General features: G+C 66.3%; 59 protein-coding genes, 1 tRNA gene and 2 pseudogenes (1 of these 62 cut by a window edge). 34 read left to right on the forward strand and 28 right to left on the reverse strand.

Annotated features, from left to right (window positions below; all coding sequences use genetic code 11):
* Nucleotides 1-355 (reverse strand): annotated as a pseudogene (locus tag DQP58_RS26680) (ATPase); the annotation flags it as partial.
* Complete coding sequence (locus tag DQP58_RS02535) at nt 352-720, reverse strand: VOC family protein (protein WP_112706936.1); 369 nt, start codon at nt 718-720, stop codon at nt 352-354. The gene DQP58_RS02535 and the pseudogene DQP58_RS26680, both read right to left, overlap by 4 nt.
* A gap of 60 nt (nt 721-780) precedes the next feature.
* On the opposite strand from DQP58_RS02535, the gene DQP58_RS02540 reads away from it, so the two are divergent.
* The gene (locus tag DQP58_RS02540) at nt 781-2109 is read left to right on the forward strand and encodes an adenylate/guanylate cyclase domain-containing protein (protein WP_112706937.1); all 1329 of its coding nucleotides are present in this window, start codon (nt 781-783) and stop codon (nt 2107-2109) included.
* Between the two features lie 134 nt (nt 2110-2243).
* Entirely contained in the window at nt 2244-2972 is a 729-nt protein-coding gene (locus tag DQP58_RS02545) for a class I SAM-dependent methyltransferase (protein WP_112706938.1), read from the forward strand.
* A gap of 7 nt (nt 2973-2979) precedes the next feature.
* Here the strand turns inward: DQP58_RS02545 and DQP58_RS02550 are convergent, their stop codons facing one another.
* The 3 genes from DQP58_RS02550 to DQP58_RS02560 all read right to left on the reverse strand — a co-directional run bounded on the left by DQP58_RS02550 (nt 2980) and on the right by DQP58_RS02560 (nt 5830).
* Nucleotides 2980-4149, reverse strand: coding sequence for a glycosyltransferase (locus DQP58_RS02550; RefSeq protein ID WP_112707045.1), 1170 nt, complete (start codon nt 4147-4149; stop codon nt 2980-2982).
* Entirely contained in the window at nt 4146-5117 is a 972-nt protein-coding gene (locus DQP58_RS02555; protein WP_112706939.1) for a UDP-glucuronic acid decarboxylase family protein, read from the reverse strand. Before DQP58_RS02555 ends, DQP58_RS02550 begins: the two co-directional genes overlap by 4 nt.
* A gap of 254 nt (nt 5118-5371) precedes the next feature.
* The gene (locus DQP58_RS02560; RefSeq protein WP_112706940.1) at nt 5372-5830 is read right to left on the reverse strand and encodes a GAF domain-containing protein; all 459 of its coding nucleotides are present in this window, start codon (nt 5828-5830) and stop codon (nt 5372-5374) included.
* An 86-nt stretch (nt 5831-5916) separates the two neighbouring features.
* Between DQP58_RS02560 and DQP58_RS02565 the strand changes: the two genes are divergently transcribed.
* A complete protein-coding gene (locus DQP58_RS02565; protein ID WP_112706941.1) occupies nt 5917-7422 on the forward strand; it encodes an adenylate/guanylate cyclase domain-containing protein in 1506 nt (501 codons plus the stop codon).
* 38 nt (nt 7423-7460) lie between these two features.
* Here DQP58_RS02565 and DQP58_RS02570 read toward each other — a convergent pair whose 3' ends face one another.
* The 4 genes from DQP58_RS02570 to DQP58_RS02580 all read right to left on the reverse strand — a co-directional run bounded on the left by DQP58_RS02570 (nt 7461) and on the right by DQP58_RS02580 (nt 9474).
* Entirely contained in the window at nt 7461-7898 is a 438-nt protein-coding gene (locus DQP58_RS02570) for a nitroreductase family deazaflavin-dependent oxidoreductase (protein ID WP_112706942.1), read from the reverse strand.
* A gap of 26 nt (nt 7899-7924) precedes the next feature.
* Nucleotides 7925-8083, reverse strand: coding sequence for a hypothetical protein (locus DQP58_RS26685; RefSeq protein WP_165827775.1), 159 nt, complete (start codon nt 8081-8083; stop codon nt 7925-7927).
* A 190-nt stretch (nt 8084-8273) separates the two neighbouring features.
* Entirely contained in the window at nt 8274-8783 is a 510-nt protein-coding gene (locus DQP58_RS02575) for a DUF2505 domain-containing protein (protein WP_112706943.1), read from the reverse strand.
* A 28-nt stretch (nt 8784-8811) separates the two neighbouring features.
* Entirely contained in the window at nt 8812-9474 is a 663-nt protein-coding gene (locus DQP58_RS02580; protein WP_112707046.1) for a M15 family metallopeptidase, read from the reverse strand.
* A 232-nt stretch (nt 9475-9706) separates the two neighbouring features.
* Here DQP58_RS02580 and DQP58_RS02585 point away from each other — a divergent pair, with 232 nt between their 5' ends.
* Nucleotides 9707-11203: a serine hydrolase domain-containing protein gene (locus tag DQP58_RS02585; RefSeq protein ID WP_430915683.1), complete on the forward strand. Its 1497-nt coding sequence runs from the start codon at nt 9707-9709 to the stop codon at nt 11201-11203.
* Between the two features lie 7 nt (nt 11204-11210).
* Here DQP58_RS02585 and DQP58_RS02590 read toward each other — a convergent pair whose 3' ends face one another.
* The gene (locus tag DQP58_RS02590; protein ID WP_112707047.1) at nt 11211-12770 is read right to left on the reverse strand and encodes an LCP family protein; all 1560 of its coding nucleotides are present in this window, start codon (nt 12768-12770) and stop codon (nt 11211-11213) included.
* A gap of 682 nt (nt 12771-13452) precedes the next feature.
* Between DQP58_RS02590 and DQP58_RS02595 the strand changes: the two genes are divergently transcribed.
* The 3 genes and pseudogenes from DQP58_RS02595 to DQP58_RS02605 all read left to right on the forward strand — a co-directional run.
* Nucleotides 13453-13881: a hypothetical protein gene (locus DQP58_RS02595; RefSeq protein WP_240629547.1), complete on the forward strand. Its 429-nt coding sequence runs from the start codon at nt 13453-13455 to the stop codon at nt 13879-13881.
* Nucleotides 13882-13934: 53 nt separating this feature from the next.
* Entirely contained in the window at nt 13935-15056 is a 1122-nt protein-coding gene (gene tal, locus DQP58_RS02600) for a transaldolase (protein WP_205869316.1), read from the forward strand.
* Between the two features lie 99 nt (nt 15057-15155).
* Nucleotides 15156-15365, forward strand: a pseudogene (locus DQP58_RS02605) (AI-2E family transporter); the annotation flags it as partial.
* Between the two features lie 97 nt (nt 15366-15462).
* Here DQP58_RS02605 and DQP58_RS02610 read toward each other — a convergent pair.
* From DQP58_RS02610 to DQP58_RS02630, 5 genes are all read right to left on the reverse strand, one after another.
* The gene (locus DQP58_RS02610; protein WP_112706948.1) at nt 15463-16671 is read right to left on the reverse strand and encodes a fatty acid desaturase family protein; all 1209 of its coding nucleotides are present in this window, start codon (nt 16669-16671) and stop codon (nt 15463-15465) included.
* Nucleotides 16671-17009 (reverse strand): alpha/beta fold hydrolase, encoded by a 339-nt coding sequence (locus DQP58_RS02615; RefSeq protein WP_346427254.1) that lies wholly within the window; start codon nt 17007-17009, stop codon nt 16671-16673. The genes DQP58_RS02610 and DQP58_RS02615 overlap by 1 nt, the downstream gene beginning before the upstream one ends.
* A 424-nt stretch (nt 17010-17433) precedes the next feature.
* The gene (locus tag DQP58_RS02620; protein ID WP_165827777.1) at nt 17434-17856 is read right to left on the reverse strand and encodes an STAS domain-containing protein; all 423 of its coding nucleotides are present in this window, start codon (nt 17854-17856) and stop codon (nt 17434-17436) included.
* Nucleotides 17857-18205: 349 nt separating this feature from the next.
* The gene (locus tag DQP58_RS02625; RefSeq protein WP_112706951.1) at nt 18206-19069 is read right to left on the reverse strand and encodes a phytanoyl-CoA dioxygenase family protein; all 864 of its coding nucleotides are present in this window, start codon (nt 19067-19069) and stop codon (nt 18206-18208) included.
* An 82-nt stretch (nt 19070-19151) separates the two neighbouring features.
* A complete protein-coding gene (locus tag DQP58_RS02630) occupies nt 19152-20609 on the reverse strand; it encodes a phospholipase D-like domain-containing protein (RefSeq protein WP_112706952.1) in 1458 nt (485 codons plus the stop codon).
* A 185-nt stretch (nt 20610-20794) separates the two neighbouring features.
* Between DQP58_RS02630 and DQP58_RS02635 the strand changes: the two genes are divergently transcribed.
* Nucleotides 20795-21184, forward strand: coding sequence for a DUF732 domain-containing protein (locus tag DQP58_RS02635; RefSeq protein ID WP_112706953.1), 390 nt, complete (start codon nt 20795-20797; stop codon nt 21182-21184).
* 46 nt (nt 21185-21230) lie between these two features.
* On the opposite strand, the gene DQP58_RS02640 is transcribed toward DQP58_RS02635, so the two are convergent.
* The 3 genes from DQP58_RS02640 to DQP58_RS02650 are packed head-to-tail and all read right to left on the reverse strand — an operon-like array spanning nt 21231 to nt 23394.
* Nucleotides 21231-21827: a methylated-DNA--[protein]-cysteine S-methyltransferase gene (locus DQP58_RS02640; RefSeq protein WP_430915684.1), complete on the reverse strand. Its 597-nt coding sequence runs from the start codon at nt 21825-21827 to the stop codon at nt 21231-21233.
* 14 nt (nt 21828-21841) lie between these two features.
* The gene (locus DQP58_RS02645; RefSeq protein ID WP_066879151.1) at nt 21842-22339 is read right to left on the reverse strand and encodes an RNA polymerase sigma factor; all 498 of its coding nucleotides are present in this window, start codon (nt 22337-22339) and stop codon (nt 21842-21844) included.
* Between the two features lie 50 nt (nt 22340-22389).
* Nucleotides 22390-23394 carry an oxygenase MpaB family protein gene (locus DQP58_RS02650; protein ID WP_112706955.1) on the reverse strand — a complete coding sequence of 335 codons (1005 nt, stop codon included), beginning with the start codon at nt 23392-23394 and terminating at the stop codon, nt 22390-22392.
* A gap of 96 nt (nt 23395-23490) precedes the next feature.
* On the opposite strand from DQP58_RS02650, the gene DQP58_RS02655 reads away from it, so the two are divergent.
* The 5 genes from DQP58_RS02655 (at nt 23491) to DQP58_RS02675 (ending at nt 27343) form a co-directional block, all read left to right on the forward strand.
* Nucleotides 23491-24087: a TetR/AcrR family transcriptional regulator gene (locus DQP58_RS02655; protein WP_112706956.1), complete on the forward strand. Its 597-nt coding sequence runs from the start codon at nt 23491-23493 to the stop codon at nt 24085-24087.
* Nucleotides 24088-24098: 11 nt separating this feature from the next.
* Complete coding sequence (locus DQP58_RS02660; protein WP_112706957.1) at nt 24099-24371, forward strand: hypothetical protein; 273 nt, start codon at nt 24099-24101, stop codon at nt 24369-24371.
* 58 nt (nt 24372-24429) lie between these two features.
* Complete coding sequence (locus DQP58_RS02665; RefSeq protein ID WP_112706958.1) at nt 24430-24840, forward strand: DUF4267 domain-containing protein; 411 nt, start codon at nt 24430-24432, stop codon at nt 24838-24840.
* Between the two features lie 71 nt (nt 24841-24911).
* Nucleotides 24912-26483 carry an adenylate/guanylate cyclase domain-containing protein gene (locus tag DQP58_RS02670; protein WP_112706959.1) on the forward strand — a complete coding sequence of 524 codons (1572 nt, stop codon included), beginning with the start codon at nt 24912-24914 and terminating at the stop codon, nt 26481-26483.
* Between the two features lie 32 nt (nt 26484-26515).
* Entirely contained in the window at nt 26516-27343 is an 828-nt protein-coding gene (locus DQP58_RS02675) for an LLM class F420-dependent oxidoreductase (RefSeq protein ID WP_112706960.1), read from the forward strand.
* A gap of 2 nt (nt 27344-27345) precedes the next feature.
* On the opposite strand, the gene DQP58_RS02680 is transcribed toward DQP58_RS02675, so the two are convergent.
* From DQP58_RS02680 to DQP58_RS02690, 3 genes are all read right to left on the reverse strand, one after another.
* On the reverse strand, nt 27346-28821 hold the full coding sequence (locus DQP58_RS02680) for a protein adenylyltransferase SelO (protein WP_112706961.1): 1476 nt from the start codon (nt 28819-28821) through the stop codon (nt 27346-27348).
* Between the two features lie 29 nt (nt 28822-28850).
* The gene (locus tag DQP58_RS02685; RefSeq protein ID WP_112706962.1) at nt 28851-29417 is read right to left on the reverse strand and encodes a hemerythrin domain-containing protein; all 567 of its coding nucleotides are present in this window, start codon (nt 29415-29417) and stop codon (nt 28851-28853) included.
* A gap of 236 nt (nt 29418-29653) precedes the next feature.
* Nucleotides 29654-29926, reverse strand: a complete 273-nt coding sequence (locus DQP58_RS02690) for a WGxxGxxG family protein (protein WP_112706963.1) — start codon at nt 29924-29926, stop codon at nt 29654-29656.
* A 340-nt stretch (nt 29927-30266) separates the two neighbouring features.
* Here DQP58_RS02690 and DQP58_RS02695 point away from each other — a divergent pair, with 340 nt between their 5' ends.
* Both DQP58_RS02695 and DQP58_RS02700 read left to right on the forward strand, forming a co-directional pair.
* Nucleotides 30267-31229: a ferritin-like domain-containing protein gene (locus tag DQP58_RS02695; RefSeq protein WP_112707048.1), complete on the forward strand. Its 963-nt coding sequence runs from the start codon at nt 30267-30269 to the stop codon at nt 31227-31229.
* A gap of 81 nt (nt 31230-31310) precedes the next feature.
* The gene (locus DQP58_RS02700) at nt 31311-32234 is read left to right on the forward strand and encodes an HpcH/HpaI aldolase/citrate lyase family protein (protein WP_112706964.1); all 924 of its coding nucleotides are present in this window, start codon (nt 31311-31313) and stop codon (nt 32232-32234) included.
* Nucleotides 32235-32238: 4 nt separating this feature from the next.
* On the opposite strand, the gene DQP58_RS02705 is transcribed toward DQP58_RS02700, so the two are convergent.
* Nucleotides 32239-33513 (reverse strand): HNH endonuclease, encoded by a 1275-nt coding sequence (locus tag DQP58_RS02705; RefSeq protein ID WP_112706965.1) that lies wholly within the window; start codon nt 33511-33513, stop codon nt 32239-32241.
* A 52-nt stretch (nt 33514-33565) separates the two neighbouring features.
* Here DQP58_RS02705 and DQP58_RS02710 point away from each other — a divergent pair, with 52 nt between their 5' ends.
* Together DQP58_RS02710 and DQP58_RS02715 are read left to right on the forward strand one after the other, a co-directional pair.
* Nucleotides 33566-33922 (forward strand): DUF488 domain-containing protein, encoded by a 357-nt coding sequence (locus DQP58_RS02710; protein ID WP_112706966.1) that lies wholly within the window; start codon nt 33566-33568, stop codon nt 33920-33922.
* A gap of 8 nt (nt 33923-33930) precedes the next feature.
* Nucleotides 33931-34557, forward strand: a complete 627-nt coding sequence (locus DQP58_RS02715) for a GNAT family N-acetyltransferase (RefSeq protein WP_112706967.1) — start codon at nt 33931-33933, stop codon at nt 34555-34557.
* Between the two features lie 7 nt (nt 34558-34564).
* Here the strand turns inward: DQP58_RS02715 and crcB (DQP58_RS02720) are convergent, their stop codons facing one another.
* Both crcB (DQP58_RS02720) and crcB (DQP58_RS02725) read right to left on the reverse strand, forming a co-directional pair.
* On the reverse strand, nt 34565-34948 hold the full coding sequence (gene crcB / locus DQP58_RS02720; protein WP_112706968.1) for a fluoride efflux transporter CrcB: 384 nt from the start codon (nt 34946-34948) through the stop codon (nt 34565-34567).
* Entirely contained in the window at nt 34945-35343 is a 399-nt protein-coding gene (gene crcB, locus DQP58_RS02725) for a fluoride efflux transporter CrcB (protein ID WP_112706969.1), read from the reverse strand. Before crcB (DQP58_RS02725) ends, crcB (DQP58_RS02720) begins: the two co-directional genes overlap by 4 nt.
* A 102-nt stretch (nt 35344-35445) precedes the next feature.
* Between crcB (DQP58_RS02725) and pgm the strand changes: the two genes are divergently transcribed.
* From pgm to DQP58_RS02750, 5 genes are all read left to right on the forward strand, one after another.
* Nucleotides 35446-37089, forward strand: coding sequence for a phosphoglucomutase (alpha-D-glucose-1,6-bisphosphate-dependent) (pgm, locus tag DQP58_RS02730; protein ID WP_112706970.1), 1644 nt, complete (start codon nt 35446-35448; stop codon nt 37087-37089).
* A gap of 74 nt (nt 37090-37163) precedes the next feature.
* Nucleotides 37164-38351, forward strand: a complete 1188-nt coding sequence (locus tag DQP58_RS02735; protein WP_240629548.1) for an MFS transporter — start codon at nt 37164-37166, stop codon at nt 38349-38351.
* A gap of 55 nt (nt 38352-38406) precedes the next feature.
* Nucleotides 38407-38482: transfer RNA gene (locus DQP58_RS02740), tRNA-Ala, on the forward strand.
* Nucleotides 38483-38528: 46 nt separating this feature from the next.
* On the forward strand, nt 38529-38828 hold the full coding sequence (locus DQP58_RS02745; RefSeq protein WP_112706972.1) for a hypothetical protein: 300 nt from the start codon (nt 38529-38531) through the stop codon (nt 38826-38828).
* A 137-nt stretch (nt 38829-38965) separates the two neighbouring features.
* Complete coding sequence (locus DQP58_RS02750; RefSeq protein WP_112706973.1) at nt 38966-41113, forward strand: hypothetical protein; 2148 nt, start codon at nt 38966-38968, stop codon at nt 41111-41113.
* 20 nt (nt 41114-41133) lie between these two features.
* On the opposite strand, the gene DQP58_RS02755 is transcribed toward DQP58_RS02750, so the two are convergent.
* The gene (locus DQP58_RS02755) at nt 41134-41349 is read right to left on the reverse strand and encodes a hypothetical protein (protein ID WP_112706974.1); all 216 of its coding nucleotides are present in this window, start codon (nt 41347-41349) and stop codon (nt 41134-41136) included.
* A gap of 297 nt (nt 41350-41646) precedes the next feature.
* Between DQP58_RS02755 and DQP58_RS02760 the strand changes: the two genes are divergently transcribed.
* Entirely contained in the window at nt 41647-41841 is a 195-nt protein-coding gene (locus DQP58_RS02760) for a long chain fatty acid-CoA synthetase Faa4p (RefSeq protein WP_112707049.1), read from the forward strand.
* Here DQP58_RS02760 and DQP58_RS02765 read toward each other — a convergent pair.
* Nucleotides 41838-43241 (reverse strand): aldehyde dehydrogenase, encoded by a 1404-nt coding sequence (locus DQP58_RS02765; RefSeq protein ID WP_112706975.1) that lies wholly within the window; start codon nt 43239-43241, stop codon nt 41838-41840. The two genes, DQP58_RS02760 and DQP58_RS02765, sit on opposite strands and share 4 nt — an antisense overlap.
* Nucleotides 43242-43427: 186 nt before the next feature.
* Between DQP58_RS02765 and DQP58_RS02770 the strand changes: the two genes are divergently transcribed.
* The 10 genes from DQP58_RS02770 (at nt 43428) to DQP58_RS02815 (ending at nt 51713) form a co-directional block, all read left to right on the forward strand.
* Nucleotides 43428-44696 (forward strand): aromatic ring-hydroxylating oxygenase subunit alpha, encoded by a 1269-nt coding sequence (locus DQP58_RS02770; RefSeq protein WP_112706976.1) that lies wholly within the window; start codon nt 43428-43430, stop codon nt 44694-44696.
* The gene (locus DQP58_RS02775; RefSeq protein ID WP_205869317.1) at nt 44693-45028 is read left to right on the forward strand and encodes a hypothetical protein; all 336 of its coding nucleotides are present in this window, start codon (nt 44693-44695) and stop codon (nt 45026-45028) included. Before DQP58_RS02770 ends, DQP58_RS02775 begins: the two co-directional genes overlap by 4 nt.
* A complete protein-coding gene (locus DQP58_RS02780) occupies nt 45025-46272 on the forward strand; it encodes a metal-dependent hydrolase family protein (RefSeq protein WP_112706977.1) in 1248 nt (415 codons plus the stop codon). Before DQP58_RS02775 ends, DQP58_RS02780 begins: the two co-directional genes overlap by 4 nt.
* An 11-nt stretch (nt 46273-46283) precedes the next feature.
* Nucleotides 46284-46736: a MarR family winged helix-turn-helix transcriptional regulator gene (locus DQP58_RS02785; RefSeq protein WP_112706978.1), complete on the forward strand. Its 453-nt coding sequence runs from the start codon at nt 46284-46286 to the stop codon at nt 46734-46736.
* Nucleotides 46737-46807: 71 nt separating this feature from the next.
* Nucleotides 46808-47896 (forward strand): ferredoxin--NADP reductase, encoded by a 1089-nt coding sequence (locus tag DQP58_RS02790; protein WP_112706979.1) that lies wholly within the window; start codon nt 46808-46810, stop codon nt 47894-47896.
* A 22-nt stretch (nt 47897-47918) separates the two neighbouring features.
* The gene (locus tag DQP58_RS02795) at nt 47919-48662 is read left to right on the forward strand and encodes an SDR family NAD(P)-dependent oxidoreductase (protein WP_112706980.1); all 744 of its coding nucleotides are present in this window, start codon (nt 47919-47921) and stop codon (nt 48660-48662) included.
* A 13-nt stretch (nt 48663-48675) separates the two neighbouring features.
* Nucleotides 48676-49938, forward strand: a complete 1263-nt coding sequence (locus tag DQP58_RS02800; protein WP_112706981.1) for an aromatic ring-hydroxylating oxygenase subunit alpha — start codon at nt 48676-48678, stop codon at nt 49936-49938.
* Nucleotides 49935-50273 carry a hypothetical protein gene (locus tag DQP58_RS02805; RefSeq protein ID WP_165827778.1) on the forward strand — a complete coding sequence of 113 codons (339 nt, stop codon included), beginning with the start codon at nt 49935-49937 and terminating at the stop codon, nt 50271-50273. Before DQP58_RS02800 ends, DQP58_RS02805 begins: the two co-directional genes overlap by 4 nt.
* A gap of 41 nt (nt 50274-50314) precedes the next feature.
* The gene (locus tag DQP58_RS02810) at nt 50315-51160 is read left to right on the forward strand and encodes a TauD/TfdA dioxygenase family protein (protein ID WP_112706982.1); all 846 of its coding nucleotides are present in this window, start codon (nt 50315-50317) and stop codon (nt 51158-51160) included.
* A 1-nt stretch (nt 51161) separates the two neighbouring features.
* Nucleotides 51162-51713 (forward strand): carboxymuconolactone decarboxylase family protein, encoded by a 552-nt coding sequence (locus tag DQP58_RS02815; protein ID WP_112706983.1) that lies wholly within the window; start codon nt 51162-51164, stop codon nt 51711-51713.
* A gap of 13 nt (nt 51714-51726) precedes the next feature.
* Here DQP58_RS02815 and DQP58_RS02820 read toward each other — a convergent pair whose 3' ends face one another.
* Entirely contained in the window at nt 51727-51918 is a 192-nt protein-coding gene (locus DQP58_RS02820) for a ferredoxin (protein WP_112706984.1), read from the reverse strand.
* Nucleotides 51919-52082: 164 nt separating this feature from the next.
* Here DQP58_RS02820 and eno point away from each other — a divergent pair, with 164 nt between their 5' ends.
* Complete coding sequence (eno, locus tag DQP58_RS02825; RefSeq protein WP_112706985.1) at nt 52083-53363, forward strand: phosphopyruvate hydratase; 1281 nt, start codon at nt 52083-52085, stop codon at nt 53361-53363.
* Between the two features lie 5 nt (nt 53364-53368).
* On the opposite strand, the gene DQP58_RS02830 is transcribed toward eno, so the two are convergent.
* Nucleotides 53369-55207 carry the 3' portion of an ATP-binding cassette domain-containing protein gene (locus tag DQP58_RS02830; RefSeq protein WP_112706986.1) on the reverse strand. It continues 1044 nt past the right edge of the window, so only the last 1839 of its 2883 coding nucleotides appear in the window; its start codon lies off the right edge, out of view; its stop codon occupies nt 53369-53371.

A 55207-nucleotide genomic window follows, 5' to 3' on the forward strand; every position in this document is an offset into this window, starting at 1 on the left:
CGATCGCGAGCGCCACCACGCCGGTGCCCAGGATCAGCACGACGCCCGCCTGTCCGTTCAGCGCGCCCGCGTGCGCGATCACGGCGTCGCTGGTCACCGTGACGCGTTGGGTCTGCAGCGATGCCAACAGCGCGTCGCCCAATGCACGTGCCGCCTCGGGTGCCACCAGTGCACCGGCGGCGCCCGCGATCACCTCGTCGACCGGGCCGAAATTTCGCGCCACTGCCAAGATGGCCGCCTCCGCGGCCCGCACGCCACCGGGCGCCGTGAGCCCCGGCGCGCCCGCGCCCTCGGCCCTGCGACCGCCCGCCGCGGCCCGGCAGGACGTCTTACCGAGGTCGACGGCCAGTATCACCGCAGCTTCTGCGCGAATTCGATGACGTTGCCGTCCGGGTCGGCGATGTGCAGCGTCCTCTCATGCCAGGGTCGATCCACCGGCCCGGTGAGGATCTCGACACCGAGCCCGCGCAACCGTTCCGCTTCCTTATCGACGTCGTCGATAAGGAAGCCGATCTCACCGCAGGGCGGCTTGCCGCCGTCGCGACCGATGAGCTCCGGCAGTTTCGAGCGTTCGAAAAGCGAGAACTTCGTGTTCTCCATGTCGAACTCGACATAGCCGTCGCCCTCGATTCGGACCTGAAGGCCGATCACGTCGCGGTAGAACGCCACCGACCGGCGCAGCGACGCGACATAGTGAATGACGTAGTCCACCCGACGCATGCCATGCACGGTATCCGTTCCGTGCGCCTTCGTATGGCCCACGCGGCGTAAGGTTCGACCATGAACGTCCCGACGGACATTCACTATGCCAAGAGCGGTGGCCTCAACATCGCGTTTTCGGTAGCCGGAAAGGGTCCCGACCTCGTCGTCGCGCCCGGCTTCATCTCGCACCTCGACATCATGTTGGAGGAGCCGTCGGTCGTTCACTTCTACTCGCGGCTCGCGTCCTTTCGTCGCGTCGTCACGTTTGACAAGCGGGGCACCGGTCTCTCGGATCCGGTGCTGCACGCGCCGACGTTGGAAGAGTCCGTCGACGACCTACGCGCCGTCATGGATGCGTCCGGATGTGAACGCGCCGACCTGGTGGGCGTGTCGGAGGGCGGCACGATGGCGATGCTGACGGCGGCCGGCCATCCCGATCGCGTGAATGCGCTCGTCCTCTATGGCTCGTTCTCCCGCCTGCTCCGAACGGACGACTACCCGCTCGGCGTCACCGAGGAGCAGCTGTCGGCGTTGGTGGAGGTGAGCGCGGCAGGCTGGGGCGAGGGCGTCGGATTGGGGGCATGGGCTCCGAGCCGGCGGGGCGACGCCGATTTCCGGCGGTGGTGGGCGCGGCTGCAGCGCGTGGCGGCCAGCCCCGGCATGGTCCGCAACATCTTCGCGCTTTATCCGCAGCTGGACATCCGTGACGTGCTGCCGGCGATCCAGGCGCCGACGCTCGTGCTGCACCGGCACGACGACCGGATGGTGAGGTGCGAGATGGGTCGCTACCTCGCCGATCGCATCCCCGGGGCCAGGTTCGTCGAGATTGACGGCGCCGACCATCTGTTCTTCACGGGCGACGCCGACGCGCTGCTCGACGAGGTCGAGGAGTTCCTCACCGGCGTCCGCCCGCAGCCGGCGGTCGAGCGCGTCCTGGCCACCGTGTTGTTCACCGACATCGTGGACTCGACGAAGCGGGCGGTCGAGCTTGGCGACCAACGGTGGAAGGAGCTGCTCGGCAGGCATGACGCCCAGGTACGACGCCAGCTCGCACGCTTCAAGGGTTGTGAGGTCAACACGACTGGCGACGGCTTTCTCGCCCGGTTCGACGGGCCCGCGCGGGCAATCCGGTGTGCCATGGCGATCCGCGACGTCATGCGGAGCCTGGGTCTCGAGGTTCGGGCGGGCGTACACACGGGTGAGGTCGAGTTGCGCGACGACGACATCAGCGGCATCGCCGTCCACATCGCAGCGCGGGTGGCGGCAGCGGCCGAGGCCGGCGAGGTGCTCGTTTCGCGCATCGTCGTCGACCTGGTCGCCGGGTCAGACCTGCGCTTCGCCGGTCGCGGCGAGCACACCCTCAAAGGTGTGACGGGTGAGTGGGGGCTGTACGCCGTCGAGGGTTGATGGCTGGCTGCGGCATCGATTGCGGCTGGGTGCAGAACTGATACCGTTCAAACCGCAAGCCGCTCGTCATATTGATCTCGCGAAAATCGGCGGCTCACCACCGCGCTGGAGGAGTTCATGCGCAGGAGCGCGTCATGACCGATGCCACCTGGGCCCTCTACACCGAGCAGATGGACAAGGTCGACGGCTGGTTTTTCGAGGCCGACGTCGAGCTCTTCAGCAAACTGCTCGCTTGCCAGACGGCCGAGGGCGTCAAGGGCGACATGCTGGAAATCGGCGCATATCAGGGCAAGTCCGCCATCTTGATGGGCTATGGCCTGCGTGACGACGAAGAACTGGTGATCTGCGATCTGTTCGGCGCCGTGCTGAATCACGCCGACATCGCCCAAGCCCCACGCCAGCAGTACTCGGGCTTGGACCAGCAGCAGTTCCTCGCCAACTGGGACCGTTTCCACACTCGCCGCCCAACGCTGGAGGTCTGCGAATCGTCAGAGCTCGATCTCGGAGACCGCAGTCTCCGCTTCGTCCATATCGACGGTTGTCACGGCTACCAGTGCGTCGCCAATGACATCACCCTGGCCGTGACTCACGCAGCCAGGCGGGGAGTGATCGCGCTGGACGACTACCGAGGGGTGGAAACCCCCGGTGTGGCGGCAGCCGTTTGGCAGGCTGTCGGCAACGGCTTCCTGTTCCCGTTCGCTGCGACGTACATGAAAATCTATGCTTGCACCTCGGCCGCTGATCAGCGTTACTGGTTAGAGCGGGTCAGGGATCGCGGCGACATCTGCGCTTTCCCCGACTTCGAGATGCCGTCTTATCGGAGCGTTTCGGACACGCAACTTCGCCGCTCCGATGAGCGATGACAGGCGTTCAGCCGGCGTATTGGACGACCGCGTCTTCCAGGAGACCGGCTGCGGCGGCGGCGCTTTCGGCGGGTGTGGCCATCTGGGCGGCGACTTCGAGGGTTCGAGCTACGCAATGCGGAGTGAGGATGGCCCGCAGGTCGGCGAGCAGCGAATCTCGAGTGGTTGCGGAGAAGTGCCGTCCGATGCCGACGCCCAGCTGGCCGACCGCAGCAGCCCACATTGGCTGATCGACCGAAACCGCAAGGGCCAAAGTAGGTTTGCCGGCCCGTATGCCGGCGAACGTGGTGCCGGGACCGCCGTGGTGGACGACCGCGCGGCAAGCGGGAAAGACGGCCGAGTGGTTTATCGCGCCCACAACCTTGACATGGTCAGATTGCGGGACGCCAGCCAAATCGCTTACGCCGCTGCAGATCAGCGCCCGCTCGCCTAATTGCGCGCAGGCCCCCGTGATCATCTCGAGCAAGCCGGCGTGAAATGCGACTCGCGCGCTGCTGCCAAAGCCGAAGTAAATCGGCGGCGTTTCCGCGGCAATCCATGACGACACCTCGTCGTCGACATCGGTCGGTAACTCCAGCGTCAATCCGCCGACGAACGGCCGTCGGACTTCCCATTTCGCCCATTCGGCCGCCAAACCCGGGAAAAAGAGTTCGTCATAGGCCTGAATCTCCAGTGGTTGTCGCACCGAGGTGCCCGATCCCTCCGGCAGGCTTAACGTTTGGCGCAGGGCGTCTTCAGCTTCTTTGGTTACTTGCGTACCCGTGTCACGCCCGAGCGGGTAGATGTGCAGCGCGGCCTGCGGAATGTCGTAGAATTCCGCAACATTGGCGGCCAGCCCCTGCTGGCTCGCATCGGTCAGCAATAGGTCTGCCTCGTCTGCCAGCGACGTGAGCGCCGTTCCCAGCCGCGGCCAGAGTCGTTTGAGATCCTCTGAAATCACCCACGCCATGAAGACCGGGTTCGGCGACTCCCCGTACTTGCGGGCGATCTCCGCGTTCTGCCGAACCTGGTCGGGGCCGTGGGGGACCGCAGGAAGTCCCGCCGACTCGACGAAGCCGACATAGTTGGGCGGGACGGCCATGCGTACGTCGTGACCTCGGCGTTGCAGCTCCCGACCGATGGTGGCGCAGGGCTCGACATCGCCCCGAGTTCCCAAGGTAGCCAGTGCAATCCTCACCACTGCGCGCCTGTCTGGGAGCCGGATCCGACGATGCCAGTGAAATATTCGATCGTCCGCTCGACGCCTTCTTCGAAAGTGACTCGGGGCCTCCAGCCGAGGGCGGACTCGGCGAGGGCGATGTCCGGCCTGCGCTGCTTCGGGTCGTCCGCGGGCAGTGGCTGAAAGACCGTCATGGAGGGGGAGCCGGTCATTTCCTTGATCAGCCTTGCTGTTTCGAGCACGGTGCGTTCTGCGGGGCTGCCGAGGTTGACGGGTCCGGTGAACGAAGCTTCGCTCACCGCCATTTTCACGAGCCCTTCGATGAGGTCGTCGACGTAACAAAAGGAACGGGTCTGGCTGCCGTCCCCGAAGACGGTGATCGGTTCGCCGCGCAGCGCCTGGACGATGAACGACGAAATAATTCGCCCGTCCTCGGGGTCCATCCTCGGACCGTAGGTATTGAAGATGCGGACGACCTTGATGCGGACGCGGTAGCGCCGCGCGTATTCGAGCATCAGCGTCTCCGCAACCCGCTTGCCTTCCTCGTAGCAGGCCCGCATGCCGAAGCAGTTGGCGTTGCCCCAGTACGTTTCGGCCTGCGGATGGATAGTCGGATCGCCGTAGACCTCGCTGGTGGAGGCCTGCAGAATCGTCGCCCCGCGCTCGCGCGCCAGTTCCAGTAGGTTTCTGGTCCCGGCGTAGTTGGTGTCGAGGGTGAACAGCGGATCGCGCTGGTAGGCGCGCGGCGATGCGGGGCAGGCCAGGTTGAAGATGACGTCCAGTGGACCTGGCATAACCGCGGCTACGGGCCGGGTGATGTCGTGCTCGATGAAACGGAAGCCCGGGTCTGCCTCGAGCTGCATCATATTTTCGCGCCTGCCGGTGCAGAAATTGTCGAGTCCGATGACTTCGATGCCGTTGCGGCGGAGACGATCGCACAGGTGGGAACCCAGGAATCCGGCGGCGCCGGCGACGAGGGCTCTCACTGCTTGTACTCCTTGGTTCCGGCCATCGAACACGTAGCTTCGCATGGCGGAGCTGACTTCCTGCAAGACGCCCGCTGGAACTGTCCCCATTCACACTGGCGTTAGTGGTTCGTTCAGCTGGAGTTCACCGGCGATGCGAACACGACGCCCATCAGCGTGCACGTCTGAATGTGCGCCGCCCCGGATTCACCGTCGGTTGTCGCCGCGTTCCTGCACTTGCCGAGGTCAGGCGCGTTGGGCAACGCCGCGGTGCTCTAGGTTCCGGCCGGCGTATTCGTCCGCGCATCCCAAATGGCTTGTGTCTCAGGACTGATCGAGGCGTGGTGGATCTCCTGGAAGTTCCGTCCGCCTCGACGAAATGTCGCGACGACGGCGACCGGCGCGTCTTGCTCCAGCATCGGGATGGACAGCCACTCGCAGGGTCGTATGTGCACCAAGTCCACCGCTGCGGCGCTTGGGTCGGCGGCGTAGGAGTAAGGCCCGCAGATGCGGCCCAACCAGAACCGCCCTTGAGTGTCGCGGGTCCAGACAAACGAGCCTTCGTCGACGTCGGCGAATCGGTCGACCCGATGGACAAGCCGCTCCTGCTCGCCCGGCCGGCTCACGAATTGCCCAAACCCGCACACCCCGAGCCGACGGGCGCGATCGATCGCGGCCTGTGGGTCGACGGCATCGTTGCGGGATCGCATCGGCGCGCGGTACACGGCAACCATGGGAGACATCGTGCCTCGGCGCCTTGGCCGGGCCGATGTGGACCTTTTCTCGCGCATCGCAGGCGACGACGATTTAACCTCCCGGCATGGACCGTATCTGGCAGTGGACATGGGATCGTTGCGGCCCGAGGTATTACTGGTGGGCCCTCTGCGCTGCGGCGTTTCTCGTGTCGCTGCCCGTTTACACCGTGTTCGTATCGCTTCCGATCGTCGTTTCCGAAAAGTCCGACCGCTACCTCGGTGCGACCGCCATCACCGTTGTCGCCGTAATTGTGCTCGTAGGCATCATGGTTTTCCCGGATCACGGATGGGCGCGCCTGGTGAAAGAGTGGGCCAGGGGCGACGGGGCCGAAGGAGTAACCGCCCTCGAGGCCACCTACCGGTATGTGCGCAGCTCGACCGTCCGAACGGTGTGGGGTACCGGCATCTGGGCCGCCGCCTTGTCGGTCGTCGTCGGCGCGATCGCCGGTGCGACGGGGCCACGATTGCTGCAATACGGGATTCGCGGCGCCGTCATCGGAATAGCGGTGCAGCTGATCGCTTTTCACAGCATCGCGGAGGCGATGCAGCGGCCGGTCAGGATCGCCCTGGCCGGTGACACCGGAATCGGCGATTCGTTGCCGCGCTCGCGCCCCACCTTTGCCACGCGATCGAACGTGTCCATGCTCGCGGCCGCCTTCGCATACACCGTCGGCGGGGCCATGCTTGCGACGGTGCTGCACCCGGTCAGCGACGCCCCGATCCTGTCCGTCCTGATCGGCTGTGTGTTGACGCTCGTCTTCGCGGTGCCGATCACCGTCGGCATCGGGTTCTCGCACTCGCTGCAACCCGTCCGGGACCTCGCCAACGGCGCCGAACGCGTCGCCGCAGGGGACTACGGTCGACGCTTGCCGGTCGTTCAGGACGACGACCTGGGTGCACTGGCCGCGTCGTTCAACCGCATGCAGGCGGGTTTGGCTGAGCGCCAACGTCTTCAGGGCGCGTTCGGCACCTACGTCGATCCCGCTTTGGCTGCGCGGTTGCTCCAACAGGGCGACGACGTGTTCACCGGTGAGCGCCGCGAGGTGACCGTGATGTTCGTCGATATCCGCGACTTCACCCCGTTCGCGGAGGCGAACTCCGCCGAGGACACGGTCGCCCGGCTCAACGCGTTGTTCGAAATCGTGGTGCCCGCCGTCGTCGAGGCCGGTGGTCACGTCAACAAATTCCTCGGCGACGGGGCTTTGGCCGTATTCGGGGCGCCCAACGACCTCCCAAACCATGCCGACGCGGCGGTGGACGCGGCCGCACTTGTCCATCGTCTGGTGACGCAGCGATTCGGCGGTGAACTTCGCATCGGAATCGGCGTCAACACCGGCAAGGTGATCGCCGGCACCATAGGAGGCGCAGGCAAGCTTGAGTTCACGCTGATCGGCGACGCGGTCAACGTCGCCGCGCGCGTCGAACAACTCACCAAGACCACGGGTGACGCCATCCTTGTCACCGGTGCGTGCGTGGACGCACTCGCCTCTCGACCGCCCGGACTCCTCGATCGGGGATGGCACGTTTTGAAGGGGAAATCGGCCGAGGTACGGGTTTTCGCTCTCGGCTAGGGGCGCGACCGCGACCTGAGCTGCGCGGCCTGCGGCCTTTAACCTCTCGGGGCCAGGACGACGACGGGGATGGGTCGCGACGTCCGCTTCTGATATTCGTTGTACCGGTTCTGATTGTTCTTATTGACGATCTGCCATAGCCGCGAATAGTCCGGATCGCCGGACAGCACCGGCCGTGCGGTGACAGCGAAACGCCTTGGGCCGACGTTGATCTCGACGTCTGGATTCGCCTTCAGGTTGTGGTACCAGCCGGGAGATTCGGGCGCACCGCCCTTGGAGGCGACCACCAGGTAATTGTCACCGTCGCGGGCGTAGCTCAGCGAGGTCGTGCGCTGCTCACCGGTCTTCGCGCCGACGGTATGCAACAGCAGGCTCGGTATCCACAGTGTGCGGTGACCGATCCAGCCGTTCGTCTTGCGATAGACCGCGTCGTGCACCCGCAGCACCTGCGGGAACAGCTTTTCTGCCAGACTCATAGCGACCAGTCTGCCCCTTTTGGGGGCTAGTGGTGATGCGGCGGCTGTTCGTCGCGGAGCCGGCGCTCGTCCAGCGCCTCGCGCGCCTGGTCCTCGTCGGCGTACCGTTCCACGTCCTCGGGCGTGACCTGCACCCGTGGCGGTGTGGGCGCGGCCGGCGGTCGCTTTTCGGATTCGCTGGACATCAAGCGATTGTCTCATTGTCGACGAGCGTTAGGTCCCGGCTCTGGCGATGTCTCGACGAAGGTGAAGGCGCCCGCCCCCGAAACGAATTACCATTTGCAGCGCAATATCGGCGACCAAAAGACCAGTGCCACTGGCGACTCCGCGGCCGGTTACTTCATCCGGCCCGAAGGGCGATCGACGATCCACGCCTCACGTGTTCTGGATGATCCACGTGGTGGTGAAGCGCAGCATCTCGGGGATGCCCTTGGCCAGGTCAGATCCGATGGATTTCTCCAGCTTGCCGCCCACCAAAGGGATCTTGACCTCGACCCGCAAGGCTGACCGCAATTGCGAGCCGCCGTCGTCCGTCGGCGCCAGCCAGACTTCCGCGCGGCCCGATCCCAAACCGCCGGACGCCGAGACGTTGACGTGTCCGCGCACCTGCCCGTCGCCGTCCGGTCGCCACGTCTCCGCCTGCACGATCTTCACGTCACCGGTGACGAACTTGGTGATCAGTCCGGGGAGGAGTTGACGCCCCAGGTGCTGGGTCGTGCGGACCGTCACCGTGCTGTCGTCGTCGACCATCAGAGAATCCAATGTGACGAGCACGCCGTCAGCGGCCGCGATGCGGGCCAGCCAGTAGTCCTCGCGGCCGAAGGCGGAATGGATCTGCTCGACAGTGGCGGACGACTCGGTCGAGACGTCGAATGATCGCGACATATGCATCCATTCTTACCGGAAGCCTGGCTCACGGCCGCTCGAAGTGCTGGTAGTCGATGGGCGCCGTCCAGTCGCCGCCCCACCGCCACCCGCGGTCGGTGAAGGCGCGGACGGCGGGGTCGCCGTCGTGTAGGAGCCCCGGGTCATTTCGGCTGCGATCCAGATAGTCCGCTGCGTTGTGCGGCTGAAACGCGCCGTCGGCGTAGACGCACGGGTTCAGGCGTGGGTTGAGGTCGATGGCCCGACCGTAGGCGTGTGGCGACCAGTGCTCGCTCCCCGCGATGCCGCGGCAGTTGAACGCCGACGTGTTGTCGTCCTCCATGGATTGCTCGTCGTCGGCGGCCGGATAGCGGTCCGCGGTGCGGATCTTCTCGATGGGGAAGCCCAGTCGGTACAGCCGCTCGAAGATCGCGATGACCTCCGGCACCAAGTCCTCGTGCACGATAAGTTCACCGCGGTGGGTCTGGCCGTCGAAGCCGATGTGGTCGACGCCGACGCGACGCAACTGCGCCGGGCCTATCGGGCAGCCCGGCCGCCAGCTCGCGCCGAGCTCCGCTGCGGTGACCGGTCGAACGTCGGTATGGCCACGAGCCGGCGGCGTGCCCGGTGTCGACGACGCGGGGCGTGACGGCCCGGCCAACGGGGGCGGCGGCGCGGCGGTGCACTGCGTCATGGTGGCCCCGACCGCCATCGCGCCCACCAGCGCGGCGACCCACCGCCTGCCGGAGGTCACTGGGGATGGGTCCTCACCACTTGCTCCATCGCGACACGACCGTCGCAACCGGGCGTCGCGAGACGGTCCGGCGCCAACGCTACTTCAGGCAGCCGGTCCCTGGACTTACCCTTGCGATATGCCGGTAGTCAGAGGCAGGTGGAAGGTCTGGCCGCCCTCGGTGCGCAATGCGGTTGTCGTCGCGATTGTGCTGCTGGCCCTCATCGCGGCTTCGCCGTGGGCGTTCACGGCACACACACCGGTCGCCGAGCGCCCACCGCAGCCCGCGCAGATGCCCGCACAAACGCAGGCGCCCGCGGCGGCGCCGACTGCGGCTCCCGCCCCCGAATTCGAGACCATCTCCAAGCTGATGAATGACGCGATCGCGGCAGGCGGGCTGCCGGGCGGCGTGGTGATGGTTGGGCACGATGGCAAGGTCGTCTTCCATCAGGCCTACGGGTCGCGCAAGCTCGCGGGTGAGCCGGGGCTGGACGGGTCGCCCGCACCCGCCGAGCCGATGACCGAGGACACCATCTTCGACATGGCGTCACTGACGAAGTGCCTCGCAACAGCGGTCGCCATCATGCAGCTCTACGAACAGGGCAAGGTTGCGTTCGACGATCCGGTGCAGAAGTATCTGCCCGACTTCAACGCGGCGAACGACTCGCGGCGGGCGAAGGTCACGGTCCGCATGCTGCTGACCAACACCTCTGGCGAGGGGATCGACGTCAGCCTCGCGGACCCTTGGGGACTGGGCGGATCCGACAAAGCCGAAGGCATTCATCGCGCGCTCACCACGCCACTGCAGTCTGGCCCGGGGGAGCTTTTCCGCTATTCCGACATCAACTACATCCTGCTGGGCGCGCTGCTGGAGAAGACCACCGGCGAGGCCGAGGACACCTACGTCGAGCGCAATGTGTTTGCGCCGCTTGGACTGCAAGACACTCGGTATCTTCCGGTGACCAAAGCGTGCGGACCACATGTGGTGCGCGGGGCCGCCGTAGCTTGGGCCCCCGCCGCGCAGGGATCGGCGCCCGTGGCATGTCCCGCGGGAACATGGAACACGAACCTTTTGCCGCGCATCGCGCCGACTGCGCGCGACGAGGAAAGCCGAGACGACCCGGGCAACAATCCGGATTTCTTTGCGCTGCTTCGGGGTACGGTGCATGACCCGACGGCGCGCCGCATGGGAGGAGTGGCCGGCAACGCCGGCCTGTTCTCGACGGCCCACGACGTCGGCGTCTTTGCGCAGGCGCTGCTTGACCGGCTGGCGGATCGCCCGAGTGAATTCCCCTTGCGCCCAGCGACTCTCGAACTGATGACAACACCGCAGCAGCCCGGCCATAGCCCAGAACAAGTAGAAGCGGCCAACCGCGCCGCCCGGCAAGCCCGCACACCAAGATATCCGGCAATCGAGGGGCAGAGCCTGTTCGGTTTCGGCTGGGACATCGACACGGCCTTCTCCAGGCCGCGCGGGACGGTCTTTCCCGTCGGCAGCTTCGGCAACACCGGATTTACCGGAACCACGCTGTGGATGGACCCAGGGTCGAATACCTACGTCATTCTGCTCTCGAACTCGATTCACCTACGGGGCAGCCCGCCGATCTCGCACCTGCGGGGTGCGGTGGCCACGGCCGCGGCGCAGGCCCTGCACCTCTACGGCGCCGCGCCAACTGAAACGACGCCCGCCCCGCGGAAAAAGCCGTAGCTCCTTGTCATTTCACGCAGGGAATGCCGTCGGCGGTCATGCGGGAGAGGTTGGTAACGGCGGGTTGCTGCGCACCGGCGCCGGTAGCGGGCACGGTGGTGACCGGTGCCGCGGCCGTCGTCGTCGATTCCGACGTGGAACTGTGTGTCTGGTCGAACCGGGAGAAATCGGTCCCGACGGTCAGCCGCACCGTGTTGACGGCGACGCTGTCGGATGCGGTCGCCGTTATGTCGTACTGGTCAGCGAGCTCGGTGGCCGCCACCTTCGCGCCGGCCCCGTAGGTGATGGTGCTCGTCTCGGTGGTGGAGTCGGCGGTGCTCACCTTGCCCTCGCTGAATTTCCCAGTCGCTAGGAGCATTTGGACCGTTGCAGCCTCGCCCTGCCGTCCCGAGGCATTGACGACGTCGAGGACGACGCGGCCGGCGGTGCTCTGCGTGTCGCCGTCCGGTTGCGCCGCCGTGGTGGGGCTGCTGGTCGTGGGTGCGGTAGACGAATCGGCGCCCACCAGGTTGCGCGCGATGGAGCGGACGGTGGATATGTCGATGAAGTTCACATAGGCGCCATCTGGGAGTTGACCGAAGCCGGTGACCGGCAGCGTGTACAGCTCCACCGGCCTATTGGGGAATGTCAACGCATTTCGCACCAAATCGTCGAAGTCGAATCCGGCGTCCACGGCGACGTTCTGCTTGGCGACGTCCAACAGGGCGCGCAGCCGGCTGGGGTCCGACAGCGCCCCGCCGCGGCGCAGCGCGCTGACCACCGAGACGACGAAGGCCTGCTGGCGCCGGCTTCGATCGAGGTCGGTGAACGCCGCATCGTTGGGGTCGCGGCGCTGTCGAACGAAGGCCATTGCCTGGCCTGCGCTGATCTGCTGCATGCCCTTATGAAAGTCCGCGCCGGAATAGTAGCGGTCCGACGTGTCCTCGTTGAGGCACACCGTGATTGGTTCCACCACCCGGGCGATTTGGAAGAATCCGGCCAAGGTGACTTCGATGAAGTGGTCGATCGGGATCTGCAAAAGGCTTTTGACGGTGCTGATCTCGGCTTTGCGGCCCGCCTCCCGTGCGGCCTGTTCCTTCGCGGCGGCGTCTTCGCCTTGAGTCGGGGTCGGACTCGACTGCGAGCCAGCGGAGGTGCGGCCGGTCATCACCCGTTGGTAGGCGTAGCTGTAGGCCTCCTTGATCTTGCCGCGGCAGTCCGAGGTGGGGCATCCGGCCAGATCGACATAGTCGTCGCGGGGGATTGAGATCGCCGTGGCCGGAGCGTCGCCGGCGGGCAGGTGCACGACGATGAGCGCGTCGGAATCCCCGTCGGCAGAGTCCGCGTTGCCCGCGTGCAGCGCGTCATAGACGTCGGGTGGAAGCGGCCTGCCATGCTGGTCGCGACGGCTGTCCAGACCCATGATCAGAATGTTCTGATCACTTCCGGTCGATGCGGGTTCACCGGCCAGTGCCTCGGATTTGGTGATGCCCGCCGATGCGCTGCGATATGCGTGCCAAGCGAAGCCGATGACGGCGACCACCACCAGGGAGATCAACGCGGCCAGCACCTTGGCACCGGCCACGATTCTGTGGTTGCGGTGCAGGCGATTCCGGGGCTCGGCCGTCGCTGAATCCGATTCTTGTTCGCCGGGCGGCCCCGCTCGACGCGTCATGACAGAACTCAGGATAGCCGGGCGGCACCGCTTCAAACTGGGGATTGCGGGATTGCGAAGCCCGCGTGAGGTGCCGGAACTGCCTCGCATTGTCAATAGGATGGCCGGCGCCGACCATCGCGAGTCATCAGGAATGTCAACGCATCCCACCCACCAGGATCGTCGTAAGTTGCTTGAGGTACTCATAGACGACTTTGCTCTTTAACTCCGCCGGCGCGTAGGGTCCGATTCTGCAGCAGCGCCCACCGCCATCGACGAGCCGCAGTCGGACACCCAGCGACGACGGGGCCGCCCCAGAAATGTGAAGTTCCGGGTAGTTGGGGGTTTCAGGAAGCCTGATCTGGTGTATCCCTGCCGGGTAGCAGTTCGTTCGGACGAGTAGCGCTGCTATTCCAAGTTTGCCTCTCCAATCGGGATCAGCCGCTCCGGCTCTCGACGCCTTCCGAGTAAGGAACTTCAGATGTCATCACCTAATACCGTTGTGCGATCGTTGCATGATCTGGGATCCGCCGCGTGGTTCGGCGGCTCATTAATGGGCGCTGTCGGCGTCAACGGAGCGGCGGGCGAGGTCCGCGATTCGAATGATCGTGCCCGCGTGGCCGCCGTGGGCTGGGCGAAATGGGCTCCCGTCAGCGCGCTTGCCATCGGAACGCACCTGATCGGCGGTGCCGGTGTCCTGTACGCCAATCGGCATCGCGTCAAGCACCAGTCCGGCGTCACCGCCAACACCGTCGCCAAAATCCTGCTCACCGGAACAGCGCTGGGCGCCACCGTGTACAGCGGGATTCTGGGCGCGAAAACGACGCAGGGCGACGGACATTCCACGGACGGCGCGACCGAACCGTCGGCCTCGACCCCGAACGATGTGGCGAAGGCCCAGCATCAACTGCGTTACCTGCAGTGGGCGCTGCCGGCGTTGACCGGTGCCATTGTGATCCTCGGTGCCCAACAAGGTGAGCAGCAACGGCCCGGACAGGTACTTTCCGGAGTCGCCAATACGTTGGCCCGGCGGGCGCGTGACTGATCGATCATCTGTGTCATGCCCTGGCCCAAATCCTTATCAGGAAGGCACATAACTTGATGAGTCAGAACCGCAATCTCGTCGCCTTATCCGCGGCCGGGGTGTCAGTTTGGCTGGATGATCTGTCCCGAGAGCGGTTGATATCCGGCAATCTCGGCGAGCTGATCGACACGAAAATGGTTGTCGGCGTTACCACCAACCCGTCGATATTCCAGGCTGCCCTGTCTCACGGCCACGCCTACGACGCTCAAGTCGCAGAATTGGCGAAGTGCGGCGCCGACGTCGAGGCGACCGTCCGCGCGGTGACCACCGATGACGTTCGATCAGCGTGTGACCTGCTCACACCGCAATGGAAGGCCTCAGACGGCGTCGACGGCCGAGTCTCCATCGAGGTCGATCCGCGTCTCGCGCACGACGCCGACAAAACCATCGCCCAAGCCATCGAGTTGTGGAAGATTGTCGACAGACCTAACCTGTTCATCAAAATTCCAGCGATGGAAGACGGTCTCTCGGCGATCACCGCCGTCATCGGCGAAGGCATCTCGGTCAACGTGACACTGATCTTCTCCGTCGAGCGGCACAAGCTCGTGATGGACGCCTACCTAGCCGGACTGGAAAGGGCAAAGGCTGTCGGACACCACTTGTCCACTATTCACTCCGTCGCGTCGTTCTTCGTATCTCGGGTCGACACCGAAATCGACCAACGCCTGGAAGCCATCGGCACCGCTGAGGCATTGTCTCTGCGCGGTCTGGCTGGCGTGGCGAACGCCCGGCTGGCCTACGCGGCGTACCAAGAGGTATTCGAAGGTAGCGGCCGCTACGAAATGCTTAAAGACGATGGGGCGCGGGCGCAGCGGCCTCTGTGGGCCTCGACAGGGACCAAGAATCCCGACTACTCCGACACCCTCTACGTCACCGAACTCGTCGCCCCGCATACGGTGAACACCATGCCGGAGAAGACGATTGACGCCGTTGCCGATCACGGAGTTATCACCGACGACACCGTCACCGGCACATCCGCAGCGGCCCAAACGGTTTTCGACCAACTCGAGGCCGTCGGCATCGACGTGCGTGACGTGTTTTTGACGCTGGAGAACGACGGCGTCGAGAAATTCGAGAAATCCTGGGAGCAGTTGCTGCAGGCGGCCCAGGGCCTGCTCGACGCTGTGGCGACGTGATCCGTAGCTACCCTCGATTGGCGACTACGGGCATCGGGGTGCGACAACCCTGATTTGGCTGACCGCCTTCTCGTTCCCTACCCGCTGCTTTTGGGTATCTTCGTAGTGTTCCGGCTCGCCGAGGACTACCTCTTGGTGCCCAAGATCATCGGGCGAGCGGTCAGGGTGTCGGCGCTGATGACCGTCGTGGCAGCCTTGATCGGTGGTTCGTTACTCGGGATTGTCGGAGCCCTGGTTGCCATTCCGATCGCAGCTGCCTTGCAGCTCTTGGCGCAGGAAATCCTTTTTCCTCGACTCGATCAGCTTTAAGGCATACCCCGGGTGGGTCCAGTGGGGTCGCAGCATGTCAGGCGGTGTTGCCATCTAGCATTTGGGGTGACTCCTCGCGCGGCAAAGTGAGGTTGAATCATGGTTGTTGCGGCTGCGGTCGCCGTGTCCAGTCCGCGCCGCGGCGCAGTGGGTTCCAAACGCCTATCGGCGTCCGCCTTTTCGTGAGGCGCCGAAATCTCGGGGTCGTCTCGGGATGGTCAGCGGAGGTTGAGCACGGAATCCTGTCTGGGAGGGCCAGCTTGAGGATCGTCCGCAGCACCAGCAGGTATTGGCGGGGCAGCGACCCGGTGGTGTAAGGCAAGCCGTACTCGGCACAAAGCGGCTGCACCCGCTTCGCGATTTGAGCGTAACGATTGCTGGGCAGATCAGGAAAGAGATGGTGTTCGATCTGATAGCAAAGGTTTCCACTCATGAACGCGAGGATTGGTCCAGCTCGAAAGTTCGCGCTGCCCAACATTTGTCGCAGATACCATTGCGGCATGGTTTCATCGTGCAGGGTTTCAGGCGTGAACTTCTCGGCCCCTTCGGTAAAGTGGCCGCAGCAGATCAGCGCATATGCCCACAGATTGCGTAATAGGTTGGCGACCGCGCCCCCGACTAGGACGCGCCGCCATCGCCGGCCTGCGAGCGCCGGAAACAACAAGTAGTCTTTGGACACTTGACGCACAATTTTCCGGCTCAGATCGTTTGTGCAAGAGGATTTTCCGGCGTCAGTCTGCGCGCGGTCTCGTTCGGAGTGCAAGCCGTGCAGTGCGATACCCCATTCGAATACGATCGCCAGCACCAGATGCCGCAGTGGCTGCACCAGATGGCCTGGTTTCCACTGTTGGTCCCGGGTGACCCGCATGATGCCGTACCCAAGGTCGTCATCGACGCCGACCACGTTGGTGAAGACGTGATGGCGATAGTTGTGAGAATACCGCCATTGTGAGGACGGTCCCGCCATGTCCCATTCCCAGGTGGTGGAGTGGATTTCGGGGTCGTTCATCCAATCCCATTGGCCGTGGCTTATATTGTGGCCCAATTCCATATTCTCGATGCTCTTGGCCGCGGCTAGGGCGAGCGTTGCCAGCGTCCACCCGGTCCTGGTTCGGGTGGTGCCGATCGCGACCCGGGCGGCGAGATCGAGGCAACGTTGAAAAGCGATGGCGCGTTGGATATAAGCCCTATCGTTCGTGCCGCGCGACTGCTCGATGTCGACACGGATGGCGTCCAGTTGGAGGGCTAGTGCCTCGACCTGCGCGGTGCTCAGATGAGCGTATTCGGCTACGTCGGCGATGGCCATTACGGTTGCACCTGATTCTCAGAGGAACAGACCCGCCCGGCTGGGTGGGCCAGCGAATAGTCTGGTGGCTCGGACAAGCCGTGGCCCGGGAGGTCGGGTGCGATCACCGTGTGGGTCCGCGCCAAGCCGGGGATCAAGCGTTTCCAGGTACGGCGTGTGCTGCCCAGACCGTGGATGATGAGTAGCACCACTGGTCCGGATACGGCCTGAATGTACGAGACCGCACCGCCGCTCAGCGGCATTCGGTGTTCTGCCGCCGAAGCGGTCGACTGTTTCAGACCGACAGGCCCCTGTGCCGTGACGTCCTGGGTGACCGTCCGCTTTGGAAGGGTTCGCATGGGTGAGCTTTCAAGAGGAAAATACGAATCGCCCGGTCGCGAGCGATCGCTCTCACGCTGCGCTAGAGGGCGGCGTGTTCCGGGCCGGCTGGACTGTCAACCAGGATTCACTCTACTCGTGATCGCTTGCGGCTCGCGAGTAATGAGAGGTTGTTCTCTTCAGGTTTCGGCGGCCGCCAGACGGGTATGTGCAGCGCGCCATCTGGGACGCCGCATGCGCGGCGGCACCAAATTGCGATAGTCGCGGTTGGGGCGGAAACCACTTGCTGGAGGAGCGAATTCGCGATTGGCACTCGAAGGATCACAGGGCGGATCCATGGGTGACGCGTTGCCCGCCCGGGTCGTTATCGGCGCGTCCTTCAAGCGCAGGCGACGGGCTTGCCGGATCCCGCAGCTTAGTTCGTGGTCATCTCCGCGCATCCGACTAGGATGCGGCCTGGCGCGTATGATTTTGGATGGCAATCCGGTTGAGCGCTTGGCGCCCCGAGTCCGCCGTGGGCAGCGTCTCGCCAGGATCGCCCAGGTGCAGGAGGCGCCGGACGAATGGGCCGCCGACGATGGCCCAGCGCGTTCCTGCGGCGCGGCAATCGTCGTTGATCCTCATAAGAATGGAAATCGCTCGAACGCAAATAAAGTCGACACCACGAAGGTCGAGGATCAGGCCGGGCGCCTGCCCGACGAACCGATTGACGTAGTCGTAGAAGCGGTCGATATTTGTGGCGTCGATGTCACCGGTGACCTCCACAACGGTCACCTGGCCTCGGGAATGCGCGCGCAATTGCGCGCCGTTGCAATCGATCATGCAACTGGCGGGCATGAAGCGACGGGGAGTGGTGTTCGCAGACATAGGAACGATCATCGGTGCATCTCATTTCGATCGTGGGGTGCAGAGCCGGTTGGTACGCGTCGATCGAATCGCACGATGGCTATAGCCAGTACTCAGGATCCATGATGAATGCGAAAAGATTGGATGATGCACTATCCGCGTGTCCACAGGCTGTGAACTCAACCTATCAGCAAGGATAGCGCACTTTCCGTTAGCTCGCGCCGGCGAGCGCGCAGCTGGCTCGGCCGCTTCGGGGGGCGCGCCCGATCTAGGGCGAATACAATTGAAATCCGTTGCCTGCCAGCTGATTGGGAGCGATCCTGGCCTAACCGACAGTTCACAGACGACTGTGAACCCATCGGCTCAGAACCTACGAATCCGACTCGGTGTCCAATAGCCTGAGCGGGTGGAGACCATCGACCGCTCCGACGAACGGCGGGTGGATGCTGTAGCCGAGCATCCGGCGGATGTCATCGGAAACGGTTCGCGCGATATCGCGCGACACCGACAAGGTGAAGGCCTCCATCGGGCGCAGCCACGGTTGGCAGTACTGCGCGGTGACGGCGAGGCGCTCACGGTCGGTGTTGTTCGCGCCGCCGCCGTGCCACAGCGTGCCCACGAAGAAGACACACGAGCCGGCGGACATGACGACCGGTAAAGCCTCATCGCCGGGACCCGGTCGGCGTTTGCCCCAGCGATGGCTGCCCGGGTAGAGGACCGTGGCGCCGTTGTCGGCGGTGAAGTCGTCGATCGCCCAGATCGTCGCGGCCGCCAACGGTGCGCGGGGGCGCGGAATCGGGTAGAAGCCGTCGTCGTGGTGCGCCAGCTGTGCGGCCTCACCGGGCTGAATGTTGATGGCCTGCAACGCCGAAAGCAGGTAATTGGGCATCAGTAAGCGGTCGAGCACCGCCAGCACCCGGGGATCATCGACAAGTCGATCGCACACCCGGGTCCTACTCAGCACGCTGTAGATGCGCTGGGTGCGCAGGCCCTCGAACGAGTTGCGTCCGGTGTGCCCGAGCCACGGCCGCACCACCTCGCGGATCTGCGAGCACTGCTCGGCGCTGATCAGGTTCTCCCAGATGACGTAGCCGTCGCGATCCAGGGCCGCCATGTCCGCCTCGACGATTGCGTTGTCGACCGAACTTCCGCCGGTCGGCGTCCGCTTGTAGCGCTGCGCCAGATCGCCCCGCAGATCTTCCAGCGTGGTGACGGATTCGTCGTCGATGCTCATCGGTGCTCGTCCTTAGTCCACTGGCACTTCTGCCCACACTAAGCCGATTTCGCCTCGGCCCACACCCCGAATCGCCGACTCGTCAGCCCCGCAGGCCGGCGATGAAGCGTTGCACGCTACGGGCCAGCGACCGCGGAACGTGGTCGGGATCCATCAGGTCGTTCTCGGCCAGCGGACCCGCCTCATTGGCCACGGTGCGCTCGGTGAATGGCCGCAACGTCTTGCCCTCTCCCCGAAGCGCCTCGATCGCCCTGAAGACCGACCGGTGTTCGGCGATCGCCTCTATCAACTCGCCCACCGAGACACCGAGGTGCTCGGCCACCAATTCGTTTCGGAACGAAGCGATTTCGCGGCGCAGCTCGTCGTGTCGCGGATCGTCCGGCTGCGCCTCGATGACCACGTCGCACTCGCTGTCGAAGCCCATGGACCGGTTGTTGAAATTCGATGAGCCGATACGCAACAGCCGATCGTCGACCACCAACACCTTCGAGTGCACGTAGATCGGTGCGTCGCCGTCGGTCACCGGCCAGTACATGCCCAACCGGTCATGCTCGTCGGCTTCCCACAGCAGCCGGATGAGGCGGTGACGTGCGCTGTCCATGGTTCCGCGCTCGAGAGGGTTGTTGCCCCTACGGGCCAGCACGATGACGATGTCGGGACCGTCGTCTTCAGCCAGCCGCGCGGCCAGCGCCTCGGCGATGGTCCGGGAAGCCAGGTACTGGTTCTCGACATAGATGGTGTGGCGTGCCGCCGCGATCGCCGCCAGGTTGAGCGCCTCGACCTCCCGCACCTCGGGGCGATCTAGCAGCTCCGGCACGGTGCGGGCGATTCCGACGTCCACGTTACGCAGGCTCGGCCGCAGCTTGGCGGGCCAAGCGCTGTGCTTGGCCTCGACCTGGCTCAGCGATTGTTTCGTCGCGGTCTCCCAGCGCGCCAGCGCCTGCTCGCCCAGCGCACGGGCCGCCGGACCGTCAACCGCCAACCCGACGTCGTGCCGCGGCCCATAACCGCGCCCCGCCGTGCGCCGATGGCGATTGTCGTGCTCATGCGCACGGGTGTCCCACCGTTCCAGGGTGAGATCGATGCCGGCGCAGAAGGCCACGGCGTCGTCGATGACGACGATCTTCTGATGGTGCACGGAGCCGATCGGGTGTGCGCCGTCGATGGCGAAGTGCAGTCGCCTGCTGCTGATCTGGTTGAGCAGCGACACCGGGGTGAGGGCGAACCAAAGCCCATCGAAGGCCGGCAGCAGACGAAGATTGGACTTGAGTACGTAGATGTCCAGGCCGGGGCGTTTCCACACCATCCAATAAAGGAACGCGCCCAACTGATTCGGTCCGGGCAGGGTCTTCTCGCCCCGCTCGAACGTCACCCGCGAGTCGAAATCCCAGCCGATCAGCACGATTCGATGACGGGCGCGCAACATCGCGGCCTTGACGTGCTTGAAGTAGTCGGCCGCGTCGATGATGGGGGCGAACTGGTCGGCACGCGCCACGCGCCAGCAGGTCCGGCCGGGAGTCAGAAGTCGATCGTCGTGCACGCCGGGGCTCTCAACGAGGTTGATAGGGCAGCGCGGACATAGCCACTGTGTACCACATCGGGGCGGCCGCCCGGATTCCTGTTGCAATCGCCATCCGACGGCTCGACTTGGACGTTTATCTGCGGTTATGCGGGGTCGGAGGGCCTTGGCAGGACAATGGCGCCGATCTATATGAGGATGAAGTGATGCGAATGCTGGTAGTGCTTGCGGGCTCCGCCGCCCTGGTCGGCACGGCCGCGCCCGCCTACGCCGACCCGGTCGGGAGTTCGGGACCAGACGCGAGCTTCATCGCCGCGCTCAACCAGGCAGGCATCACCTATCGGGATCCGGCCGCCGCCGTCGGGGTGGGCAAAAGGGCGTGTGAGCTGATGGACCAGGGCAGTCCCCAGGTGGACGTCATCAAGAGCGTGTCATCGAGCAATCCGGGGTTCACGGTCGACGGCGCCGCGCAGTTCACCATGATCGCGGCGAGCGCCTACTGCCCGCAGCACCTGGGTCAACGCGTGAACCAGGCGCCGCCGGCGCAGCCGGCGCCGGTCGTCGACCTTCCGCCGCTCACCCCCGGCGCCGCCTAGCGGTCTGCGCCGCCGCTATCACGTTATGCAGCAACGGGTTTCGCCCCTACGCTGCGGCCTCGAGGGTGAGCAGGATGCGTTTGGCTTCCGCGCCACCGAGATAGCCGCCCAGCGCGCCGTCGCTGCGCACCACGCGGTGGCAGGGCACCACGACCGGTAGCGGGTTGTTGGCACAGGCACTGCCGACGGCGCGAACGGCGTTGGGGTTGCCCGCCAGCCTGGCCACCGCGGCGTAGCTCGCGGTGTCGCCGTAGCCGATCTCGGGCAGATGGCGAAGCACCGTGTTGCGGAAACCGGCCGAGAGCCGCCAGTCCAGCGGCACACTGAATTCTTGGCGCCTGGCGGCGAAATACTCGTCGAGTTGCCGCGCGGCCGTGTCGAGACGGGCCGGCGCGAGCAGGATGCGTGGGCTAATCCTGTCGGCGAGGCTCTGCAGGACGGCGTCGTGGCCCTCGCTGGCGTAGGCGACGCGGACCAGGCCGTGCTCGGTAGCCGCGATGAGCAGGGCGCCGACCGGGCTGTCGACGACACGGTAGGCGATGTCGAGGATGCCTTCGTGTTCGGCGGACGCGGCTAGCCGGGCGTGCAGCGCGTCGAGATCGCCGGCGGTGGCGTCGGTGATCCGCGCCAACTCGTGGGCCATCACTTGTTCATTGCTCATCGGTGTTCTCCTGTCCCGGTGGTGGCGATGCCGGGGTACGTGCGCCTGAGGGTGGCGATGCCGTCGGCGGCGGCGCGCCGGGCGGCGTCGGGGCTGCCGCCGAGGATGGCGGCGATCTCGGCGTAGGGCAGGCCGGCCAAATAGTGGTAGGCCACGGCCTGCTTCTGCTTGGCCGGCAGCCTGTCCAGCGCGTCGGCGAGGTCGTCGTCCCTGCCGGGGTCCGCCGGGCCGGCGGTCTCGGGAACCTGATCGGTGGGCACCGCGCGCCGCGCCCGGGCCCGGGTGACGTCGATGGCTTTGCGGTGCGCGATGGTGACCAGCCAGGCCTCGACGTTGGCGTCGGCGGGCAGGTCCGGGTAGCTGCGCAACGCGGATAAGAACGTCTCCGACCAGGCGTCGTCGGCGTCGACCGGCCCCACGATGGCACGGCACACCCGCAACACCGCGGGACCGTGGTCGACCACCACCGCCTCGAAGGGGCGTTTGGCTGTCACGCTGTGTAGACGCTGGGGCCGGGAGCTTTGTGAGATGCCCTTGGTGTGGGCTACACCGACTGGAAGCTGCGTTCCACCTCAGAGCGGCTGCGAACCTGGTCGCTGCCCAGGACGTAGGTCGGCAGGGTGTGTGGGACGGTGGTGCCGCCCTTGACCCTGGCCTGGGCCTGCCGAAACTCCGGGGCCGGGCCGGATGCGGCGTTGATCCCGTTGATGATCGACCACACCGCGGTGCGACGGGCGGTGCGCTCGATGATGTTGCAGTCGCGGTGCTGCAGCAGCTGCTTGGCCCACTTCGGCATGGTGTCACGGATGGCCCAGTCGACGGCTGCCTGCGGCATGGGAACGTTGGGGCCGGTACCCATCGCTTTGCCATGTGTGACAGCCAGTTTCGGCAAGTAGGACTCCAGGCACTCGAGCGTTTCGGCCTTGGTGGTCGGCAGATCGGTGCCGCCCAGGGCGTGTCCGACCCGGACGAACTCTCCGTAGTATCGGTCGAGCTGCTTGCCGCGCAAGGGCATTGGGTGATAAAGCTCGTGTGCGGTGGCCAGGCCCCAGACCACCGTCGCATAGTTCCACCGCAGCCATTCGGGGTCGTCGGCGTCGTAACGGGCGCCGTCGGGGCGTGTGCCCTTGATGGTGTGGTGCATCGCGCGCACCGATTTCGCCAGTCGCTCAGCGGTTTCCGTCGACCCGTATGCCGTGCCGATGAAGAAGGCCACCGAGTGGCCGAGGCGCGTCGCGGCGCCTTCTGGATCGATCTGGGGCACATGCGAAATCGGGTTGCCGTTGTTGTCCCGCTTGATCAGCCGCGAGTGATGCATCCCCATCCAATAGATCGACGGGTCCAGGGTCTCCATGAAGGCGGCGCATTGCAGGCCGAAGATCAGGGCGGGCAGGTGCGAATGCACCCGCCACACGGCGCTGTCGGGACCGAACCAGCCCGGATCGCCGACGGGTGCGGCGAACTCCATGCCACGGAAGAAGTACCGCCGCATGTTGTCGTCCAGCTTTTTGTTGATCAGCTGCCCGACGATCTGGTGTGGCAGAAACACGGCGCGCTCCTCGACATTCTGGTCACGACTGTAACCAGAATAAGATTTGGCTACAGGTGTGACAAGACCCGGGCCCTCTCGACTTAGGCTGTAGGGATGTCGAGTCCCACCCGGTGGGCCGGTATACCGCTCAAGGACCGCCGCGCCGAGCGTCGTGCGCTGCTGGTCGAGGCCGCCTATCGCCTGTTCGGCAGCGGGGGCGAGGCCGCCGTCTCGGTGCGCTCGGTGTGCCGAGAATGCGGGCTGAACACGCGGTACTTCTACGAAAGCTTCGGCGATACCGACGATCTGCTCGGGGCGGTCTACGACCGGGTGAGCGAGCAACTGACCGAGGTGATCGCGGCCGCCATCGAGGAGGCGGGGGACTCGTTGAGGGCCCGAACCCGCGCCGGTATCGCGGCGGTGCTGGACTTCTCGTCGGCCGATCCGCGGCGCGGTCGCGTGTTGTTCACCGATGCCCGCACGAATCCCGTGCTGGCCGCGCGCCGGCGCGCGACGCAGGACATGCTGCGCGAGGGCGTGCTGACCGAGGGCTGGCGGCTCAATCCGGATTCCGATCCGGTGGCCGCGGAGGTGGCCGCCGCCCTGTACACGGGTGCCATGGCCGAGCTTGCTCAGCAGTGGCTCGCCGGGCATCTGGGCAGTGATCTCGACGCCGTCGTCGACTACGCTCTCAAACTGGTGCTGCGGTAGCTGGGAGTCTCATGGGCGGAATCGATCATGCGATGGTCCCGGTCCGGCGCATCCTCGGGCACAAGATCAGCGTCGGCGCGCTGATCGAGTTGGCGGTGTGGCTGACCATTCCGTATTTGTGTATTGGGTTCGCGTGGACCGTCTTTCACCCCGAGCAGACCCAGCGAATCCAGGCACGGATCGAAGCCGTGTCGCCCACCGGCGCGGACGCCATAGCCTTCGGGGCGGCCACGGTGCTGTGGCCGGCGTCGTTGCAGATCGCCGATTCCTGCCCCGCGCCATGAGCGACGTGCGGATGGAATGCGTGCATGACGGGACGGTTTGCTCCTAGGCTCTGTGAACATGTCAATCGACCGGTTCGGCCTCCTCGCGGGCACCATCCGCCTCGCCTCTGGCGTTTCATTCCTCGTCGATCCCTTACGGGCGAACAAGCTATGGGGTGACCCGGAAGAGCCGACGCCAACCGCGCAATTGTTGTTGCGCTCGATGGGTTATCGCGACGTGTTGATCGGTGTGCTGCTCGCCGCGGCGGCGCTGCGCGGTAAGAACACGCGCGGCTGGTTTCTGGCCTCCGCCGGTGCCGACGTGGCCGACCTGGTCGGCGGACTGAGCGTGCACGGCGAGCTGAAGCCCTCCCAGCAGATCATCGGCCTGGGCGGCGCCGCCGTCGGCGTCGCCGCCGGCCTCTGGGGCGCGGTGCGCCCGAGCCGCCGTCCGGCCCGCCGCGCGGTGACCGAACAACCAGCGCCATGAGCTGACACACCCCGGGCGAATCATTAATCTTTTGCTGCCCTAGAACGCAATGCACTCGGTACGCTCGGTGCGTGCCGGAGACGGCGTATGCAAACTGCGGTGACCTCAGCCTCGCGTACCCGGTGTTTGGTGACGGGCCGATCGACCTTGTCTTCGCTGGCTCGTTCGCCAGCCACGTCGAGCTGTACTGGGCGATGCCGGAGTTCCAGGCCTTCATGGAGCGGCTGGCGACGTTCTGCCGAGTCATCCTCTTCGATAAGGCGGGCGTCGGATTGTCGGACCCGGTGCCACAAGTGCGCACCCTGGACGATCGGGCCACCGAGATCGAGGCCGTCATGGACGCCGCGGGATTCCAGCGGGCCGCCCTGCTGGGCGTGAGCGAGGGCGGCCCGGCCGCCATGTTGTTCGCCGCGACGCGACCGGAACGGACCAGGGCGCTGATCCTCACCGGCACGGCGGCATACCTTCCCAGCCAGGGATGGGACGACCTCGATCTTGATCCGGCGGAGTTGCGGGCACGCTGCATAGCCGAGCTCGGCGAGGAGTACACCCCGTCCGAAGAACAGATCAGCGGCTTTCAGCGTTTCGGCCGGGCTGTCTTGTCGGCGTGGGGAAGTGGCGAGGCCCTCAAATGCCTGCTGCCCTCCGTCCGGTCCTCTCGGCAACTGGGAATGCTGGAGCGGATGTGCGCGAGCCCCGGAATGGCGCGGGCCACACTTGAAGCGGCGTTCCAGATCGATGTGCGGCCGATCTTGCCGACGCTGACCATGCCCACCTTGGTCGTGCACGCCACCCGGGACCCCGGCGTCCCGGTGCAGGCGGGACGGTACCTCACCGCACACATTCCCAACGCGCGGATGGTCGAACTCGACGGCACCGACCACGCGCCGTGGTTCACCGATCCCGACAAGATCGCCACCGAGATCGAGGAGCTTCTCACCGGCAGCCACGCCACTCCGCCGCCGTCGAATCGCGCCCTGCGCACCGTGCTGTTCACCGACATCGTTTCCTCGACCGAACGCGCGGCGGCGACCGGCGACGAGCGATGGCGCGCGATCCTGCAGCGCTTCGGCGAGATCACCGCAGAGGCCGCGCGACGATACGGCGGCACCGTGGTCAAGAGCACCGGCGACGGCTTCCTCATCACGTTCGACGCGCCCACCCAGGGCATCCGCTGCGCCGAGAACCTGCGCGACGGTGTCGAGAGACTGGGCGTCGAGATTCGCATCGGCATCCACACTGGCGAGTGCGAACTCATGGATACCGACATCGGTGGCATCGCCGTGCACATCGCGGCCCGGATCCTCGGTCAAGCCGGTGGTGGGGAAATCCTGGTGTCGCGCACGGTTCGTGACCTGGTGGTCGGCTCCGGGATCGGTTTCCGGGAGCGCGGTGTCGTCGAGTTGCGCGGTGTACCGGGCGAGTGGGAGCTGGTCGCCGTCGACCGCCACGGCACCGGCATAGCGTCGCGGGAAGCGCAGTTGGCCGCGGCACCCACGCCCGGCCCACGGACCACGATGCGCCGATCGGACCGGGCGGTGGCGGTGCTGGCCCGGCGCACCCCCTGGATCCTGCGCGGAATGGCGCGTCTGGCCCCGATCACCGACGGCGGCCAACTGGCCGCCGGAACGACGTCGCGCTGACAGCCGCGCGACGATGCGGTTGACTAAGCCTCATGGGTTTCGGTGTGCTGACTTTCGTTACCGACGACGGCATTGGTCCCGTCGATCTGGGCAAGGCGCTCGAGCAGCGTGGGTTTGAATCGCTCTTCCTCGCCGAGCATTCGCACATCCCGGTCGACGCGAAGACCCCGTACCCGAGCGGTGGGCCGATCCCGCCGAAGTACTACCGCACGCTGGATCCGTTCGTGGCGCTGACCGCCGCGGCGGTCGCCACCGAACGACTCGTTGTGGGCACCGGCATCGCGCTGGTGCCCCAGCGCGACCCGATCCACGCGGCCAAAGAGGTGGCATCGCTCGATCTGGTGTCGCAGGGCCGGTTTCGGTTCGGTGTGGGCGTCGGCTGGTTGCGTGAGGAAATCGCCAATCACGGTGTGGATCCCGCGGTCCGCGGACGTGTGGTGGACGAGCGGCTCGAAGCGATGATGGAGATCTGGACACACGAAAAGGCGGAATTCCACGGCGAATTCGTGAACTTCGACCCGATCTACAGCTGGCCCAAGCCGGTGCAGCGGCCCTATCCGCCGCTTTATCTTGGCGGAGGGCCGGCGGGCTTCAAGCGCATCGCGCGGCTGAACGCCGGGTGGCTGTCGATGACACCATCGGCGAAGGAGCTGTCGGCTCCGCTCGAGCAGCTGCGCGAGGTGGCCGGCCAGGACGTGTCGGTGATCCACTTCCATGGTGGCGAAGCGACGGCGAAGAACCTTGAGGCTTATCTCGATCTGGGATTGACACACCTGTTGGTGGACCTGCCGACGGAGCCTCGCGATCAGACGCTGCAACGCCTGGACGGGCTGCAGGCCGAGCTCGCCAGGTTATCGTAAACTCAAGTCCCGCAAAAGGTTTGGTACTTTCCGAAGTCCTCGGGGGCCGGGGTGGCGTAGCGTTCCAGACCCGGCCGTTCGGCATAGGGCTGCGTCACCGCTGCGAGCAGTTGTTCCAACGGGCCGAGCTCGCCGGCCGTCGCGGCGGCCAGCGCCTCCTCGACCAGGTGGTTGCGCGGAATGTAGATCGGGTTCGTGCGATCCATCGCATCGGCGTCGGGACCCAGCGCCCGCCACCGCGTCAGCCAGGCGTCGAAACCGGCGAGGTCGGCGAACAACCCGCGGACGGGTTCGGCGCCCGACTTGGCGTCTGTGCGCGCGGCGTCACTGAGCCGGCGGAAGAACGAGGTGTAGTCGACGTGATTCTGCTTGAGCAGCAGGAGCAATTCCTCCACCAAGACCGTGGCGAATTCGGCGTCGATGGCGGCGGGCAAGCCGAGCTTGGCGCGCATCCCGGAGGACCACACCGCGTCGTAGCGGGTTTGGAAGATCCCGAACGACCGCTCGGCGAGCGCGATCGCCTGCTCGGTGTTGTCCGAGAACAGTGGCAGCAGCGTCTCGGCGAACCGGGCGAGGTTCCATCCGGCGATCACGGGTTGATTGCCGTAGGCATAGCGGCCCCAGAAGTCGATCGAACTGAAGACTGTATCGGGGTCGTAGGCCTCCATGAAGGCGCACGGTCCGTAGTCGATCGTTTCGCCGGAGATGGTCGTGTTGTCGGTGTTCATCACCCCGTGGACGAACCCGATCAGCATCCATTGGGCGATCAGCGATGCCTGGACGGCGACCACGGCTTCGAACAGGGCGAGGTAGGGATTCTCGGCCTCGGCGGCAGCGGGGTGGTGGCGGGCGATCGCATGGTCGGCGAGGCGGCGCAGCAGGTCGTAATTGCCGGTGGACGCGGCGAATTGGAAGCTGCCGACGCGCAGATGGCTGCTTGCCACCCGGGTGAGCACCGCCCCCGGCAGCGTCTCTTCGCGATGGACCGGACGCCCGGTAGCCACCACCGCCAACGACCGCGTCGTCGGCACGCCGAGCGCATGCATCGCCTCGCTGACGATGTATTCGCGCAGCATCGGCCCCACCGCGGCCAGCCCGTCACCGCCACGAGCGAACGGGGTGGCACCGGAGCCCTTGAGGTGGACATCGCGCAGCCGTCCGTCGCGGTCGAACAATTCGCCGAGCAACAGCGCACGCCCGTCGCCCAACCGCGGAACAAAGCCGCCGAACTGATGCCCGGCGTAGGCCTGGGCTACCGGAGTGGCGCCGTCGGCCACCAGGTTGCCCACCATAAAGCGCAGCCCTTCCGGACCGCGCAGCCAGCCGGCGTCGAGGCCCAGCGCCGCGGCGAGCGGCTCATTGAGCACCAGCAGCCGCAGCTCGGGGAACGTCTCTGCCTGCCAGCGGACCGCCATCTCCGGCAGCTCGCGTAAGAACCGATCCTGAAGGGCGACGGTGGTATCCGGGGCAACGCTCATCTCATCGAGCCTACGGAAACCCGGGTGCGCTATCCGAGCGCTTTCCCGATCAGGTCACGGGCGCGGTCGAGCATGGACGCGAACGGCCCGAGCGCGAAGTTGAGCTTCGCCGACTCCACGCCGGGGTGCGGACGCGTCGGGGCGATGGCCTCGGCCGCGCGGACCGCCGCGCCCATCCGCTTGAGATCGTCGGGGTCCACTTCGCGTTCCAGCACGGGGAATTCGTCGTTCTCCTCCTGCCGGGCGTGCTCGAGTACGGCCTCGCGCAGCTTGCGGAGTTCGTCGATGAATTCCTGGGAGGTGATATCGAGCTTCTCCACTTGCGAGAGCAGCTCCTTGGCTTCGTGCTCTTCTTTGAGACGGGCATCGACGATGGCGTCGCCGGCGTCGTCCTCCCGCCGCACCCGCGGATGCACGACCATTTCCTCGGCCGTTTCGTGGACGGCCAGCAACTGGCGCAAGGTGGCAAACGGCTCTTCACGAGCCTTCGGGTCCGTGGCGTGCAGCACCTGATCGAACATGTCCTCGATGAGGTTGTGCTGGGCTTTCAGGAACGCGACGACTTCGTCGGGTGACTGAATGATCATCTCGGCCATCGTCGTACCTCCTGTGCTGGAGAATGGGAAACGCACGTTGGGCTGTGTGCGGCTTGATCGAGGGCATACCCGCTGCACAAACCGCCAAACGGCGCCTCACCGTGCGCGACGGGCACCGGCGCTCGGCCGTCAGCTGAATTAGCTTGCGGCACGGGTCGTTTGGACGCCAGTGTGCGGGTCCCCAGATCCCCGTCAGCCGCGCGGGCGTCCGACGGGGATCTAGGGAGCGCGTGTGGTCAGACGCCGCGGTCGCGGGTGGTGGCCGGCCCGACGCCGGTGCCGGCGGGCGTGTCCTTACGGCGCATCAGTCCGGCGAGTCCGCCCAGGCCCAGGAGACCAACCAGGCCCCACAGCCCGGTCTTGTCGCTGTGCTGGTCGTTGTTGTTGTTGCTGTCCGCCAACGTCGTCGTGGTAGCCGAGGGCGCCGGAGCACTGGAGGCGTTGGCGACACCCGCGCCACCGAACAACAGCGCCCCGGTGGCGGAAACGATTGCAATGGTCTTACGCATTTCTACTCCTAGTGAGTTTGCTGATCGAGCCGAAAAGGCTGACCAACATGCATTTCGGGACCAGGATGCTCTAGTCTCCGCATGACGCGACGCACGACCAATGGCCGCAACGCAGCGAGGGATGGTCTACCCCGGCCAACCGCGCCGAAACCCGGCGCAGGACTTCTTTCGTTTGCTGGCCACCGTCGCAGCGACTGGCGGGCCGGTCGGACGTCAACCAAAAAAGCGAGATGTGTCACACGTCCGCCGCCGATGTTGAGCGCCCCCGGCGAATGGGTAGCCGCAGAAACAAGGCGCTCTCGTGCCGATCCAAGCAATCAACGCAGGAGGCGAAATCTTCATGACTTCATCGGACAAGACCACAGTGCTGGCGCAGCTGCGCGCACTGCACCAGCTGACCAACACCGAAATTCAGGTCGCCGAAACCCGCATCGCGCAGGCACGCACCGAGGCGGTCCAACGCGAACTGACGCAGAACGCTTCGAATGGGCGTGAGCGGTCGGAGGCCATCGAAAAGGCGATCCGGGACCTCGGCGGCGTCCCCGACGTGGTCGGTCCCTTCCTGGGCCGCGCCGCTGCGGCGGTCAAGGCCTTGACCGAGCAGGCCCAACCGTTCGACGAGGCGCTTTTGGGCGATCTGGCGCTGGAAAACCAGCTGCTGGACCGTTCTCGCTACCTCAAGGCGCTGGCCGTCGCCGCCGAACTCCCCGACATCGAAAGCCTGGCGACGCGACTGATCACGGCGCACTCGGCCACCGTCGCCTGGCTGACGACCGTGCTTGCCGAGGACGCCCTCGGCGGCCCGGCCGCGCTGCGACGCACGCCGTTGCAGGCGGCGACCGGTACCGCGGTGAAACTGTTCAACCTGCCCGTGGAATGGTCGACCCGCGGAATCGATCGCGCCGCCGACGCGCTGCGTTCCGCGCGGCCGGCGATCAACGACCTGGTGGGCAGGGGCGCCCACGCCGGTGATGTGGCGACGAAAGCGCTCGCCGCGTCGCGCAACGCCGCGCTCGAGGCGGCCGAAAAGGTCACTCGCAACGAGGGGGCCCGGCAGACCGCAGACGCATTGCATTCGGCCCGCGCCGCAGTGGGTGTCCTCGACGCCGATGAGCTGCCCATCGCCGACTACGACGAGCTCAACGTCAACGAGGCGGCGGCCGCGGTCAAGGAGCTCACCAGCGCGAGTGACGTTCGGGCAATCATCGCCTACGAGGAGGCGAACAAGAATCGCCAGCGGGTCGTCTCAGCTGCCCAAACGCGTATCGCCGCGATCGCGCAAGAGGTCGTCGGCATCAATTAGTTCGCACAGGCGCGGCCGCCCGGCCCGAGCTCTCACTCGGTCGGGCGGCCGAGCCGTATGCGATATCGCTACGGTTGGGGAATGTACGAGCAGGTCAACAGCAGCGCGCCGGAGTCCGACGACGTCATCGGTTTCCGCATCGACCCCGTTCTGGCCCGGAGTTGGCTGCTGGTCAACGGTGCGCACGACGACCGGTTTCAGGCCGCGGCGCACTCGCGCGCCGACATCGTCGTGCTCGACATCGAGGACGCCGTGGCCCCCAAGGACAAGCACGCCGCCCGTGAGAACGTGGTGCGTTGGCTTAACGCCGGGAACACCGACTGGGTCCGCATCAACGGTTTTGGCACCCCGTGGTGGGCGGACGACCTCGCCGCCCTGGCTACCACTCCGGTCGGCGGCGTGATGCTGGCGATGGTCGAGTCGGTGGACCACGTCACCGAGACCGCGCAACGGTTGCCCAACGTGCCGATCGTCGCGCTGGTGGAAACGGCCCGCGGCCTGGAGCGCATCACGGAGATCGCTGCGGCGAAGGGCACTTTCCGGCTCGCCTTCGGCATCGGCGATTTCCGCCGTGACACCGGTTTCGGGGAAGACCCGGGCACGTTGGCGTATGCCCGGTCGCGATTCACGATCGCGGCCAAGGCGGCCAGCCTGCCCAGCGCCATCGACGGGCCCACGATCGGTTCCAATGCTTTGAAGTTGATCGAGGCCACGGCCGTTTCCGTGGAATTCGGGATGACCGGCAAGATCTGCCTGACCCCGGACCAATGCGCCGTGGTGAACGAGGGCCTGTCACCCTCGCACGACGAAATCTCGTGGGCTAAAGAGTTTTTCGCTGAGTTCGAGCGTGACGGGGGAGAGATCCGCAACGGTTCCGACCTGCCGCGCATCGCCCGGGCGACCAAGATTCTCGAGCTCGCCCGGGCGTACGGCATCGAATCGTCGGAATTCGACGACGAAGAACGCGACCATTCACCCGCGCCGTCGGACACCTATCACTACTGAAGCGTTAGGCGGCGTGTCGCGCGAGCGCGACACCGACGCGGATCTCCAGCCTGCTGACGGTGATCGTGGGCCCGCGCGGCGGAGCCGTCGACCGGTAGGTTTTGCCGGTAGGAGTCGTGAAAAACGCGGTATGCGTGTGGTTTTCGTCAACACCGGCGCTGACCGCCCACCCCGCGTTCTCCTTGACGTAGTTGCAGCGCTCGCACAGGCCCAGGCCGTTGTCTGCGGTCGTGAGGCCGCCGTCGACCCACGGCTGCGCGTGGTCGCGGTGCCGGATCGGCGCGTCGCAGTAGGGAGTGCGGCAGCGTTGATCGCGCAGCCCGACGAATGCGGCGAGGGCGCGCGGGAAAAGTCGTGCCCGTGATTCCATGGCCACCAGTGCCCCCGCTCGGGGATGCGTGTAGAGCCTGCGCAGAGTCGCTCGTGAGCGGTCGTCGGTGGCGGCCTGTGCGACCATGCCCCGCGCGACCGTGGCGGGAATGGGTCCGTAGCCGCAGACGTCGGCCGGCGCATTGCCGCCGCCGAGCAGCGTTTCGTCGGACAGCACCAGGTTGACCGCGATCGGGGTCGGGACCGTCGCGCTGCGCCCGGTGATCCTTTCCACCAGCGTGTCCGCCATCACCTGCCCGCGCGACCGCCCGTCGCCGCGGGTATCCGCTTCGCGGCGCAGCGCCGCATAAACCGAAACCCCTTGGGCCACCGGCAGTAACGCGGTGAGATAGGTCATCGTGTCGGGCGCCGGCCGAATGGTGACCGTCCGGTCGTTCTCCGCCTTGGCCGCCCGCTCGACGACGGCGTGCGGATCGAGCCGGTAGGCGATCGCCTTCGCGGTCGCGGCCACGCGCGCATCGCCCATGCCGGTCAGCCTGGTCGGGTCGGCGCACATCTCCGCGTCCAGGGTGCGGCGGTCCTCGACGTCGAGGCATGCGCTTTCCCGCACGATCAGCGTGGCCCGCCACTCGGACAAGACGCCACATTCCAGCGCCGCCAGGGTGTGCGGCATCTCGTACACCAGAGCCTTGGCGAAGCCCAGATGCCGGCCGCCCCGCGCGGGTGCGTCCCGTCGCGCCAGAGCGACCTCGCCGGCCACGCCGCGTCCGCGGCGCGCCGCGGGCACCCCGGCGGCCGCCTCGGTGGCCCGACGCGTCGCGTCCAGGGCCGCGGCTGCGCGGGCCTGGCCCGCGGCGGCGGCGCTTTTGAGCGTCTCCAGCTCGGCGATGCGCTCGATCAGCGCCGACTCGTCGGCTGCCGGGTCGACCTCGGCCAAGAATTCGAACATACATTCGATTATAAACGGCCCACCGACAAGCGCCCATCGCTACGCTGAACGGATGAGCGCCAGAAGGCGTATCCAGGTGGCGCGGGTCTACGACGACGTCGGCCCCGACGAGGGCCAGCGCGTGCTGGTCGACCGCGTCTGGCCACGAGGGGTACGCAAAGACGATCCGCGAGTGGGCATTTGGTGCAAGGACGTCGCCCCGTCGAAGGACCTCCGGGAGTGGTACCACCACGATTCGGGCCGGTTCGACGAATTCGCGGCACGCTACAAGAGCGAGCTGCGCGACAGCGGCGCCCTGGACGAGCTGCGCGAGCTCGCCAAGCACGGTCCGGTCACGCTGGTGACGGCGACCCGCGACGTCGACATCAGCCAGGCCGCCGTCCTGGCCAAGCTGCTCACGCCGCGCTGAGTCCAGTGATGAGTGACGTCCAGCCCATCCTCCCGCGGGAACTGACCGGTCTTCCCGAGGCGATCAGCAGCGTCCCGCCGCCGCCCATCCCGGACCTCCCTGAGCCCTACGGTCTGCGCGTTGTCGACCCGGACGCCGACGCCGAAATGATCGCGGAGTGGATGAGCCGGCCCCATCTGGTGCAGGCCTGGGAGTCCAACTGGCCGGTGCAGCGCTGGCATCGGTATCTGCAGGCGCAATTGGACGGCGCGTTTTCGCGTCCCGTCATCGCCACCCTGGACGGGGTCGATCGTGCGTATATCGAAATATACAGGGCGGCAAAGGATTCCATCGCCCGACGGTATGAGCATGACCCGCATGATCTGGGATTGCACGTCGCGGTCGCCGATCTGGATTACATCGAGCGCGGTCACGTGAGCTACCTGCTGCCTTACCTGGTGGTCAGCATCCTTACCCTCGATCCGCAATGTCGTCGCATCATGTTCGATCCCGACCACCGCAATGTGTTGGCGCGCAAGTTCTGTGAGCGCAGCGGTTGCACATTTCTCGGCGAGCACGACATGTCGAATCGGCGGATGGCGCTGTACGTGCTGCCCCGGACTCCAGAGGACGTCCCGCGTCAGCGCGATGCCTGAACAGCCATCAAAGCTGCTGTGCCAGCTGCTGTCCGATGAAGGCCGCCGCCTCGCCCAGCGCGACGCTGACGAGGATGTTGGCCAGTGCCGCGCGGAGTTGGCGTTCTTCGCCGAGCCGCTGCGTTTCCAGCATCCAGGTCGAAAACGTGGTGTAGGCGCCGACAAAGGCAGTCCCCACCAACAGGGCCGCCTCCTTGTTCAACGCCAGCCCGCCGAGAAAGCCCAAAAACGCTGCACCGCTGACATTCACGACCAGCGTGCCGAACGGAAACGGCCGAGACACCCGCCGCGCCACCGTGCGGTCGACGACGAAACGCAGGACCGACCCGATGCCGCCGATCAGCGCGACGCCGACCCAGACCAGAGCCGTCGGCACGGTGGCGGCCGTCATCGGCGCACCGGGACCCGGCGCACCAACTTGGTGGCAAGGTGCACCGCCAGCAGGCCCAGCACGATGCTGGTGACCGTGTAAGAGACGGCCAGCGCCCAATGACCGTGCTCGATCATTCGCAGCGTCTCGACCTGCATCGTCGAGAAAGTGGTTAAACCGCCGCACAATCCGGTGCCGAGCAGGGGCCGCCGATAGCTTGACGTCGGCAACCGCTCCAGCAGCCGGGTGGTGAAGTAACCCACCAGAAAGGCCCCGACGATGTTGACCGCGAACGTGGCCCAGGGCCAACCCGCCGGGTCGCCGCCGGCCAGCGCGCTCAGCGCGGCACGGGCCACCGACCCCAGCGCACCACCGGCAAACACCGCGACCAATTCGCGATAGTCCCGTTGAACCACTGGCGTCGGTTCCCTTCGTTTGCCGGTGCGCTACGCAGCGTATGGCCGAAGTCCAGACCGGCGCAGCCCGGGGGGACGCGGACACGGGCAGAATTGACAACCATGGTCGCCAACCCTCGCGCCGGTCAGCCGGCCCAGCCCGAAGATCTCGTCGATCTGCCCCACCTGGTGACGGCGTATTACTCGATCGCGCCGGACCCCGGTGACGTCGCCCAGCAGGTGGCGTTCGGCACGTCGGGCCATCGCGGCTCGGCACTCAACGGCGCGTTCAACGAGGCGCACATCGTGGCGATCACGCAGGCCATCGTCGAATACCGCGCCGCGCACGGAGTGACGGGTCCGCTGTTCATCGGCCGGGACACGCACGGGCTTTCCGAGCCGGCCTGGGCGTCGGCGCTGGAGGTGCTGGCCGCCAACGACGTGGTAGCGATGGTGGACAGCCGCGACCGCTACACGCCCACGCCTGCGGTCAGCCACGCCATCCTCACCTACAACCGGGGCCGCACGCAGGCGCTGGCCGACGGTATCGTGGTCACCCCGTCGCACAACCCCCCCGCGGACGGCGGCTTCAAGTACAACCCGCCCAACGGCGGCCCGGCCGACACCGACGCGACCAACGCAATCGCCAAGCGCGCCAACGAGATCCTGCGCGAAGGGTCGGGGGTCAAGCGCATTCCGCTGGCCCGCGCGCTGCAGGCCGTGCAGCGCCACGACTACCTCGGCAACTATGTCGACGACCTGGCAGGCGTGGTCGACCTCGATGCCATCCGCGACGCCGGGGTGCGCATCGGCGCTGACCCCCTGGGTGGGGCGAGCGTGGACTATTGGGGCGAGATCGCCCAGCGGCATCGCCTGGACCTGACCGTGGTCAATCCGCTGGTCGACGCGACCTGGCGGTTCATGACGCTCGACCACGACGGCAAGATCCGGATGGATTGCAGCTCGCCGGACGCGATGGCGGGTCTCATCCGAACGGTATCCGGCGACCCCGACCGCTACCAGATCGCCACCGGCAACGACGCGGACTCCGACCGCCACGGCATCGTCACTCCCGATGGGGGTCTGCTCAACCCGAACCATTACCTCGCGGTGGCCATCGAATACCTCTACACCCGGCGGCCGTCGTGGCCGGGCGGCATCGCCGTCGGCAAGACCGCCGTCAGTTCGTCCATGATCGACCGGGTGGTCGCCGGCCTCGGCCGCAAGCTGATCGAGGTGCCGGTCGGATTCAAGTGGTTCGTCGACGGCCTGATCGAGGGGACCATCGGCTTCGGCGGGGAGGAGTCGGCCGGGGCGTCGTTCCTGCGGCGGGACGGCTCGGTATGGACCACCGACAAGGACGGCATCATCCTGGCGCTGCTGGCGTCCGAGATTCTCGCGGTCACCGGGCTGAATCCGTCGCAGCGCTACCAGCAGCTGGCCGGCGAGTACGGCACGCCCTACTACGCGCGGGTCGACGCCCCCGCGGATCGCGACCAGAAGGCGCGCCTGTCGAAGCTCTCCGCCGACCAGGTGACTGCGACCGAATTGGCGGGCGAGCCGATCACTGCGAAGCTGACCGCGGCGCCCGGCAATGGCGCACCGCTGGGCGGATTGAAGGTGACGACGGCCAATGCGTGGTTTGCCGCGCGCCCGTCGGGCACCGAGGACGTGTACAAGATTTACGCGGAATCCTTCAAGGGGCCGCAGCATTTGGCCCAGGTGCAGGAAACCGCGCGCGAGGTGGTTAATAAAGTCATTGGGTGACCTTTTCCCTCCGTCTTGCCCGCCCGGGGGGACGTGCATCCCGTTCTAGCCGCCTGCCGCGCGAAGTCTGGATCCTGAGCTGGGCGAACATCATGATCGCCCTGGGCTACGGAGTGATCTCGCCGGCGCTGCCGACCTTTGCGCGCACTTTCGGGGTGAGCATCAAGGCGGTGACTTTATTGGTCACCGTCTTTTCATTGAGCAGGTTGTGTTTCGCGCCGATCAGTGGGCTGCTCACCGAACGCTTGGGCGAGCGGCGGATCTACATCGGCGGTTTGCTGATCGTGGCGGTGTCCACCGCCGCGTGCGCCTTTTCCCAGGCGTACTGGCAGTTGATGCTCTGCCGGGTTTTCAGCGGCATCGGGTCGACGATGTTTTATGTCTCGGCGCTGGGCCTGATGATCCACATCAGCCCGCCCGACGCTCGCGGCCGGATCGCTGGGCTGTTCACCACCTCGTTCATGGTGGGCGCGGTCGGCGGCCCGGCGGTGGGCGGCCTGGCGGCGGGGTGGGGGTTGACCGCTCCGTTCGTGGTCTACGGCGTCGCCATGCTGGCGGTCGCGGTGGTGCTGTTCTACAGCCTGCGGAATTCGGCGCTGGCCGCGCCGCCGCCCCCGACGCGAGCCACGGTGACGCTGCGCGAGGCGCTGCGGGTGCGCGCGTACCGTTCGGCGCTGCTGTCGAATTTTGCGACCGGCTGGTCCGCGTTCGGTCTTCGCGTCGCGCTGGTGCCACTGTTCATCTCCGACGTGATGGGTCGGGGCATCGGCATCATCGGCGTGGTGCTCGCGGCGTTCGCGGGTGGAAACGCGTTGGCCGTCATCCCCAGTGGCTACCTGTCGGACCGGATGGGGCGGCGCACCCTGTTGATCATTGGCCTGGTGACGTCCGGGGCGGCGACCGTCTGGCTGGGCTTCGTGTTGTCCTTGCCGGTCTTCATGGTGGCGGCGGGCGTGGTCGGAGCGATGACGGGGATCTACATGTCACCGTTGCAGGCCGCCGTTGCCGACATCCTGGGCAACGAGGCGCGTGCGGGTCTTCCGGTGGCGACGGTGCAGATGATGTCGGATCTGGGGGCCATCGTCGGGTCCATGGCGGTCGGTTGGGCCGCCGAGCAGTTCAGCTACATGTGGGGTTTCGTCATCAGCGGGATCGTCCTGCTGATCGCCGCCATCGGCTGGGTGGTGGCGCCGGAGACCCGGACCGCGGCGGATCTCGAGGCCGATCTGCTGGCCTCCGAGGCGGACGTGGAGCCGGTCTAGCAGCAACTTTGATGGACGGTTACCGGTGGTGTAGCTTCGATGGGCACGACTTCTCGGGGCTATGGCGCAGCTGGTAGCGCACCACACTGGCAGTGTGGGGGTCAGGGGTTCGAGTCCCCTTAGCTCCACCAATTGTGTGCTGATTATCGGTTCTCGTAGCTGGGTATCCAGCGAACCGTGCGTGTCATCTACGTCGCCGCCGCCGTTGGGGTAGCCATTGCGGGCTGGATAGTCGGGCCGGCAGTGCTCACCGCGTCCGCGCACGCCGACTACAGCGGTTATCGCCGCTGCGTGGGAAAGATGACCGAGCCGATCGCGGGCCATGACCCCCAGAACCTGCAACTCGTCGGCGTCATCGAGCAGGATCTCGATTCCGGTGTCTCCCCGGCCGCGGAGGCCCAGAGAGTGGCGCACATGGGATTCGACCCGAGCTTCGCCAACGGAATCGTTCAGTGCGTGATTGAAGAACGTCCGTAGCCGAGTCAGGCCAGGATGAGAACGAATTGCGCTTCAGCGCAACAGCTTTGGCGACCCCCTTTTCGGGGTACAGCATGCACGAACCGACTTGAGCCCACCGATCGGGCACCACGGGTACCGAGGGACGGAGTTTTCACATGCATCGCCCCGACACGATCATCGAGATCCATCGCGAACGCGTGCAGGATCAGACGGCCGAGATGTTCAGCGGCGACAAGTACACGCAGTCCGTCGACGGCGCCGGCTATTCGGCGACGGCCACCCTCGACCTGACCCTGGACCGCGTCTGGTTCATCCTCGACGCCCGTCAGCGGCTGTGGCAGGAGGAAGCCGACGGTGAATCCCGCGACCCGCTGCGGCACTTCGCGATAGACCTGGTGATTTTCGATTCGAAAATCGTCATCGATTCGGTCACCTGCATCCCGCTGGTATCGCTGCCCCCGGCCACGATCACGATCCCGGATGGTCCGCGTGCCGGAGAGTCGCGCGAGATTGCGTACAACGAGATTCCGTTGTTCGGCCGGTTGACGGTTCACGATCAGCTCGAACCGCACCAGCTGGAAGCCGGTAAACAGACGATCGCGCTGAACTTCACCGCCCAGGATGCGCCCGCGCTGGTCGCCAGCCCGTCGCCGGACCGGTACGCCGGGTGGCTGTTCGGTCCGCACGTCGAACGCCGCGCGGACGGGATCACGGTCTTCGCCGGACAGGATCCCCGGATCAGCTGGGAACTCGATTACGCTGAGGCGTACTGGATCACCCACAGCATCGCCGGGGAGCTGATGGTGAACCTGGAGAAGTTGCAGCACCCCGGCCTCTCCGACGAGGAAGCCAGGACCAGGGTACTCGACTCGCTGGCCGCCCAAATCGCCGACGCGGTCCGCCCGCAGCTGGAGGCGATGGGCGACAACGGGATTCAGACGCTGCTGCCTACGCCGGTGGACGTCGACCCCGAGGCGCAAGACGACGGTACCGTCAAGGAACTCGACGCCGTGGTGCAGCGTTTCGCCGCCGGCGAGGCCACCGAGGAATCCATGGTGGTACAGCTGCGGACGCTGCGCGATTTGCCCCCCGGTGAGGAGCTGCCCCCGTCCATTCTCGCCGAAAACCCCTGTGAGAGAGCGGCTTTGGCTGCTACCGGGTGGAGCATTTTGCGGCAGGTGCGTGACACCGTGATGAAGAGTTTCGATCTCGACGAGGGCGACTTCGACCCCGATGCGCCGTGCGCGCTGGCGGGTCCGAAGACCATCAGCATCGGCGGCCAAGACCGAAGCCTGGATGCCCTCGACGCCGACATCGTGCCGCGAACCGGGGACGGCCGGTTGGTCGTCGACGGCACCGTGAGCGCCGAAACCACGCTCTATGACTTCAACGCCACCTTCAAGGTGATTTACGAGATGGGCCTCGGCGACATCCCCCGCGACCCGAAGGGCAACGAGCTGTTGCGCAAGGATGTGGACACCATCGAGCTTCTCGAGGAAACGCTGAGTCTGGCGGGTGCAAAGAAGCGCGCCGGCCACCTCGGCGCCGAGGACTACGAGGCCGAGGTCAAGCGCGTCCGCGAGCGATTCGATCGGCTACCGCGGACCGTGGGGGTGCGGCCCGCGCAGAATGCTGAGCCGGACGTGAACGCCGACTTCAGCCTGACCGCGGCCGGCAAGGTGGCCACGGCCGCGGGAGCGGCGGCTGTCGTCGGGCTGCTCGCGCTGCCGGTGACCTGGGTAGCGGGGGCGGCTGGGGTGGGAGCCGCCGGCGCGGGCGGTCTGTTGACCGCCGCGATCGCGCAGTACATCACCACCGTCCTGACCATCGACTGGTTCGGTACCGGCTTCGGTTCTCGTCAGGTCAAGAAATCGCTGAACGACCAGCCCGAGGGCACATCGCTGCCCCCGATCGGGATGCCGATCGGCGTCGACCTCAATCGCCAACGCCTCGCGGTGTACTTCCGTCCGGTGCCGGCGAAATTGTGGATTGATTCTGTCGAGGCGGATGCGGACGAAGACCGCGAAGCCGACGAGAACCGGGACGCCGACGACGATGGCATTCGCGTCGTCGGTGGCCGCTGGCCCAGCGACGGCCACCCGTGGCGGCTGTCGCACGATGACGCCGTGTTATTCGTCGACGCCGACGAATTGGAGCTTCTCGTCGATCCGGCCGGAGCGGGCGGCCACGAGTTGCCCGTTGGCGTCGACATCGGCGAGGGCGGGCGACGCCGACTGCGGGTGCAGGGTAATCCGGGCGCACTGCGCCGGCTGCCGCGCTGCGACGAGCGCGGCTCACCGTAGCGAGACGGGATCGGCTGAGATCAGCAGAAGACGGCGGCCGAGAACCATCCCCCGGCCACCAGCGCGATGAGGAGCGCCGCGGTGGTTTGCCCCATCATGGCGGCCGCGATGGCGCCCACGATCGCGCAGATAAAGACGGTGACGGTCAGAAAGGCGACTAACACACGGTGTGAATTGACCGCCGCGCCGGTACGAGGCGCAATGACGGTTTTATGAGGACGATCCACGCCAGCCATCAAATCTCCTTCGATGTGACGCCCGCAACATGCCGCGGTCAGATGTGGCCTACCTCACACTATAGGCCTCCTGCCGCCGAACGCGCGGTTATCCGCGCGGAACGTCGCGGCGGCCTTGCGATTCGTCGTTATCCGCCTGAGACGCCAATTAGGTTTTCGCCTCGATGCGGATTAGTCTTGCCCGCGATTCGTTCGCGACTCAGGAAAGCAGCCATGCCTGTTCAGCCCACTCTGCTGCGCCGCCAATCGTTGCGCGGCGCCCGCCGAACGCGGGTCGCTCCCCGGGTGAAGTGCCCGATGGTCGGCCAGTGCTTCGACATCGAAATCACTCGCGACGCGGATGGATGGATGATCCGGATTCCCGAGGTCGGCAGGGCCACCCGCGCCAGCAGCCGGGCCACCGTGGAGCTGGCCGCCCGGGAGTGCATCGCGACCTGGACCGGTATCCCTATCGGTTATGTCGCCGTGTACGTCGCCAGCGAGACCAGCTAGCCGGCCGGGGCGACGGCGATTGATTTCGTGTCCACGTAGCCGTCGAGGCCTTCGGGTCCGAGTTCTCGGCCGTAGCCGCTGCCTTTGACGCCGCCGAAGGGCGCAAACGGGTCCATGGTGTAGCCCTGGTTGATGCCGACGGTGCCGGTATGGATCCGGGCGGCGAGGGCGAGGGCCCGGTCGGTGTCGTTACCCCACACCGATCCGGCCAGGCCGTAGTCGGAATCGTTGGCGATCGCCACCGCCTGGTCCTCGTCGCGGTAGGGGATGACGGTGATGACGGGGCCGAAGATCTCCTCCCGCGCGATGCGCATGGTGTTGTCGGCCGCCGCGAACAGGGTGGGCCGGACGTACCAGCCGCGGTCGAGCCCGTCGGGCATGTCGGCGCCGCCCACGATCAGCCGCGCCCCCTCCTGCTGACCGACGTTGATGTAGTCGCGAACGCGCTGCTGCTGGCGACGGGAGACCAGGGGACCGAGCTGGGTCTTGGGGTCGCCGGGATCGCCGACGCGAAGGCCGGACATCTCGGCGGCGAGCGCGTCGACGTATTCGTCATGGCGCTGCTGGGGCACCAGGACGCGGGTGAGCGCGTTGCAGATCTGGCCGCTGTTGGACAGGCTGGCCGATCGCACGCCGGCGGCGACCCTGTCGGGTGCCGCGTCGTCGAGGACCAGCGCCGCGGACTTCCCGCCGAGTTCGAGGCTGACCTTGGTGAGGTTGGCCGCGCAGGCCGCGGCCACGGCACGGCCCGCCGCGGTGGAGCCGGTGAACGACACCTTGTCCACTCCGCGGTGGGCGACCAGGTAGGCGCCGAGGCTCGCATCGCCGGGCAGCACGCTGACCACGCCGGGCGGCAGGCCGGCCTCGTCGATCATCTCTGCCAAAAGCAGGGCGTCCAACGGGCTTTCGGGCGCGGGCTTGAGCACGACCGTGCAGCCGGCCAACAGCGCGGGCACCAGCTTGGTGATGATGAGGAACTGGGGCATGTTCCACGGCACGATCGCGGCGACCACGCCGACGGGCTCCTTGCGGACCAGCACGTCGCTGCCGAAGAACCCGGTCCGGGTCTCCTGCCACTGATGCCGCTCGGCCAGGTCGCAGAACGCGCGGATCATGAACGCGGGCAGGCCGACCTGGGCGCGCTGGGCGAAGCTGATCGGCGCACCGATCTCGGCGGTGATGGTGTCGGCCATCTCGCCGCGACGCCCGTCGTAAATGTCGGCCAGGCGCCGGATCGCGGCGATCCGGTCCGACGGCTCGCTGTGGCCCCAGGGCGCCGAGGTCAAGGCCGCGCGCGCGGCGATGACCGCGGCGTCGACGCCGTCGGATCCCGCCGCCTCGACCTCGGCGATGGGTTCTTCGTTATGTGGTGAGATGACTTGCACGATGCTGCGGTCCATCCGTGCCTCCCGAGGCCAATATCAACTACTTGCTATTGATGGGGTCGAGGATATACCGTCGGCCGTGACGGAGCTCTCAGGGATCGGTGAAAGCGGTGTGCAGGCGGTCGTTTCGCGCAACAGTGCTGCGAGACGCGGCTTGGGCGCCGAAGGTTTTGCCGAGATTGGACTGCTTAAGGAGCGATCATGGCTCGATTCCCCAAACCGCCGGAGGGCAGCTGGACCGAGCACTATCCGGAACTGGGCACCGACCCGGTGTCGTACCACGACTCCATCAGCCCGGAGATCTACGAGCTGGAGCGCGAGGCCATCTTCAAACGGGCCTGGCTCAATGTCGGTCGCGTGGAACAGCTTTCGCGTAAGGGTAGTTACCTCACCAGGGAGCTGAAGGTCGTCAACACGTCAATCATTCTGGTCCGCACGGCATCCGGTGACATCAAGGCCTACCACAACGTGTGCCGGCACCGCGGCAACAAGTTGGTGTGGAACGACATGCCGCAGGAAGAAACGAGCGGCGTGTGCCGGCAGTTCACGTGCAAATACCACGCGTGGCGCTACGACCTGGACGGCAACCTCACCTTCGTGCAGCAGGAGGAGGAGTTCTTCAACCTGGACAAGAGTCGCTACGGCCTGGTGCCGGTGCACTGCGAGGTCTGGGAAGGCTTCATCTTCGTCAACTTCGCCCAGAAACCCGAGCAGTCGTTGCGAGAGTTCTTGGGGCCCATGATCACCGGGCTGGAGGGTTACCCCTTCGACAAGATGACCTCGCGCTGGTACTACCGTTCGGAAGTCAAGGCGAACTGGAAGCTCTACATGGACGCGTTCCAGGAGTTCTATCACGCCCCGGTGTTGCATGCGAACCAGTCGCCGACCGCGTACTCAAAGGCCGCCGCCGAGGCGGGTTTTGAGGCCCCGCACTACCGGCTGGACGGGCCGCACCGGCTGGTCAGCACGTCCGGGGTGCGGGCCTGGGAAATGGCCGACGAGATGCGCAAGCCGATCGAGGACATCTGCCAGAGCGGACTGTTCGGGCCTTGGGACAAGCCCGATCTCGGGCCGATGCCCGCCGGACTCAATCCCGCGAAATGCGACCCGTGGGGCCTGGACTCGTTCCAGCTGTTCCCCAACTTCGTCATCCTGTTCTGGGGTCAGGGCTGGTATCTGACCTATCACTACTGGCCGACGGCGTACAACAGCCACCTGTTCGAAGGAACGCTGTACTTCCCGGCGCCGCGTACCCCGCGCGAGCGGGTCGCTCAGGAATTGGCGGCCGTGTCGTTCAAGGAATATGGGCTGCAGGACGCCAACACCCTGGAGGCGACGCAGACGATGCTCGAATCTCAGGTGATCGACGAGTTCCTGCTCTGCGACCAGGAGGTCCTGATCCGTCACCTGCACAAGGAGACGGCGGCCTGGATCGATGACTATCGCCGGACCTCGACGGCAGGAGTGTGAACACGATGTCGATGCTGCCCGCCGAGTTCGCCGACCTCGAACGGTTCGCCGAGTGGTGCCTGCCCAGCGAACCGGAACGCTACGCCAAGAGGCTGGCCAGCTCCATGACGGAAATGAAGGCCTTCTACGACGCGATCACCCCGCGTGCCGAAGAGGCGCTGGCGTTCTGCGACAAGTTCTCTCTCGACGACCTGCCCGACGACGTCCAGAACCTGATGCATCTGCTGTATTCGATGATCATGGTGTCGTTCCCGGTGGAGTGCTGGAAACAGCCCCGCGTCCCCGATTCGGGTGCCTCGACCCTGGACTGCGTGTCCGAGCCCGTTCCATGACCTGCGTGCTGCGGGCGGCGCGATGGGCTGACGTCGTGACCGGTCAGATCCACACGCCGGCGCAGGTGGTGGTCGACGGCGAACGCATCACCGCGATCAATCCCCAAGAGCCGCTTCCGGATTCGGCCACCGTCATTGATCTGGGCGACGTGACGCTGCTGCCCGGGCTGATGGACATGGAGCTCAACCTGCTCATCGGCGGACCCGGCGGTCCCGAGGGCCTGCCGTCCCCCATGCATGGCGTGCAGGACGACCCCGCGTATCGCACGCTGCGCGGCGCGGTCAACGCCCGCACCACCCTGGAGGCCGGGTTCACCACGGTGCGCAATCTCGGGTTGATGGTCAAGACCGGGGGATACCTGCTCGACGTGGCGCTGCAGCGCGCCATCGACCAGGGCTGGCACATCGGACCGCGCGTCTATCCCGCCGGACATGCCGTCACCCCGTACGGCGGGCACCTGGACCCCACGGTCTTCCAGCGGTTGGCCCCCGGGGTCATGCCGCTCTCGGTCGCCGAAGGCATCGCCAACGGCGTTCCCGACGTGATCGCTTGCGTGCGTTACCAAATCCGGCACGGCGCCAAGCTGATCAAGGTGTCCGCCTCGGGCGGGGTGATGTCACACAGCACCGCGCCGGGCGCCCAGCAGTACTCCGATGCCGAGTTCGCCGCCATCGCCGACGAGGCCCACCGGGCCGGGGTGCGGGTGGCCGCACACGCCGTGGGGGACAGCGCAATTCAAGCGTGCATCCGCGCCGGGATCGACTGCATCGAACACGGATTTCTGGCCAGTGACGAGACCATCCAGATGATGGTCGATCACGGCACCTTTCTGGTCTCGACCACGTATTTGACCGACGCCATGGCCATCGATCGGATCGCACCCGAGCTTCGCAAGAAGGCGCTCGAGGTGTTCCCGCGGGCAAAGTCGATGCTGCCCAAGGCGATCGAGGCCGGGGTGCGGATCGCCTGCGGCACCGATGCGCCGGCCATCCCGCATGGTCACAACGCCAAGGAACTGGGCGCGCTGGTCGAACGGGGCATGACGCCCGCGCAAGCGATCCACGCGGCCACTGTGGTGGCGGCCGAGCTGATCGAGGCGGACGACGAGTTGGGCAGGCTGGCGCCCGGCTATCTGGCTGACATCATCGCCGTCCCCGGCAACCCTTTCGACGACATCGCCACCACCCTCGACGTTCGCTTTGTCATGAAAAACGGGCAGATCTACAAGACCCCGGCGGCATAACGGAGGCGGGCATGGAACTCACCGACAACATCCTGTGGCTGCTCAAGCAGGCCTTCTACTACTCACTCACCACGATCAACGAGGCGATGCGCGAACACGGCGTGAGCACCGCCCAGATCGGCGTGCTGCGCCAACTGGCCAACGAACCCGGCTTGTCCGGCGCCGAGCTCGCGCGGCGACTGCTGATCAGCCCGCAGGGCGTCCAGCTCGCGCTCACCGCCCTGGACCGCCGCGGCCTGTTGGAAAGAAAGCAGGATCCCCAGCACGCGCGCATCCTGCGGGCCTACCTCACCGGCCAGGGCCGCAAGGTCGCCGAAACGGTGGTCAACGACGCGATCGCCGCCCACCAGGAGGTGTTCGGCGTGCTGACCGAGCAGGAGCAACAAACCCTGCGCGAATTGCTGGGCCGGGTGGTCGAAAAGGGCACCGGCCACGAACTGTTCAACGACCACGTCGACGGTTGACCGACCGTCGACGGGCGGCGCCTGTATCCAGTACTTGAGACTAATCGCAAGTAGTTGATACTCTGGCCGGGATGGGTGAGATCCGCGCGATCACAAACGCCGGTTTGGCGACCGCGACCGACGCCGGGGGCGCCGGTGTCGGCATCGCCGCGTCGCCGGATGGCTTTGTGCCACTGCGGATCAAGCGCGTGGTTCGCGAGACCCGCGACGCCGTGTCGATCGTTCTCGATGTCCCACCGGGCAGCGCGCAACAGTTCGGCTACCAAGCCGGGCAGTTTCTGACGCTGCTGGTCACCGTCGACGGACGCCAGCATCGACGGTGTTATTCGATGTCGTCGTTACCGGGTGAAGACCTGCAGATCACCGTCAAACGTGACCGAGACGGTGTGGTGTCGAACTGGCTCAATGACGCGGCCGCACCCGGCGACCAGCTGCCCGCCCTGCCGCCGCAGGGTCGCTTCGTGTTGCGCGAGACCGACCGAGCTCTGATCGCCTTCGCCGGGGGAAGTGGCATCACGCCGGTGTTTTCGCTGCTGCGCACGGCCCTGATGTCGGGCACCCGCGCCACACGATTGTTCTACGCCAACCGCAGCCGCGACGCGGTGATCTTCGACGATGCCTTGGCGTCGCTGGCCGCGCGGCACGCCGATCGATTCGTCCTGCACCACCACCTCGACGACAACACCGGCTTCGTCACCCGGGGGGACATCGAGGCGTTCGTCCGCCACGCCGGCGACGCAGACGTATACATCTGCGGGCCCAACGAGTTCATGGAGATAGTGCGAACCGCCGTATGCGCGGCAGGCTTGCCGGCCGATCGCCTGCACATCGAGCATTTCGACGTCGACGACGTAGCCGCCGCGGCGCCGCCGGACACCGAGGTGGTGACCGACGAGGTCACCATCGTGCTGGACGGATCGACGACGACCGCGCCGTACCATGCGGGCAACACGTTGCTGCAGACGGCCCGCATGGCCGGGCTGCGCGCGCCGTCGTCGTGTGAGATCGGTTCGTGCGGAACGTGTATGGGTCGCCTGACCCACGGCAGCGCCCGGATGATCAACAACGACGCGCTCGATCCCGACGAGGTCGAGGAGGGTTGGGTGCTGACGTGTCAGGCCCTGCCCACCAGCCCCACGGTGCGGGTGGTCTACGAGTGAGGGAAAAGGTGGAGCGGACTCGATGACCAGGGTGGCGGTGGTGACCGGAGGCGCCTCGGGTATGGGCGAAGCGACGTGCCATGAATTGGGCCGGCGCGGACTCAAAGTCGCGGTCCTCGATGTCAATGAGCGTGCCGCGCAACGCGTCACCGACGACCTGCGCGCCGACGGTGTGACCGCGTTGGGCGTCGGTGCCGACGTGACCGATCGGTCCGCCGTGGAGCAGGCGTTCGCGAAGGTGCGCAGCGAGCTGGGCCCGGTGACGGTCCTGGTGACCAGTGCCGGCATGTTCGACTTCTCGCCGTTCTTGGAGATCAGTGCCGCAACCTGGTCGCGGATCATCGATGTCAATCTCACCGGCACCTTTCACTGCTGCCAGGTCGCGCTGCCGGACATGGTGGAGGCGCGCTGGGGCAGGATCGTGATGATCTCGTCGTCGAGCGCCCAGCGGGGCTCGCCGTTCGCCGCCCACTATGCGGCGTCCAAAGGCGCGGTGATCACCTTGACCAAGTCGTTGGCCCGCGAATACGCGCCGCACGGGATTACGGTGAACAACATTCCGCCCTCGGGCATCGAAACCCCGATGCAGCACCAGGGCCAGGCCGCCGGATACCTGCCGTCCAACGAGCAGATGGCCAGCAACATCCCGTTGGGTTACCTCGGCACCGGCGCCGATATCGCCGCGGCCGTGGGATTTCTGTGTTCAAAAGAAGCCAGGTACATCACCGGCCAGGTGTTGGGCGTCAACGGCGGAGCGGTGATGTGATTGTGAGGATTCGATGACCAGAGCAGGCAGGCCCCCGGAGGGCTCCTGGACCGAGCACTATCCCGAATTGGGAACGGGGCCCGTGTCTTTCAAGGACTCGACGTCGCGAGAGTTCTACGAACTCGAGCGCGAGGCGATCTTCAAACGGGCGTGGCTCAACCTCGCGCGGGTGGAGGAGTTGCCGCGTGTCGGCAGCTACCTGACCAAGGAGATCGAAGTCGTCGGCGTCTCGGTGATCCTGGTCAAGGGCAAGGACGAGCGCATCCGGGCGTTCTACAACGTGTGCCGTCACCGCGGAAACAAGCTGGTGTGGAACGACTTTCCGGGCGAGGAGACGCGCGGGACGTGTCGGCAGTTCACCTGCAAGTACCACGGCTGGCGCTACGACCTGCAGGGCGCCTTGAAGTTCGTCCAGCAAGAATCGGAGTTCTTCGACCTGGACCCCGCGCAGTACGGATTGCGGCCGGTGCACTGCGACGTGTGGAACGGCTTCGTCTTCATCAACTTCGACCCCGAACCCCGCCAGAGCCTGCGGGAGTTCCTCGGTCCGATGATCACCGGCCTCGACGGTTACCCGTTCGGCAAGTTGACCGAGCGCTACGACTGGGTGGCGCACAACAACAGCAACTGGAAGATTTTCGCCGACGCCTTCCAGGAGTACTACCACGTGCCCTCGCTGCATTCACAGCAGGTCCCCTCCGAGGTGCGCGACCCCAACGCCGGATTCACTTGCGGGCACTTCCAACTCGACGGCCCGCACCGGTTGGTCTCCACGGCCGGGCGGCGGCGCTGGCTGCTGCCGCCGGAACACATGTATCCGATCGAGCGGGCCACCCGCAGTGGACTGGTGGGGCCGTGGCGGACCCCGGATATCGGCGAACTGCCGGCCGGACTCAACCCTGGCGGGATCGAGCCCTGGGGCATCAGCAATTTCCAGATCTTCCCGAACATCGAGATCTTGATCTATGGCGGGTGGTATCTGCTGTACCGGTACTGGCCCACCTCGCACAACACGCATCGATTTGAGGCCTACACCTACTTCCATCCGGCGCGCACCGTGCGGGAGCGCATCGAGCACGAAGTCGCCTCGGTGGTGCTCAAAGAGTTTGCGCTGCAAGACGCCGGGATGCTTGGCGGGACGCAGGCGGCGCTCGAGTACGGGATCGTCGACGACTTCCCCCTCAACGATCAAGAGATCTTGGTGCGCCACCTGCACAAGGTCGTGGTCGACTGGGTCGAAGCCTATCGCCGCGAACGGGATTCGGTGGGGGTGTGACCATGCCTGTCAAGCTGCCCAGCGCCTTCGCCGAGTTGGAGGGCTATGCCGAAACCTGGTGCTTGGCAACCGAAACCGAACGCTGGAACGCCCGGGTCAACTCGTCGATGCCCGAACTGCGCGACTTCTACGACACGTTCTTCCCCCGGCTCGAAGAGGCGATCGAGTATTGCGACAAGTTTCCCCTGGACAACGTGCCCGACGACGCACTGAACCTGTTGCACATGATCTATTCGCTGATCATGGTCGCCATGGCGGTGGAGATCATGCATCAACCCGCCCCGGTCGACGCCGCCGACGCGGTCATGATCCGCACCGGTGGCCCGGTGCCCTGAGGTTTCCGCCGCCAGACATCCCTTCTTCGAAAGGAGCGACGATGAGTCTGCTCACCATCACCAAGCTCACCGAATCCGTCGGTGCCGAAGTCGCGGGCCTGGAGCCGGCCGCGCTGGCGGGCGACGATTCGGTGGGTGCAGCCGTCCTGGACGCGTTGGAGGACAACGGCGTTCTGGTGTTCCGCGGTCTGCAGCTCGACCCGGCGGCCCAGGTCGAGTTCTGCCGCCGCCTCGGCGAGATCGACCACTCGTCCGACGGTCATCACCCGGTGGCCGGCATCTACCCGATCACCTTGGACAAGTCCAAGAACGCCTCGGCCGCCTATTTGAAGGCCACCTTCGACTGGCACATCGACGGCTGCACACCGCTGGGCGACGAATGCCCGCAGAAGGCCACCGTGTTGACGGCCGTGCAGGTCGCCGAATGGGGCGGCGAAACCGAATTCGCCAACTCCTACGCCGCCTACGACGCCCTGACCGAGGACGAGAAGGAGCGGTTCGGCACGCTGCGTGTGGTGCACTCACTGGAAGCGTCCCAGCGCCGCGTCTACCCCGACCCCTCGCCGGAACAGGTGCAGCGCTGGCGGTCCCGGCGCACGCACGAACATCCGCTGGTGTGGACTCACCGCAGCGGCCGCAAATCGCTGGTGCTGGGCGCCTCCGCTGACTACGTCGTCGGCATGGATCTCGACGAGGGACGAGCCCTGCTCGACGAGTTGCTCGGGCGCGCAACGGTGCCCGACAAGGTGTACAGCCACAGCTGGTCGGTCGGCGACACCGTCATCTGGGACAACCGCGGGGTGCTGCACCGCGCGGCCCCCTACGACCCGGACTCGCAACGCGAAATGCTGCGCACCACCGTGCTCGGCGACGAACCGATCCAATAGCATGACCGCGTCCGACGGACATCCGCTGCGCCTGTCACCGTTACCCGCCGACGAGTGGGACGAGGGCGCGCGTACGGCGCTGGCGTCCCTGATCCCGGCCGAGCGGGCGAATCCCGTTGGCGCGGGCAATGTTCTGTCGACCATGGTCCGCCATCCCGAGCTGACCGCGGCCTACCTGCCGTTCAACGCCTACCTGCTCACCCGGTCGACGCTGTCGCCCCGCGTGCGAGAAGTCGCGCTGCTGCGCGTGGTGCACCGCAGCAACTGCGGCTACCTGTGGTCACACCACATCCCGATCGCCCTGCGCGCCGGCCTGACCGAATCCGAGATCGACGGCATCCAAGCCGGACACTGCGCCGATCGGACGGACCAGGCCGTGATCCGGGCCGTCGACGATCTCACCGCCGACAGCACGATCAGCCAGGCGACCTGGGGTCTGCTGTGCGAGTTGTTCACCCAGCCGCAGTGCATGGACCTGACCTTCACCATCGGCGGCTACCTCCTGCTGGCCTTGGCGGTCAATACCTTCGGCGTTCAGGAGGAGCACGGCTAGACCTGGTCGCCCGCTAGTCCTCGCGGGACAGGGCGGCGCGCGGGCACTCGACGATCGCCCGCTCGACCAACGCCTCCTGCTCGACGGGCACCGGATCGGCGGTGACCACCGCGTAATCGTCATCGTCGAGCCGGAAGACATCCGGCGCGATGTTCACGCAGTAGGCATTGCCTTCGCACCGATCAAGGTTCACTACCGGCCGCATGAAGATCCTCCTTCTCCGATCGAGAGCTCGGAGTTTTTACAGTACAAATTGTGTAAACGCTAGCTTAGGGCGGCCGGGCGGGAAATGACCTCGGATCCGCGACTTCTCAGTGACCTCTCAGTGCCGCGGTCTTAGGCTGGAACCCTGGGTCCGGGAGGTCGACGATGAAGATCGCATCCGTCATCGCCCGCCAACTGCTGGACTGCAAAGCCCGGCCCCTTCTGGAAGTCGAAATCACCACCGACACCGGCTTTGTCGGCCGCGGCGCATCTCCGACCGGCAGCTCGGTGGGGTCGCACGAGGCGTACGTCCTACGGGACGGGGACCGGACCAGATACAACGGCCTGAGCGTGCACCGCGCCATCGCCGCGGTGAACGACGAAATCGCCCCGGCCCTCATTGGCGCGGAGCTCGACGATCCGCGATCCCTGGACCGGGTGCTGATCGCGCTCGACGGCACACCGGACAAGCACCGGCTCGGCGGCAACGCGATCTACTCCACGTCGGTCGCGCTGCTGCGCGCGGCCGCCGCCGAGGCGGGCAGGCCCACCTATACCTACGTCGGCGAACTGCTCGGGCTCGAACCGCCCACTACCGTCCCGGTGCCCAGCTTCAACATGATCAATGGTGGGCACTACGGTGACGTCCGCCAGACTTTCAGTGAATTCCTGGTGGTGCCGTACCGCGCGGACTCGATCGAATCCGCGGTCGAAAGGGGGGTGAGTCTGTTCGAGACGCTCGGCGAGGTGCTCGCCGAGCGACTGGGCCGCGCGCCGATGCTGGCGTCGTCGTACGGATACATCGCGCCGTCCAGTGACCCGCACGCCGTCATGGAGGTGCTGGCCGAGGCCGTCGAGCGGGCCGGCTGCGCCGACATCATGGCGTTCGCGCTGGACTGCGCGTCCAGCGAGGTGTACGACAGCGACTCTGCCACATACGCGTTCAACGGTGAGCGGGTGACCGCGGAGGAGCTGATCGACTTCGCCCGCGCCCTGTCCCAGGAGTTTCCGATGTTGTTCATCGAGGACCTGCTGGACGGTGACGACTGGACCGGGTTCGCCAAAGCGGTGCAGACCGTGAACCGTTCGATCATCCTGGGCGACGACCTGATCGTCACCAACCGCGCCCGCCTGCAGCGGGCGGTCGAATCGTCCGCCGTGGACGGTTTCGTGCTGAAGCCCAACCAGGTCGGCACCATCGCCGAGGCGCTCGACTGCTTCGAATACGCCACGCGCAACGCCGTTTTGGCGATTCCCTCGGGCCGTTCGGGTGGCGTCATCGACGATGTCGTGATGGATCTGGCGGTGGGCCTGGCGGCACCGTTTCAAAAGAACGGCGCACCGCGCTCGGGCGAGCGCATCGCAAAGCTCAACTTCCTGCTGCGCGCGGCCGAAGACATCCCGGATTGCGCGTTGGCGGACGTGCCGGCGTTGGCGAGGTTCTAAAAGCGTCAGTGGCCGGCGACCAGGGCGAGTTCGGCGGCCACCGCGGTCCCGCACACCCCCAACACGATCGAAAGCGCCACCCAGTCGGCCGGTTTCGGCCGCGACGGGGCGGCCGAGATCTGGCCGGTGCCGCCGCGGGCGGTGATCGCATCGCCCATCTCGTCGGCGCGGCGCAGCGTCACCGTGATGACCGCGACGACCACGTCGATCACGTCCGCCGCCGGGCGCCGCAGCCGGGCCCAGCGGGTCTGCGGCGGCTGTTTGGGCCGCAACCGGCGAGCGGCGAAGAGCACCCGAAATTCGTCGATGAGCATCGGAAAGGTGCGCAGCGCGAGCGCCAATGCCACCGACCAGTCGTCGACCGGGACCCGCACCGGCCGCAGGAAGCCGCCCAAAGTGGCGACCGCCGGGGCGATTTGGGCAACATTGGTCGTCCACGACACCAGGGCGCCCAGGGCGAGCAACACCAGCGACAGCACGGTGATGCGCAGGAAGTCCAGCAGCCCGCCCAGGCCCAGCGACGCCGATCCCAGCCGGATGTACGGACTCCCGCCGGCGAATGCCGCGTTGGCGCCGACGATCACCAGCACGATCCACAGCCAGCGCGGTACGGACGGCAGCACACCCCGCGGGATGCGGGCGAGCCGGATTCCCGTGGCCGCCAGGGCGGCGGTGAGCCCGATCGCCACCCAGCCGGGAAAGAACGTCAACAGCAACGAAATACCGAATGCCACAGACAATTTCGTTCCGACCCACAGCTCGTGGATGGGGGAGGTGCCCGGCACCGGCCGCAGCAGCACGAAGGGGCGACGGCGGCCGGCCGGGTGCTGCGCCGGCGGGGCGGCGGCCACTGAATTGTGCTGCGCCGCGACCGGGGACGGTTCCAGCGAACCGTCACGCAGGTGCAGGGTGCGTGGGCACAGCTCCGCAAGCCCGGCGAAGTCGTGCGAGATGACCACCACGGTCAGGCCGGTGTCGCGGCGCCGCTGGGCCAGCAGCTGGACCAGGCCGCGCTGGCTGGCGGCATCCAGGCCCGCCAACGGCTCGTCGAGGATCAATACCCGCGGCGACCGGGCGAGCAGGCCGGCCAGCGCCACCCGACGCATCTGGCCACCGCTGAGCTGGTCGATGCGCCGTTTGGCCAGCCCGGCGTCCAGACCGACGGCCGCCAGCGCCGCGGTCACCCGCGCGTGGTCGGCGGGCGAAAACCCGGCCGCCGAAGCCACTTCCAGGTCGACCCGGCCGCGCATCAGTTGCAGTCGGGCCGCTTGGAATTGGAGCGCGACCGCTCCGACCTGGTCGGCGGTCGGGCGCCCGTCCAGCAGACAGGCGCCGGTGGCCGGCACGGTCAACCCGGCCATGATCCAGGCCAGGGTCGATTTGCCGGAACCGTTGCCGCCGTGGATCAACAGCCCGTCGCCCTCGTGCACCGCGAAGCTGACGTCGCGCAGCGCGGCCTGGGCCCAGGGGGTGCCGCTGGCGTATTCGTGTCCGACACGGACGAGTTCGAGCACCGGCGGGCTGGCCGGACGTCCGTTCGTCACCGTGGGAGCCGGCGCGGTCGCGCTGCGGACCAGGTCGGCGTCGAGTGACGCGTCGCCGAGATTGATTGCGCGGTCGGCGTATTCGGCCTCGTCGTTGTAGTGCGTGATGTGCACCAGGGCCGTCTGGTGGCGTTCGGTGAGGCCGGACAGGACGGCGAGCAACTGCTCCCGGCCCTGCCGGTCGACCATGCTGGTGACCTCGTCGGCGATCAGCAGCGCCGGCTCGCGCGCCAGGGCCGCGGCCACCGCCAGGCGCTGCAGCTCCCCGCCGGACAGGCTGCCCGTGTCGCGGTCGGCCAG

Origin of the sequence: Mycobacterium colombiense, from assembly GCF_003284975.1 — a bacterium.
GTDB lineage: Bacteria > Actinomycetota > Actinomycetes > Mycobacteriales > Mycobacteriaceae > Mycobacterium > Mycobacterium europaeum_A.

What these genes read in the sequence shown, in the direction of transcription:
- DQP58_RS02820 (WP_112706984.1), bottom strand. Translation starts at nt 51,918, where the DNA reads ATGCGGCCGGTAGTGAACCTTGATCGGTGCGAAGGCAATGCCTACTGC.
- DQP58_RS02785 (WP_112706978.1), top strand. Translation starts at nt 46,284, where the DNA reads ATGGAACTCACCGACAACATCCTGTGGCTGCTCAAGCAGGCCTTCTAC.
- DQP58_RS02545 (WP_112706938.1), top strand. Translation starts at nt 2,244, where the DNA reads ATGACCGATGCCACCTGGGCCCTCTACACCGAGCAGATGGACAAGGTC.
- DQP58_RS02750 (WP_112706973.1), top strand. Translation starts at nt 38,966, where the DNA reads ATGCATCGCCCCGACACGATCATCGAGATCCATCGCGAACGCGTGCAG.
- DQP58_RS02625 (WP_112706951.1), bottom strand. Translation starts at nt 19,069, where the DNA reads ATGAGCATCGACGACGAATCCGTCACCACGCTGGAAGATCTGCGGGGC.
- DQP58_RS02635 (WP_112706953.1), top strand. Translation starts at nt 20,795, where the DNA reads ATGCGAATGCTGGTAGTGCTTGCGGGCTCCGCCGCCCTGGTCGGCACG.
- DQP58_RS02665 (WP_112706958.1), top strand. Translation starts at nt 24,430, where the DNA reads ATGTCAATCGACCGGTTCGGCCTCCTCGCGGGCACCATCCGCCTCGCC.
- DQP58_RS02790 (WP_112706979.1), top strand. Translation starts at nt 46,808, where the DNA reads ATGGGTGAGATCCGCGCGATCACAAACGCCGGTTTGGCGACCGCGACC.
- DQP58_RS02620 (WP_165827777.1), bottom strand. Translation starts at nt 17,856, where the DNA reads ATGTCTGCGAACACCACTCCCCGTCGCTTCATGCCCGCCAGTTGCATG.
- DQP58_RS02575 (WP_112706943.1), bottom strand. Translation starts at nt 8,783, where the DNA reads ATGTCGCGATCATTCGACGTCTCGACCGAGTCGTCCGCCACTGTCGAG.
- DQP58_RS02695 (WP_112707048.1), top strand. Translation starts at nt 30,267, where the DNA reads ATGACTTCATCGGACAAGACCACAGTGCTGGCGCAGCTGCGCGCACTG.
- DQP58_RS02675 (WP_112706960.1), top strand. Translation starts at nt 26,516, where the DNA reads ATGGGTTTCGGTGTGCTGACTTTCGTTACCGACGACGGCATTGGTCCC.
- DQP58_RS02705 (WP_112706965.1), bottom strand. Translation starts at nt 33,513, where the DNA reads ATGTTCGAATTCTTGGCCGAGGTCGACCCGGCAGCCGACGAGTCGGCG.
- crcB (WP_112706968.1), bottom strand. Translation starts at nt 34,948, where the DNA reads ATGACGGCCGCCACCGTGCCGACGGCTCTGGTCTGGGTCGGCGTCGCG.
- eno (WP_112706985.1), top strand. Translation starts at nt 52,083, where the DNA reads ATGAAGATCGCATCCGTCATCGCCCGCCAACTGCTGGACTGCAAAGCC.
- DQP58_RS02540 (WP_112706937.1), top strand. Translation starts at nt 781, where the DNA reads ATGAACGTCCCGACGGACATTCACTATGCCAAGAGCGGTGGCCTCAAC.
- DQP58_RS02810 (WP_112706982.1), top strand. Translation starts at nt 50,315, where the DNA reads ATGAGTCTGCTCACCATCACCAAGCTCACCGAATCCGTCGGTGCCGAA.
- DQP58_RS02710 (WP_112706966.1), top strand. Translation starts at nt 33,566, where the DNA reads ATGAGCGCCAGAAGGCGTATCCAGGTGGCGCGGGTCTACGACGACGTC.
- DQP58_RS02660 (WP_112706957.1), top strand. Translation starts at nt 24,099, where the DNA reads ATGGGCGGAATCGATCATGCGATGGTCCCGGTCCGGCGCATCCTCGGG.
- DQP58_RS02770 (WP_112706976.1), top strand. Translation starts at nt 43,428, where the DNA reads ATGGCTCGATTCCCCAAACCGCCGGAGGGCAGCTGGACCGAGCACTAT.
- DQP58_RS02780 (WP_112706977.1), top strand. Translation starts at nt 45,025, where the DNA reads ATGACCTGCGTGCTGCGGGCGGCGCGATGGGCTGACGTCGTGACCGGT.
- DQP58_RS26685 (WP_165827775.1), bottom strand. Translation starts at nt 8,083, where the DNA reads ATGTCCAGCGAATCCGAAAAGCGACCGCCGGCCGCGCCCACACCGCCA.
- DQP58_RS02760 (WP_112707049.1), top strand. Translation starts at nt 41,647, where the DNA reads ATGGTCGGCCAGTGCTTCGACATCGAAATCACTCGCGACGCGGATGGA.
- DQP58_RS02640 (WP_430915684.1), bottom strand. Translation starts at nt 21,827, where the DNA reads ATGGCCCACGAGTTGGCGCGGATCACCGACGCCACCGCCGGCGATCTC.
- DQP58_RS02795 (WP_112706980.1), top strand. Translation starts at nt 47,919, where the DNA reads ATGACCAGGGTGGCGGTGGTGACCGGAGGCGCCTCGGGTATGGGCGAA.
- DQP58_RS02570 (WP_112706942.1), bottom strand. Translation starts at nt 7,898, where the DNA reads ATGAGTCTGGCAGAAAAGCTGTTCCCGCAGGTGCTGCGGGTGCACGAC.
- DQP58_RS02815 (WP_112706983.1), top strand. Translation starts at nt 51,162, where the DNA reads ATGACCGCGTCCGACGGACATCCGCTGCGCCTGTCACCGTTACCCGCC.
- DQP58_RS02610 (WP_112706948.1), bottom strand. Translation starts at nt 16,671, where the DNA reads ATGGCCATCGCCGACGTAGCCGAATACGCTCATCTGAGCACCGCGCAG.
- DQP58_RS02765 (WP_112706975.1), bottom strand. Translation starts at nt 43,241, where the DNA reads ATGGACCGCAGCATCGTGCAAGTCATCTCACCACATAACGAAGAACCC.
- DQP58_RS02685 (WP_112706962.1), bottom strand. Translation starts at nt 29,417, where the DNA reads ATGGCCGAGATGATCATTCAGTCACCCGACGAAGTCGTCGCGTTCCTG.
- DQP58_RS02580 (WP_112707046.1), bottom strand. Translation starts at nt 9,474, where the DNA reads ATGGCGGTCGGGGCCACCATGACGCAGTGCACCGCCGCGCCGCCGCCC.
- DQP58_RS02690 (WP_112706963.1), bottom strand. Translation starts at nt 29,926, where the DNA reads ATGCGTAAGACCATTGCAATCGTTTCCGCCACCGGGGCGCTGTTGTTC.
- DQP58_RS02715 (WP_112706967.1), top strand. Translation starts at nt 33,931, where the DNA reads ATGAGTGACGTCCAGCCCATCCTCCCGCGGGAACTGACCGGTCTTCCC.
- DQP58_RS02560 (WP_112706940.1), bottom strand. Translation starts at nt 5,830, where the DNA reads ATGGTTGCCGTGTACCGCGCGCCGATGCGATCCCGCAACGATGCCGTC.
- DQP58_RS02655 (WP_112706956.1), top strand. Translation starts at nt 23,491, where the DNA reads ATGTCGAGTCCCACCCGGTGGGCCGGTATACCGCTCAAGGACCGCCGC.
- DQP58_RS02615 (WP_346427254.1), bottom strand. Translation starts at nt 17,009, where the DNA reads ATGCGAACCCTTCCAAAGCGGACGGTCACCCAGGACGTCACGGCACAG.
- DQP58_RS02565 (WP_112706941.1), top strand. Translation starts at nt 5,917, where the DNA reads ATGGACCGTATCTGGCAGTGGACATGGGATCGTTGCGGCCCGAGGTAT.
- pgm (WP_112706970.1), top strand. Translation starts at nt 35,446, where the DNA reads ATGGTCGCCAACCCTCGCGCCGGTCAGCCGGCCCAGCCCGAAGATCTC.
- DQP58_RS02755 (WP_112706974.1), bottom strand. Translation starts at nt 41,349, where the DNA reads ATGGCTGGCGTGGATCGTCCTCATAAAACCGTCATTGCGCCTCGTACC.
- DQP58_RS02700 (WP_112706964.1), top strand. Translation starts at nt 31,311, where the DNA reads ATGTACGAGCAGGTCAACAGCAGCGCGCCGGAGTCCGACGACGTCATC.
- DQP58_RS02535 (WP_112706936.1), bottom strand. Translation starts at nt 720, where the DNA reads ATGCGTCGGGTGGACTACGTCATTCACTATGTCGCGTCGCTGCGCCGG.
- DQP58_RS02680 (WP_112706961.1), bottom strand. Translation starts at nt 28,821, where the DNA reads ATGAGCGTTGCCCCGGATACCACCGTCGCCCTTCAGGATCGGTTCTTA.
- DQP58_RS02800 (WP_112706981.1), top strand. Translation starts at nt 48,676, where the DNA reads ATGACCAGAGCAGGCAGGCCCCCGGAGGGCTCCTGGACCGAGCACTAT.